46 protein-coding genes (2 of these 46 only partly in view) are annotated in these 57,671 nt (G+C 68.8%); 20 read left to right on the forward strand and 26 right to left on the reverse strand.

Translation table 11 applies throughout. The features are described 5' to 3' along the window. Positions 1–274, reverse strand: the 5' portion of a protein-coding gene (locus DKM19_RS25640) for an MBL fold metallo-hydrolase (protein WP_110698950.1). Its footprint begins 608 nt before the window's first position; only the first 274 of its 882 coding nucleotides appear in the window; it begins with the start codon at positions 272–274; the stop codon falls past the left edge of the window. A gap of 219 nt (positions 275–493) precedes the next feature. Beyond that, complete coding sequence (locus DKM19_RS25645) at positions 494–2,617, reverse strand: glycogen debranching N-terminal domain-containing protein (protein WP_239513586.1); 2,124 nt, start codon at positions 2,615–2,617, stop codon at positions 494–496. Between the two features lie 149 nt (positions 2,618–2,766). Here DKM19_RS25645 and DKM19_RS25650 point away from each other — a divergent pair, with 149 nt between their 5' ends. From DKM19_RS25650 to DKM19_RS25665, 4 genes are all read left to right on the forward strand, one after another. Next, a complete protein-coding gene (locus DKM19_RS25650) occupies positions 2,767–3,981 on the forward strand; it encodes a LacI family DNA-binding transcriptional regulator (protein WP_110698952.1) in 1,215 nt (404 codons plus the stop codon). A 45-nt stretch (positions 3,982–4,026) separates the two neighbouring features. Continuing rightward, complete coding sequence (locus tag DKM19_RS25655; protein ID WP_110698953.1) at positions 4,027–5,265, forward strand: extracellular solute-binding protein; 1,239 nt, start codon at positions 4,027–4,029, stop codon at positions 5,263–5,265. Positions 5,266–5,336: 71 nt separating this feature from the next. Beyond that, positions 5,337–6,437 carry a carbohydrate ABC transporter permease gene (locus DKM19_RS25660; protein ID WP_239513587.1) on the forward strand — a complete coding sequence of 367 codons (1,101 nt, stop codon included), beginning with the start codon at positions 5,337–5,339 and terminating at the stop codon, positions 6,435–6,437. A gap of 1 nt (position 6,438) precedes the next feature. Then, complete coding sequence (locus DKM19_RS25665; RefSeq protein ID WP_239513588.1) at positions 6,439–7,362, forward strand: carbohydrate ABC transporter permease; 924 nt, start codon at positions 6,439–6,441, stop codon at positions 7,360–7,362. Between the two features lie 192 nt (positions 7,363–7,554). Here the strand turns inward: DKM19_RS25665 and DKM19_RS25670 are convergent, their stop codons facing one another. From DKM19_RS25670 to DKM19_RS25680, 3 genes are read right to left on the reverse strand one after another with little or no spacing between them, the layout of a single operon-like run. After that, entirely contained in the window at positions 7,555–8,037 is a 483-nt protein-coding gene (locus DKM19_RS25670) for a Clp protease N-terminal domain-containing protein (protein WP_110698955.1), read from the reverse strand. 2 nt (positions 8,038–8,039) lie between these two features. Beyond that, positions 8,040–8,270, reverse strand: coding sequence for a hypothetical protein (locus DKM19_RS25675; protein ID WP_110698956.1), 231 nt, complete (start codon positions 8,268–8,270; stop codon positions 8,040–8,042). Between the two features lie 23 nt (positions 8,271–8,293). After that, a complete protein-coding gene (locus tag DKM19_RS25680) occupies positions 8,294–9,652 on the reverse strand; it encodes an MFS transporter (protein WP_110698957.1) in 1,359 nt (452 codons plus the stop codon). A 69-nt stretch (positions 9,653–9,721) separates the two neighbouring features. Between DKM19_RS25680 and DKM19_RS25685 the strand changes: the two genes are divergently transcribed. Further along, positions 9,722–10,192 (forward strand): helix-turn-helix domain-containing protein, encoded by a 471-nt coding sequence (locus DKM19_RS25685; RefSeq protein WP_110698958.1) that lies wholly within the window; start codon positions 9,722–9,724, stop codon positions 10,190–10,192. 92 nt (positions 10,193–10,284) lie between these two features. Next, positions 10,285–10,569, forward strand: coding sequence for a hypothetical protein (locus DKM19_RS25690; RefSeq protein ID WP_110698959.1), 285 nt, complete (start codon positions 10,285–10,287; stop codon positions 10,567–10,569). Between the two features lie 143 nt (positions 10,570–10,712). Here DKM19_RS25690 and DKM19_RS25695 read toward each other — a convergent pair whose 3' ends face one another. From DKM19_RS25695 to DKM19_RS25705, 4 genes are all read right to left on the reverse strand, one after another. Further along, positions 10,713–11,678 (reverse strand): RimK family alpha-L-glutamate ligase, encoded by a 966-nt coding sequence (locus tag DKM19_RS25695; RefSeq protein WP_110698960.1) that lies wholly within the window; start codon positions 11,676–11,678, stop codon positions 10,713–10,715. A 36-nt stretch (positions 11,679–11,714) separates the two neighbouring features. Next, a complete protein-coding gene (locus DKM19_RS49750) occupies positions 11,715–11,876 on the reverse strand; it encodes a hypothetical protein (protein ID WP_162641755.1) in 162 nt (53 codons plus the stop codon). 110 nt (positions 11,877–11,986) lie between these two features. After that, on the reverse strand, positions 11,987–13,831 hold the full coding sequence (locus DKM19_RS50845; RefSeq protein WP_204358217.1) for a discoidin domain-containing protein: 1,845 nt from the start codon (positions 13,829–13,831) through the stop codon (positions 11,987–11,989). Between the two features lie 336 nt (positions 13,832–14,167). Then, positions 14,168–14,845 (reverse strand): NAD(P)H-binding protein, encoded by a 678-nt coding sequence (locus DKM19_RS25705; RefSeq protein WP_110698961.1) that lies wholly within the window; start codon positions 14,843–14,845, stop codon positions 14,168–14,170. 157 nt (positions 14,846–15,002) lie between these two features. Between DKM19_RS25705 and DKM19_RS50850 the strand changes: the two genes are divergently transcribed. Both DKM19_RS50850 and DKM19_RS25715 read left to right on the forward strand, forming a co-directional pair. Continuing rightward, entirely contained in the window at positions 15,003–15,224 is a 222-nt protein-coding gene (locus DKM19_RS50850) for a ribbon-helix-helix protein, CopG family (protein WP_204358218.1), read from the forward strand. 12 nt (positions 15,225–15,236) lie between these two features. Beyond that, a complete protein-coding gene (locus DKM19_RS25715) occupies positions 15,237–15,641 on the forward strand; it encodes a hypothetical protein (protein ID WP_110698962.1) in 405 nt (134 codons plus the stop codon). A 32-nt stretch (positions 15,642–15,673) separates the two neighbouring features. Here DKM19_RS25715 and DKM19_RS25720 read toward each other — a convergent pair whose 3' ends face one another. From DKM19_RS25720 to DKM19_RS25730, 3 genes are all read right to left on the reverse strand, one after another. After that, complete coding sequence (locus tag DKM19_RS25720) at positions 15,674–16,504, reverse strand: NAD(P)H-binding protein (protein WP_162641756.1); 831 nt, start codon at positions 16,502–16,504, stop codon at positions 15,674–15,676. A gap of 208 nt (positions 16,505–16,712) precedes the next feature. Continuing rightward, complete coding sequence (locus tag DKM19_RS25725; protein WP_110698964.1) at positions 16,713–16,943, reverse strand: hypothetical protein; 231 nt, start codon at positions 16,941–16,943, stop codon at positions 16,713–16,715. Continuing rightward, on the reverse strand, positions 16,930–17,178 hold the full coding sequence (locus tag DKM19_RS25730) for a DUF6400 family protein (protein ID WP_110698965.1): 249 nt from the start codon (positions 17,176–17,178) through the stop codon (positions 16,930–16,932). Before DKM19_RS25730 ends, DKM19_RS25725 begins: the two co-directional genes overlap by 14 nt. Positions 17,179–17,792: 614 nt before the next feature. Between DKM19_RS25730 and DKM19_RS25735 the strand changes: the two genes are divergently transcribed. Then, positions 17,793–18,752, forward strand: coding sequence for an alpha/beta hydrolase (locus DKM19_RS25735; RefSeq protein ID WP_110698966.1), 960 nt, complete (start codon positions 17,793–17,795; stop codon positions 18,750–18,752). Positions 18,753–18,811: 59 nt separating this feature from the next. Here the strand turns inward: DKM19_RS25735 and DKM19_RS25740 are convergent, their stop codons facing one another. From DKM19_RS25740 to DKM19_RS25765, 6 genes are all read right to left on the reverse strand, one after another. Further along, positions 18,812–19,033, reverse strand: a complete 222-nt coding sequence (locus tag DKM19_RS25740) for a helix-turn-helix transcriptional regulator (RefSeq protein WP_110698967.1) — start codon at positions 19,031–19,033, stop codon at positions 18,812–18,814. 190 nt (positions 19,034–19,223) lie between these two features. Continuing rightward, complete coding sequence (gene yjfF, locus DKM19_RS25745; protein ID WP_110698968.1) at positions 19,224–20,213, reverse strand: galactofuranose ABC transporter, permease protein YjfF; 990 nt, start codon at positions 20,211–20,213, stop codon at positions 19,224–19,226. Beyond that, the gene (locus DKM19_RS25750) at positions 20,210–21,283 is read right to left on the reverse strand and encodes an ABC transporter permease (RefSeq protein ID WP_110698969.1); all 1,074 of its coding nucleotides are present in this window, start codon (positions 21,281–21,283) and stop codon (positions 20,210–20,212) included. Before DKM19_RS25750 ends, yjfF begins: the two co-directional genes overlap by 4 nt. Continuing rightward, a complete protein-coding gene (locus tag DKM19_RS25755; protein ID WP_110698970.1) occupies positions 21,280–22,803 on the reverse strand; it encodes a sugar ABC transporter ATP-binding protein in 1,524 nt (507 codons plus the stop codon). Before DKM19_RS25755 ends, DKM19_RS25750 begins: the two co-directional genes overlap by 4 nt. 208 nt (positions 22,804–23,011) lie before the next feature. Further along, on the reverse strand, positions 23,012–23,998 hold the full coding sequence (locus DKM19_RS25760) for an ABC transporter substrate-binding protein (protein WP_110698971.1): 987 nt from the start codon (positions 23,996–23,998) through the stop codon (positions 23,012–23,014). 191 nt (positions 23,999–24,189) lie between these two features. Then, positions 24,190–25,221, reverse strand: a complete 1,032-nt coding sequence (locus DKM19_RS25765) for a LacI family DNA-binding transcriptional regulator (protein ID WP_110698972.1) — start codon at positions 25,219–25,221, stop codon at positions 24,190–24,192. A gap of 224 nt (positions 25,222–25,445) precedes the next feature. Here DKM19_RS25765 and araB point away from each other — a divergent pair, with 224 nt between their 5' ends. Beyond that, positions 25,446–27,104 (forward strand): ribulokinase, encoded by a 1,659-nt coding sequence (gene araB, locus DKM19_RS25770; protein WP_110698973.1) that lies wholly within the window; start codon positions 25,446–25,448, stop codon positions 27,102–27,104. 169 nt (positions 27,105–27,273) lie between these two features. On the opposite strand, the gene DKM19_RS25775 is transcribed toward araB, so the two are convergent. The 3 genes from DKM19_RS25775 to manA form a co-directional block, all read right to left on the reverse strand. After that, a complete protein-coding gene (locus DKM19_RS25775) occupies positions 27,274–27,687 on the reverse strand; it encodes a hypothetical protein (protein WP_110698974.1) in 414 nt (137 codons plus the stop codon). Positions 27,688–28,277: 590 nt separating this feature from the next. Next, positions 28,278–29,135: an SAM-dependent methyltransferase gene (locus tag DKM19_RS25780; protein WP_239513589.1), complete on the reverse strand. Its 858-nt coding sequence runs from the start codon at positions 29,133–29,135 to the stop codon at positions 28,278–28,280. Positions 29,136–29,501: 366 nt separating this feature from the next. After that, positions 29,502–30,617, reverse strand: a complete 1,116-nt coding sequence (manA, locus tag DKM19_RS25785; protein WP_204358219.1) for a mannose-6-phosphate isomerase, class I — start codon at positions 30,615–30,617, stop codon at positions 29,502–29,504. A 44-nt stretch (positions 30,618–30,661) separates the two neighbouring features. Here manA and DKM19_RS25790 point away from each other — a divergent pair, with 44 nt between their 5' ends. Beyond that, positions 30,662–30,850, forward strand: coding sequence for a hypothetical protein (locus DKM19_RS25790; RefSeq protein ID WP_110698975.1), 189 nt, complete (start codon positions 30,662–30,664; stop codon positions 30,848–30,850). Between the two features lie 499 nt (positions 30,851–31,349). Here the strand turns inward: DKM19_RS25790 and DKM19_RS50855 are convergent, their stop codons facing one another. The 3 genes from DKM19_RS50855 to DKM19_RS25805 all read right to left on the reverse strand — a co-directional run bounded on the left by DKM19_RS50855 (position 31,350) and on the right by DKM19_RS25805 (position 34,799). Further along, positions 31,350–32,687: an ice-binding family protein gene (locus DKM19_RS50855; protein WP_204358220.1), complete on the reverse strand. Its 1,338-nt coding sequence runs from the start codon at positions 32,685–32,687 to the stop codon at positions 31,350–31,352. A gap of 671 nt (positions 32,688–33,358) precedes the next feature. After that, the gene (locus DKM19_RS25800; protein WP_204358221.1) at positions 33,359–33,886 is read right to left on the reverse strand and encodes a histidine phosphatase family protein; all 528 of its coding nucleotides are present in this window, start codon (positions 33,884–33,886) and stop codon (positions 33,359–33,361) included. A 286-nt stretch (positions 33,887–34,172) separates the two neighbouring features. Then, positions 34,173–34,799 (reverse strand): TetR/AcrR family transcriptional regulator, encoded by a 627-nt coding sequence (locus DKM19_RS25805; RefSeq protein ID WP_110698976.1) that lies wholly within the window; start codon positions 34,797–34,799, stop codon positions 34,173–34,175. A gap of 76 nt (positions 34,800–34,875) precedes the next feature. Here DKM19_RS25805 and DKM19_RS25810 point away from each other — a divergent pair, with 76 nt between their 5' ends. Next, the gene (locus DKM19_RS25810) at positions 34,876–36,438 is read left to right on the forward strand and encodes an FAD-dependent monooxygenase (RefSeq protein ID WP_110698977.1); all 1,563 of its coding nucleotides are present in this window, start codon (positions 34,876–34,878) and stop codon (positions 36,436–36,438) included. Positions 36,439–36,452: 14 nt separating this feature from the next. Here the strand turns inward: DKM19_RS25810 and DKM19_RS25815 are convergent, their stop codons facing one another. After that, positions 36,453–37,451: a LacI family DNA-binding transcriptional regulator gene (locus DKM19_RS25815; RefSeq protein WP_239513590.1), complete on the reverse strand. Its 999-nt coding sequence runs from the start codon at positions 37,449–37,451 to the stop codon at positions 36,453–36,455. A gap of 248 nt (positions 37,452–37,699) precedes the next feature. Between DKM19_RS25815 and DKM19_RS25820 the strand changes: the two genes are divergently transcribed. The 8 genes from DKM19_RS25820 (at position 37,700) to DKM19_RS25860 (ending at position 49,933) form a co-directional block, all read left to right on the forward strand. Then, entirely contained in the window at positions 37,700–38,998 is a 1,299-nt protein-coding gene (locus DKM19_RS25820) for an ABC transporter substrate-binding protein (RefSeq protein WP_110698979.1), read from the forward strand. After that, on the forward strand, positions 38,995–39,924 hold the full coding sequence (locus DKM19_RS25825) for a carbohydrate ABC transporter permease (RefSeq protein WP_110698980.1): 930 nt from the start codon (positions 38,995–38,997) through the stop codon (positions 39,922–39,924). Before DKM19_RS25820 ends, DKM19_RS25825 begins: the two co-directional genes overlap by 4 nt. Further along, positions 39,921–40,688: a carbohydrate ABC transporter permease gene (locus DKM19_RS25830; RefSeq protein WP_110698981.1), complete on the forward strand. Its 768-nt coding sequence runs from the start codon at positions 39,921–39,923 to the stop codon at positions 40,686–40,688. Before DKM19_RS25825 ends, DKM19_RS25830 begins: the two co-directional genes overlap by 4 nt. Next, the gene (locus tag DKM19_RS25835; protein ID WP_110698982.1) at positions 40,681–42,537 is read left to right on the forward strand and encodes a glycoside hydrolase family 127 protein; all 1,857 of its coding nucleotides are present in this window, start codon (positions 40,681–40,683) and stop codon (positions 42,535–42,537) included. The genes DKM19_RS25830 and DKM19_RS25835 overlap by 8 nt, the downstream gene beginning before the upstream one ends. 1,105 nt (positions 42,538–43,642) lie before the next feature. Then, complete coding sequence (locus tag DKM19_RS25840) at positions 43,643–45,262, forward strand: class I SAM-dependent methyltransferase (protein WP_110698983.1); 1,620 nt, start codon at positions 43,643–43,645, stop codon at positions 45,260–45,262. Positions 45,263–45,316: 54 nt separating this feature from the next. Beyond that, positions 45,317–46,540: an FAD-dependent monooxygenase gene (locus DKM19_RS25845; RefSeq protein ID WP_110698984.1), complete on the forward strand. Its 1,224-nt coding sequence runs from the start codon at positions 45,317–45,319 to the stop codon at positions 46,538–46,540. A gap of 707 nt (positions 46,541–47,247) precedes the next feature. Continuing rightward, on the forward strand, positions 47,248–48,261 hold the full coding sequence (locus DKM19_RS25855; protein WP_110698985.1) for a TIGR03617 family F420-dependent LLM class oxidoreductase: 1,014 nt from the start codon (positions 47,248–47,250) through the stop codon (positions 48,259–48,261). A gap of 652 nt (positions 48,262–48,913) precedes the next feature. Continuing rightward, the gene (locus DKM19_RS25860) at positions 48,914–49,933 is read left to right on the forward strand and encodes a DUF4097 family beta strand repeat-containing protein (RefSeq protein ID WP_110698986.1); all 1,020 of its coding nucleotides are present in this window, start codon (positions 48,914–48,916) and stop codon (positions 49,931–49,933) included. 67 nt (positions 49,934–50,000) lie between these two features. On the opposite strand, the gene DKM19_RS51950 is transcribed toward DKM19_RS25860, so the two are convergent. Next, positions 50,001–57,671: the 3' portion of a type I polyketide synthase gene (locus tag DKM19_RS51950; RefSeq protein ID WP_110698987.1), read on the reverse strand. The gene runs 3,117 nt beyond the window's last position; the window shows 7,671 of its 10,788 coding nt (coding positions 3,118–10,788); the start codon falls outside the window, past its right edge; the stop codon is at positions 50,001–50,003.

The following is a 57,671-nucleotide window of genomic DNA, read 5'->3' on the forward strand; positions in this document are numbered from 1 at the left end:
CCCGGCGCAGGGGGAAGAACTCGGCGGACGCGGTGGCGCCGGTGTCGATGAGCACGGCCCGGGCGTCGCCGAGCAGCAGGAAGACGAACGGCGCCTCGTAGTTGACCGCCATGTTCTGCCGCAGGATGAACGTGCGCTCGTCGTAGGCGTGCACCTGGATGTCGGGGTCGGTGTTGTGCTTCGCCGACTCCGATCCGTGGATCCACCGGACGTCCAGTGCGCGAGGCCGGGGAACCTCGGGGGTGAGGCCGGTCAACGGTTCGCTTGAGCCCATGAAATCTCCTGGTGCGTCGTCCTGACAGGCCGGGTACGGTGCACGTCTTGTCCGGGAAAGCCCATGCCAGCTTTCGGACGCAACGTACCATCCGGAAAAATCGCCTAGTTCTGACGGATCAGCGCTCACGACGTTCTGACGATCGGCGCTCACGATCGCCATGCGGGAGTCAGCGCTCACGACCGCCAGGCGGGAGCCGGATACGGCGCCCGTGGGAGATCAGCCGTTTCCCACGATCTCGACGGAGATCCCGGCCGGGAGACCGGTCACGCTGACCGCGCCGTTCCGGTCGACCTCGATGTCGACCTCTTCCCCCGCCACCCGCAGTCCCCGCACGGACACCTCGCCGAGCGGCGTCCCGGCCAGGGGCCGCAGCAGCACGCGGCCGGCGGGCACATCGGGGTGGAGACCCACGGCGGCGTGCATGATCGTGACCGCGGCGGCGGCGGACCACGCCTGCGGACGACAGGCCGCCGGGTACGGCACGGGCCGGCCGACCGCTCCCCGGGCGTCGCCGGCGAACAGCTCCGGCAGCCGGTAGTCGAACGACTCCCCTGCCGCGAGCAGTCCCTCGGCGAGCGCTCCCGCCTGTGCGCCGAACCCGGCGCGCGCCAGGCCCGCGATCACGATCGCCGTGTCGTGCGCCCAGATGGAGCCGCAGTGGTAGGACAGCGGGCTGAACCCGCCCTCCTGCGACGACATCGTGCGCAGCCCGAAGCCGTCGGCCATCGCGGGCGAGGCCAGCAGCGCGGCGACCGCGGCCGACTCCTCGTCCGAGAGCAGGCCCGTGGCCAGCAGGTGACCGATGTTGCTGGTCAGCGCGTCCACGGGGCGTTTGTCCCGGTCGAGGGCCAGCGCCGGGAACCTCCCCTGCGGGCCGTCCACCCAGAAGTGGGCGCGGAACCGCTCGGCCAGGGTGTCGGCGTGGTCACGCCAGCGCGCCGCGCCGGGGCGTCCGAACGCCTCCAGCAGCGCGGCCCCGTCCCGGGCCGCCTGGTAGGCGTAACCCTGCACCTCGACCAGGGCGATCGGGGGCTCGGCCTGGTGCCCGTCGCGGAACCGTACGGCGTCTCCGGAGTCCTTCCACCCCTGGTTGGCCAGCCCGTGGGCGCTGGTGTCCATGTATTCGACGAAGCCGCTGCCGGAGTCGAAGTGCTCGCCGAGCCAGCCCAGGGCGGCCTCGAGGTGCGGCAGCAGAGCCGCCACCTCCTCCTCGGGCAGGCCCCAGCGCCACGCGTCGTGGAGCAGGCTGATCCACAGCGGGGTGGCGTCGATGGTGCCGTAGTAGGCGGCCGGCAGGCGCAGGTCGTGGCCCTCAAGGGCGAACTCGTGCCGCCGCAGCTCGTGCATGATCTTGCCGGGGGCCTCGCCCGACTCACGGTCGATCCGGGTGCCCTGGCGGCGCGCGAGAACCCGCAGGGTGCTCGCGGCCAGCTCGGTGCCGAGGGGCAGGAGCATGCGGGCGGCCCAGATGCTGTCGCGTCCGAAGAGGGTCAGGTACCAGGGCACGCCCGCGCCGAGGAAGGTGTCGCCGGGAGCGCTCGCCTCGGCGAGCCGCAGGGAGCGCAGATCGTCGAGCGACTGCTCCAGCAGCCGGGTCAGGCGGTGATCGGCGGAGACGACCCGGGGGCGGCTCCACTCGACGGCATGGGCGGGGGCGACCACGACGGCTTCCGGGTCGTCGATCACGGCGTTCCAGCGCAGCACGATCCGTCCGCCCGGAGGCAGGGTGACCTCCCAGCGCAGCCGAGCCGTCTCTCCCGGCTCGGCCTTGCCGTCCTCGCCGGTCACGGTGACCCTGATGCGGTCCGACTCCCAGGACAGCTCGCCGGGCCCGGTGAGCTCGGCCGGTGCGGGGACCGTGTCGCCGCCGGACTTCACCACTTCGATGGGGGCGAAGTCGCAACTCAGTTCGAGGGTGACGGTGGCGTGCACGGCCGTCGAGGCGGTGGAGGCGATCTCGACCTGCTCGCTCATGCCGCCCGGGGTGACCCGGCGGATCCGGTCGATCCGGAGCGTGGGGTCGGGCCGGCGATCACCCAGCCATCGCAGCAGCGAGACGAACCGGGCGCCGCCGGGCCCGTCGGGGGCATAGCCGACGGCCTCGGGCTCACGTCCGTCGACTTCCAGCTTGACCTGCGATAATGCTCTTGAGTCCGCGTGGAAGAGACCTTGGACGCCGGCGGGGCGGATCTGCCCGTCGGGGCCGCCCAGTGCGGTCGTGGGGGCCAGAACGGTGCTGACGAGGTCATGCAGCAACGGCTGCAGACGGTATGTCGTTCGGGGATCGATCACCTCGGTGGCGACCGCGCCTCCGGGTTCGGATATGGCTTCGACGAGCACGGACGGCCCTCCCAGGGTCAGCTCGGGCCGACGCAATCTTGACAGACGGGCGCCGGAGGTACACATTGCGAAGCGCTTATTTTACTTGAACGATCCAATTATGCCCTATTGGGCTTTGAACGTTCAAATTTTGGACTGGAAAGGTGCGGATGGCTCAGAAAGTGACGATCACCGACGTCGCGCGGCACGCCAAGGTGTCCCGTCAGACGGTGTCGAACGTGCTCAACACACCCGGGCTGGTCCGCGAGGATACCCGGCGCCGGGTGCTGGAGGCGGTTGAGACACTCGGCTACCGCGCCAGCCAGGCCGCCCGGCAGATGCGCACCGGAAGGTCCCGGCTGATCGCCACGCGCATCGAGCCGACCCGGGACGACATCGACGGAACAGTCTACGACCGTTTCCTGCACGGGCTCACCGAGGCGGCCGCCGAGGCCGGCTACCGCGTGCTGCTCTACACCGCCGACGACGATCAGTCCGAGATCGCCACCATCGACGACCTGCTCGCGGCGTACGAACCGGACGCCTTTGTGCTCACCGGCACCCACCACGGCGACATGCGCACCTCGTGGCTGGCCGGACGGCGGCTGCCGTTCGTCACCTTCGGGCGCCCGTGGGGCATGCCGGAGGGCCCGAGCCACCCGTGGGTCGACGTGGACGGAGCCGCGGGAACCGCCGCGGCCACCCGCCACCTCCTCGACGCGGGCCACCGGCGCATCGGCTTCATCGGCTGGCCTCCCGGCTCGGGCGTCGGGGACGACCGCCGGGCCGGCTGGGCGCGGACACTCGCCGCGGCGGGCGTGGATCCGGCCGGCCTGGACCGTGTGTCTGATGGCGGCGTGGCCGCCGGTGAGGCCCTGGCACGCGACCTGCTCGACGCCGACCGCCCGGCGACCGCGCTGCTCTGCGTGAGCGACTCGCTCGCACTGGGCGCGTTGCACGCCGCTCGCTCCCCCGGCGCCGGAGGGCGTGCGAACGGCGGGGCCGGCATGCCGATCGCGGTGATCGGCTTCGATGACACGTCCGCGGCCAGGGCGATGGGGCTCACCAGCCTCAGCCAGCCGCTGGCCGAGGCCGCGGCCTGCTGCGTCGCGCTGCTCGCGCACGCCCTCGACGGTGCCGGGGTGATCGGCGGAGCGAACGGCAAGACCAACGGCAGGGCGTTCGGTGAAGCGAACGGCGGAGCGTTCGATGAGGCACGCGGCGGGGCGGGTGGCGGGGCACACGGACCCGTCGCGACGCCGGCGGGCACGGAAACCTCGCGATCTCCGGGGTCGACGATGACCCCGACGGCCCTGATGGCTCCGGGAGGCCCGCCGGCGCAGGTGCTTCTTCAGCCGTCGCTGGTCGTGCGCCGGTCGGCGTGACCCCGCGGCCGCCTTCACCCACCAGCGAGGATCAAGGGAGTTCCGATGAAATGCGGCGATCTCCGTAACGCGGCTCTCGGCCTGGCCGTCTGCGGCATGGTTCTCTCCTCGACGGCCTGTGGCGCAGGCGACGGGCGGCAGGTACGGCAGAGCAGCGGGCCCGCCGCGCTGCGGATTCTCATCGGCTCCTCCGGCGACACCGAGACCACCGCGGTGCGCCGGGCCGCGGACGCCTGGGCCGCCTCCTCCGGGAACACCGCGGCGGTCACACCCGCGCAGGCGATCGCCCAGCAGCTCGGCCAGGCCTTCGCCGGCGACAGCCCGCCCGACGTGTTCTACGTCGACGCCTCCCGCTTCGCCGACTACGCGAGCGTGGGCGCGCTGGAACCGTACGGGGACAGGATCTCCGATCCGGCGGACTTCTACGGGAACCTGCGCACCGCCTTCACCCACGACGGCAGGTTCTACTGCGCGCCGAAGGACTTCTCCACCCTGGCGCTGATCGTCAACGACGATCTGTGGAAGAGGGCCGGGCTGTCCGGCGCCGACGTGCCCACCACGTGGGAGCAGCTCACCTCGGTGAGCGAGAGGATCAAGGCCAGGGGGATCGTCCCGCTGGTGATCGGCGACACCCACGACCGGATCGGCGCCTTCATGGTGCAGGCCGGCGGCCGGATCATCAGCCCCGACGGCAGGCGGGCCGTCGCCGACAGCCCGGAGAATCTCAGGGCCCTGCGCTACGTCCGGACGCTGCTTGAGAACAAGCTCGCCCGGTTCCCCCAGGACCTCGACGCGGGATGGAGCGGCGAGGCGTTCGGCAAGGGCGAGGCCACGATGACCATCGAGGGCAACTGGATCGAGGGAGCGCTGAGAGCCGACTTCCCCGCCGTCGAATACTCGGTGCACGAGCTGCCCGCCGGTCCGAAGGGCAGGGGCACCCTCGCCTTCACCAACTGCTGGGGCATCGCCGCCAAGAGCCCGTACAAGAAGGCGGCGATCAGCTTCGTCGAGGCGATGACCACGGTGGACCAGCAGATGGCGTTCGCCCGCGCGTTCGGCGCCATGCCCTCCCGGCGGTCGGCGAAGGGCCCCTTCACCAGGGAGTTTCCTCGGGACACGTCGTTCGTGAACGGCGCGGAATACGCCCGCGGACCGGTCAACGCCCCGAAGATGGAGAGTGTGCTCGCCGACTTCGACGCCGGCCTCCAGCAGCTCGCCCGGACGGCACCCGAGGCGATCCTGAAGCGTCTGCAGAAGAACACCCAGGACGCGCTCGACGACTGACCCGGGACGCAAGGACGGCGCCGGCTCCCCCGTGAAGCGGGGGCCGCCTGCGAGAACGGAGGGAGGCCGGCGTGCCCGACACGACGACCCGGGCGGTCCGCCGCCGGTTCCGTCCCACCGCCGCCACCAGGGAGGCCGCCGCGGGATGGCTCTTCGTGGCGCCGGTCGTGACGATTCTCGGCCTGTTCCTGCTGGTGCCGATCCTGATGGCGCTGTGGGTCAGCCTCACCGACTGGAACGGGCAGGGCAGCCCTTTCCTCGCCGGAGTGCCCTACGTCGGGCTCCGCAACTACACCCGGCTGTTCACCGAGGACAATCTGGCCCGCCAGGACTTCATGACCAGCATCCGCAACAACTTCTACTACGTGGTGATCGTCGTTCCGGTGCAGACCGTGCTGGCGCTCGGCCTCGCCCTGATCGTCAACGGCACGCGGCTCAGGGGCAGGACGTTCTTCCGCACCGCGTTCTTCTTCCCCTCGGTCACCAGCTCGGTGGCGATGAGCGTGGTCTTCCTGTTCATCTTCGCCAACTCCGGCGCGGCCAACCGCCTGCTCGCGCTGCTCGGCATCAACGGTCCGCAGTGGTTCGCCGATCCCCGGGGCGTGCTGCACCTGCTGCTCGGCCGCACCGGCCTGGTCGACCCGGAGGCGCCACCCGCCGCGCTGACCGGCGGTGGCCTGTTCGGACTGTCCTGGTGGGAGTGGCTGTCCGGTCCCAGCGTGGCGATGGCCACGATCATCATGCTCGTCATATGGACCACCTCCGGCACGTTCATGCTGATGTTCCTCGCCGCGCTCCAGGACATCCCGGTGGCGCTGGAGGAGGCGAGCATGATCGACGGGGCCGGCTGGTGGCAGCGCCTGCGGCACGTGACGCTGCCGGTGCTCAAGCCGACGCTCTTCCTGGTGCTGACGCTCGGCCTGATCTCCACCTGGCAGGTCTTCGACCAGGTCTACGTGATGAGCCAGGGCAACCCGGCGAAGACCACGCTGACCCCGGCCTACCTGTCCTACCAGACCGCCTTCCGCGACTTCGAGTACGGCACCGGCACGGCGATCTCGTTCGTGCTCTTTCTGATCATCGTGATCCTGGCGCTGGTCCAGCGCCGGGTGATGCGCGAGCGCGCCGACCGGCCCCGCCTCCGTCGCCCGGCGTGGACGAGGAGGTCATGAGATGACGAGGTCCACGGATCCGAACGCGGCCCCTTCTGCCTCCCGCCGGCACCGGCCGATGCCGGGAGGCAGGTCACCGGGACCGATGCCGGGAGCCAAGTCCCTGACCTCCACCTTCGCCGGCTACGCCGTCCTGGTGTTCTTCTCGCTGGTCTTCCTGTACCCGTTTGTCATCCAGATCGCGAACTCCCTCAAGACCGAGCCCGACGCGACGGCCAACCCGCTCTCTCCGCTGCCCGACCCGATCTCGTTCGGCGGCTACGAGCGGGTGTTCCTCGGCACCGACATGCCGCTCTGGCTCGGCAACTCGCTGCTGGTGACGGTCCTCGTCACCGTCGGCCGGGTCTTCCTGGACTCGCTGGCGGGCTACGCGCTCGCCCGGCTCCGCTTCCGCGGGCGGCGCGCGCTGTTCTCGGCCGTCATCGCGGTGATGGCCGTGCCGGGGGTGGTGCTCTTCATCCCCAAGTTCCTCGTGCTCAACCAGTTCGGGCTGTACGACAGCTACACCGCGCTGATCCTGCCGGTACTCGTGGACGCGACGGGCGTCTTCATCATGAAGCAGTTCTTCGAGTCCATCCCGGTCAGCGTGGAGGAGGCCGCGCGCATCGACGGCGCCGGGGTGTTCCGCATCTTCTGGTCGGTCGTGCTGCCCATGGCGCGACCGGCTCTGATCACGCTGACCATCATCTCCTTCCAGGGCACCTGGAACGAGTTTCCGCACACCCTGGTGGCGGTGCAGAGCCCGGATCTGTTCACCCTGCCGCGCGGGCTCGCCGACCTGGTCACCGGGTCTCTCGGCATGGGCACCCGGTATCCGCTCAAACTGGGCGCCGCGGTGCTCGCCACGATCCCGGTCGCGATCATCTTCGTGATCTTCCAGCGCTACTTCGTCCGCGGCGCCAACGAGGGCGCCGAAAAAGGCTGAGCCATCCTCGCCGGTCCTGGTTCCGATCCCTGGTCGCGCCCGCACTGTCCGGTGGCCTCTGCCGTCACCGTCGGCGTTCATCTGCGTGTACGTATGAGAACGTTTCCTCTCGGGTGGCACCGGCCGTACGGGGCACTCGGGAACTCGCCGCGGGTGAGTGTGGAAGGTACGGCTTGAGCTGTGCCCGCCCCGTCACTCGCTCTCGGGGGTGAGCGTCCGCAGGAGGCGCGCCATCAGTTCGGCCCGGTCGACCTCGGCCAGGGCGAGCGCACGCGGCACGGTGCCGACCCGTGCCTGCAAGATTCCGAGCAGCAGATGCGCCGGCCGCAGATCCTTCTTGCGGTCAACCGACGCGAAGCCTCGTTCGAGCGCGAGTTTGGCCGATGCCCCCAGCTGCGTCGGAGGCTTGGCGGCCTTGCTCGGCCGGGGGAGACCGGAGGCGGCCAGAGACACCCCGGCCGCGTTCAGACTGTGCTCGAACTCGCGGTCCAGCGCGTCGCGGATCGCTCGATGGTCGAGCCCGGCCGAGGTCAGGACCTGACGGGTGGCGTTCTCCCCCTCGGCGGCGATCGCCAGCAGGAGATGGTGTGCCTCGATCGCCGCCGATCCGTCGTGGTGCGCATCGCGTCTTCCCTGCTCGATGATCGTGTTGATGTATTCGTCGATGGCGGCCATCGTCAGCGCCTCCTCAGTGTCACGCCCGCGGCGATGAGCCGCTTGGCGTGCTTCTTGTGGACCGCTTGGCGCGTCACGCCGAGCGCCTCGGCGACCTGCGGCCAGCTCCAGCCCGCTCGCATCGCCTGCTCGACGGCGGCGTCCTCTATCTGGTCGGCCAGGCGTCTCAACGCCGCCACAGCCGCCAGCGCATCAGCGGGCTCTTGGGGAACGGGAGTCTCAACACCGGACATGTAAGCAACCTTAGTTGACTAATTCAAATAGTCAATTCATGTTGCTCATCACGGGCTCCGGACAGCGGCCCGGCCTCCGGTTCGCCACCTGCCGCGAGGTGGAGACGCGCTTCCTCACCCCCGCCGACCCCCATGAGCTGCGCATCACCACCCCCGGTGGGTTGCGGCGGTGCGCCCCCGACCCGCAGGTGATCGGCGGCGTCGACCAGGGGGCCCGGGACCAGGCAGGAGGTGAGAACGGCGGCTCCGGCGGCGACCGCGCAGGCCGCGTTGAGGGCGATGGGCAGGCTGAACACGCTCAGGGCGGGGCCGGCCAACGCGCCGACCATCGACGCGGCGGCCTCGGCGGTGATGAACACCGCGCTGACACGGCCGAGAAGCGCCGCCGGAGTGGTTCGCTGCAGCCAGGTCTGCAGGGCGACGATCACCGTGACCGCGGGAATCCCGAGCAGGACCGCCGCGGTCAGCGCCACGGGCAGGGACCGGGCGTTGAACATCAGGAAGAACGCGCCGGCGACGAGAAGCTGGCCGGCGGCGACCGTCGTCCGGACGGGCAGGCGGTCGACGATCCTTCCGCTGATCGGGGCGCCGATCAGGAAACCGGCGCTCAGCGCCGACAGCAGCCAGCCGACCTGCGTGCTGCCCCCGAGGGAGGAGACCCCGAACGGCACCAGCAGCGCCGTGAGCGCCGCGTTCGCCAGGAGGTAGACGCCGTTGGCGACCAGCAGGGCGCGGGTGGCGGCGGCCCGCCTGACGTGGCGCAGCCCGTCCCTCAGTTCGGCGAGCACACGCCGGGAGAGCTCCCGGCGGTGAGGGTGTGGCCGGATGAATCCGATCGCGACGGCGGATGTCAGGTAGCCGACGAGGGCGACGGTGATGGCCACGTCGACGCCGAAGACAGCGAACAGCAGGCCACCGAGCGGGGCCGCGCCCAGCCCGATGACCCCGGAGGTGAAGGAGTTCAGTGCGTTCGCGCTGGTCAGCAAGGAGCCGGTGCCCACGACGTCGGGTGTGTACGCCTGGGCCGCCGGACGGAACAGCACCCCCACGACGCCCTCGCCGAACACCGCCAGATAGACGATCCAGACCGTGTCGGGGGTGCGGGTGAAGAACAACAGGGAGATGACCGCCACGTGAGCGACGCTGGTGAGAAACATCAGGCGCCGGCGATCCCACCGATCGGCCAGCACCCCGGCGAACGGCCCCAGCAACAGGACCGGAAGATACTCGGCGGCCAGGGTGAGCCCGGTCGCGAATATCGATCCGGTCACCGCGTACACATGGGCGGGGACCGCGACCACCAGGAGATTGGCGCTGAAGGTGGCGGCCGCCCGCGCTACCCAGAGCAGTCGAAAGTCCCGCACTCGTAAGGCCCGCAGCACAGCTTCCCCCCTTCACGACTATTCTGTGAAGAGAGAAACAGGGACAAACTATTCTGTCAAGATAGGACCATGGATCACGCCGAACTGGGCCAGCGCCTGCGCTCCCGGCGCGCCGCGCTCGGCCGGACCGTCGCCTCCGTCGCCGCCGACGCCGCGTTGTCGGTGCCGTACGTGGCCAACCTGGAGAACGGCCGGGGCAACCCCACCGTCTCCGCCCTCGACCGGCTCGCCGAGGCTCTCGGCACCCGCCTGACCGTCACCCTCGCCGATCCGGACAGCGGTTCCGGGGAACCGCCTCCACCACCCGCGCTCCTCGGCTTCACCCGGACCCGCTATTTCCGCCGGGAGGCCGGCAGTCTGGCCACATCACTCGGGGAGGAACCGCACCGGGTCCGGACCCGGCTGCTCGACGCACTGGCCGCCGTCACCCGCGGCCTGGGACGTGACGACCTGTCCGAACGCGACTGGCAGCGCCTCCTCGACGCCATGATCCTCATCCTCGCCCATCCCACCGAACCTTCTCCGATGGCCGAGCCTTAAAGGCGCCGAATTCAGGATGTAGTCTCCGAACCGGCGAATGTCGAAGCGCACTGCCGGCATCGGGCCGGTAGGGCGGTCTGAGAGCGGGAGCTATGGCGACAGAGTTCGAGGTCGGCGACTACATCCTGGTGCAGGACGGCAGAATTCTTGAGATTTTCCATCGCACTCTGTCAAGCGTCAAGCGCTTCCACGTGGCGTTTCTCGGGGTGTACGCGAAACCGCGCCGCAACGGATTCAAGGTCATAATCGGCTCCAAAGACGGCAACGACCAGATTGTCAACGGGTTGCCGTTGGACATGAATCCGGAGGAGTTGGAGCGTTTCCGTGAGTTCATGGCCCCGTTGATCGCTGCGCGCGACCACACGACCTCCCCGTAGTCGATGCCTGAACACAGATCAATGAAGCGACAGGGCCCTACGGTCTGAGCCGAAGGCTCCCGCGTACGCGATGATCGCACCGTTCTTACCGACGCACTCCCCCCGCACCGGTAAGAACGGTCCGCCGGAAGTCCGGGTATCGCTTATCCGGGCGGGCGCGGCTCCATCGATCTCAGCAGGAGCTCACCCAGGGCTCGGGTGACGCCCGACTCCCCCGTTCTTCGCTCGATGGCGGCGAACATGGGCGAGGGATTGCACTCCAGCAGTGCGAAGGTGCCGTCGTCCCTGCGGCGGATGTCGATGCCGGTGAACACCATCTCGCACGCCTCGGTCGCCCGAAGGCACGCGTCGTGCTCCTCCTCGCTGGGCGGGGCCGGAAACACCGCGGTCTCCGCGCCCCGGTAGTCGAGCTCGTCGGAGACGATCTCGTATGAGGCCACCACCTTGCCGGCGACGACGTATACCCGCAGGTTGCGCCCGGGGACCTCTTCCTGGAACAGCACGGGGGCTCCGGCGAGCAGGCGGAGCCGCTCCGGGAGGAGATCGTCTTCGGTCGCGCGGCGGCACAGAGCCCCGCCCGCGATGGGTTTGTAGACCATCGGCCCGCCGAGGCTCCGGGCGAAGTCGACGACGGCGGCGGGATCGTTGGTGGCGAGCGTCCGCGGAACCGGAACGGCGGCGTCCCGCAGCCTCTGGAGCTGCTCGAGTTTCAGGAAGTGCTGCCCGAACGTCGATGGATGGTTGACGAGGAGCGCGCCGCCGCGCTCGAGGGCCGCGACGAAGCTGAACACGAACGAGCGGATCTCACGGCCGTTCGCATAGGCCGAACGCCGCGCGCTCTCCTGCTCCCCCGCCGTGGCGGTGCCCGCTTCTCCATGGCGGGAAAGGAAGGGCAGGGGTAACGGCAACGAGCGGACATACCAGGGCCCCTCCGGGCCGGCTCCGAGCCCCGGAGCCACGGGCAGACCGTCCGACAGTGAGAGCGACGCCTCGGCTGGAAACCTCGAAAGATCGAGGATGGCCGGCTCCGCCCGGCGCTCTCGCAGGTAGCTCGCCACCCTTGCCACCTGCTCGTCGCCCGGCGGGCCGATGATCCCCCAGCGTTCCATGCCTCGGAGCGCCGTCCTTCGTCGATCGCCGCCGCTCTAGCCGCAGCCTTCCTCGCCGATCGCGTACGTGGTGTAACCCCCGCCGCCCTCCTCGCCGGTCATGTATGTGGTCGGGCCGCCACCGAGCCCGGTCGTCGTGCCGGGTCCTTCCGCCAAACTGTCAGGAAGATCGACGATGAAGTGCTGTAGGTCCGCCATAGCCCTTACCTCCGCTTGGTCCAGCCGACACCGAACAACAATCAGTAATGGTACAACTACTTAACGTCGCTTTCCATGGTGTTGGCTGGACCCGCTCCGGAGGAAACGGACTAGGAGGAGTAGACCTCGAACGAGGAGAGCTGCCCGGCGGGCCATCCGGTGTTGCCGGTGATGTTCAGCCGCAGGTATCTCTGGGTCGTCGCCGGCACGGTGATGGTGACGGTGTTGGCACCTGCCGGGTTGAAGGTGTAGCCCTGCGACGCGACCAGGGTGTCGAAGGCGGTGCCGTTGACCGAACCCAGCACCGACAGGGTCTGGGTGCGCGTGTTCCAGCTGGAGATCGGCGGCAGCTTCAGCACCACGCGCTTGACTCCGGCCTGCGCGCAGAGATCGACCGTGATCGACTGGGGGAAGGCGTTGTTGGCGCTCTCCCAGTAGGTGGAGGCGTTCCCGTCGACGGCATTGGCCGGGACGTAGTTCTGCGTGGTGCTGCCTGCCGTGATCGACTTGCCCCGGGCCAGGTCACCGGTTCCCGGAGAGCACCCGGTGGGGGTCTTGGTCACCGCGGTCACCGTGGCGGAGGGTGGCGAGGTGTTCTGCGCGGCGTCCCTGGCCACCACGTAGAACTGGTAGGACGTCGACGGGCTGAGACCCGTGACGGTGAACGACGTTCCGGAGACGCTGCCCACCTTGACGTCGGTGGCACCCGCCTCACGGTAGACGTCGTAGCCGCTCACGCCGACGTTGTCGGTGGCGGCGTTCCAGGCCAGCGCGACGCCGGTCTCGGTCGTCGCGGTGGAGCGCGCGTTGCCCGGCGCCGACGGCGGCTGGGTGTCCGGCTGGCTCCCGCCACCCCTGCGGGTCTCGAACTCCGTCGCCCAGTACTTCGTCCGGTCCAGGTAGGCGGTCTCCGCCGCGGCCCCGGTCTTGCCGTACGCGCCCTCGAACGTCTGGTAGCCGAATCCCGCGGGCGGGTTGCCGCGGGCGGGCTCGATCGAGCTGCCCTCGTGCCACTCGTTGAAGGAGGTGATCGAGACCCACGACGGCAGGCCGCCCTTGGCCGTGTCGAGGGCGTTGGCCCACTCCAGGTCGTAGGTGGCGCCGTTCGCGCGGCCGAGCGTCGGCGAGGTGTTGCCGGGTACGGCGCGGTCGTCGATGTAGCCGGGCGCGACCGAGGGCGCCCAGATCAGGCCGTTCTGCTTGGCGTAGGCGCCCGCGTTCGCCCAGCCGGGCGCGGTGGCACCGGCGATCCCGTCGTAGGTGTACAGACCGGAGAAGTGGGCGATCTTCGAGGTGTCGGTGGTCTGGGCGAGCACGATGTTGTTCTGGGTCACCTGGTCGAGCGCGGCCCAGTCGGTGATCTTCAGGCTCTCGAACACGTAGAAGGCGGCGCGGTTGCCGTGCTCGGCGTCGCGGTAGAAGGCCGGGCTGCCGCCGTAGCGGTTGTTGATGTACTGGATGTCGCCGACGACCGAGGCCGCCGAGCGCCCGTTGTACGGCTCGATGTGCCACGCCACCTTGATGCCGTACTGCGCCGCGGCGTTCATCACGCCCGCGACCAGGTTGTCCTCGTAGCTTCCCTGGCCCCACCAGCTGTAGACGAGGACGCCGACTCCGGCCTGCTTGATCCACTGCATGTGCTTGGTGACGGCGCCCGCGTAGTCGCCGGAGTCGTAGGGGCCGAGGCTGGGATACAGATCCGCGCCGATGTCGTTCGGCGGGGTGCGGCCGCCCTGCTGCCAGTGCCGCCAGTCGCCGCCGACCTGGGGATTGCCGTACCAGGGGTAGTAGAACAGGTGGACGTTGGGGGACAGCTCGGGGACCGCCGCCCCGCGTGCCGCCGGCGCCACCTGCACGCCCGCCCAGCACAGCATGAGGAGCAGGACCGCGAGGATGACGGGATTACGACGTCTGGCAGGTGGCAGAAGACTTACTGATTGATCGGATGTCTTCATCGGCTGACCCTTCGTCACGCAGGGCCGGATCACCGCGGTCGTCGGGGCGTACGGTCACCGCGATCCGGCAGGGTGGGGGGCGGGAAGATCTCCGCCGTCAGCTAAAAAGCGGCAGGACGGCGTTGTGCACACCATAGGATGACGCCCGAGTGTCCGCAATGTTTCTACTTCTTTTCGCAAAAAAATACCTACGCGCTGACTGTTACTCGTGAGACTTGCGAGAGAGCGCGATGGCTGGGGCATCCAGGCGCTGGCCAGCACGCCAGCCGGAGTGGAACGGTCCGATGTTTCGATCCACTGTTCTCCGCGAGGGCCCGGGCGGCCCACCTGACCGTCTCAGCGCGGCGTCCCCGAACCGTTCTCCAGCCTTCCGACGGCGTCGAGGATGGGGATGTCTCCGCCGATGAGCTCCAGGACGCGGTGGCGGGTGCCGGGCGCGTCCAGCAGCGCGACGATCACCGCGGCGACGTCCTCGCGGGGCACCTGGCCGCGGGGAAGCGGCGACTCCGACAGGGTGACCCCTCCGACCCCCGGACCGTCGGTCAGGCCACCGGGACGCAGGATCGTCCAGTCCAGGTCACGGGCGCGCAGATCGCGCTCCGCGTCCGTCTTGGCCTTGATGTACGCCGCCCACACCTCCTCGGAACCCGGCGCGGGCGGGCGCCCGGCTCCCATCGACGAGATCTGGATGAAACGGCGCACCCCGGCACGCTCGGCCGCCTCGGCCAGCAGGGCCGAGGCCCCGCGATCGACGGTGTCCTTCCTCTCCACGCCGCTGCCCGGCCCCGCCCCCGCGGCGAACACCGCCGCGTCGGCCCCCAGCAGGTGGGCGGCGACCTCCTCCACCCCGGCCTTCTCCAGGTCGCACAGGACGGCCTTGGCGCCGATCGCCCGGAGATCGGGCTCATGCTCGGGCTTGCGGATCAGGCCGACCGGCTCGTCGCCGCGATGGGCGAGCAGCCGCTCCAGGCGTAGGGCGATCTTCCCGTGTCCGCCCGCGATGACTATGCGCATGTCGATTCCTCCTCAAGACGAGACTCGCACGGCCGTACGGCTCGCGCTCCGCAGGACACGTGACCCTGCCGGGTGCACAAGATCCGCGACTGCCTCAAGTGATACCACGATCAGTGGCGAGTGGTATCACTCATCGGCTACAGTCGATGACATGGCGATGACCATCCGATTCGAAGACGAAGAGAACGAGCGCCTGCGCAGCATGGCCGAGGCCGAGGGGCTGTCCATGGCCCAGGTGGTCAGGCTCGCGGTTGACGAGCGCGCGACCCGCCTGTCCGTTCACTCCCGTCTCACCGACGCCTGGGGTCCGATCCCGCAGGCCGAGCTCGATCGTGCCGCGCGCTCCCTCGGGATGGAGCAGAGCCGCGCGGCTTCCTGACACCATGATCCCGTGAGCACCTTTCCTCCCGCCGGATCCGGCCGCATCCTCGACACCTCAGCCCTGGTGTCCGCCGCGACGGGCAAGCACCTCTACGCCCGCGCGCTCATCGCCGCCTCGCTGCAGTCCGGCACCGTCACCCTGCTCATCCCGGTCAGCGCCTACATCCAGGCCCTCGCCATCCTTCCGCAGGACCTGCGCTGGCAGCTCATGCTGCTCACCACCTCACCCACCGTGGACATCAACTACATGGAGGATCGGGAGAAGGCCCACGAGGCCGCCGATCTCGCCGTGACCGACGTCGCCCTCGCCCACGTCGCCTGGTGCGGCCTGCGCTACGGCTGGCAGATCGTCACCGACCGCGGGGAGGAACTGCGCGAGATCGCCCCCGGCGTGGAGATCGAGCCCCTGCCCTGATCGCGGCCGAAGACCCCTGACCGCACCGCCCTTCAGGCTCCGACACGTTCGATGAACGCGGCGACCGTGTCTTCGAGGCCGGTGGCCGGTCGGCCGAGCAGGCGGGAGAGGTCGGGGGCGGTCTGGGAGAAGGCGCCGGCCCGCACCATCGGGAACAGGCTTCCGAGCCGGCCCGCCTCCGCGTCGGTGACCTCGCGATACGTGACAGGCCTGCGCAGGACCTTCGCCAGAGCCTCGGCGAGTTCGGGGTATGTCCACAGGGGTCCGCGCAACTCGTACGTCGCGTTGTCGTGTCCGGATCCGCTCAGAACGGCGCCGGCCGCGAGGGCCAGGTCGCGGAGCCTCGCCGTGTTGAGGGGCCGGCCCGCGGTGGAGGAGACGACCTCGCCCGTCTCGTTCGCCTGGGCCAGCGCGGTGCCCACGAACGCCTCGGAATAGAGGGTGTTGCGCAGCACCGTGTAGGTCAGGCCGGACTCACCGATCATCTTCTCGGTGGCGGCGTGATCGGCCGAGGAACCCTGGCCGCTCTCGGCGCCGATGGCGCTGGTGTAGACGATGCGCCGTACTCCCGCCTTGGCCGCGCGCTCCACGACGGTCCGGTGCTGGACCACGCGGACCCCGGGCGTCAGGTCCGAACCGGACACCAGAAGCAGGAGATCCACCCCCTCGAACGCCGTGTCGAGGGACGCGGGGTCGTCGTAGTCACCGCGCCGCACCTCGACGCCCCGGCCGGTGAGGTCGGCGGCCTTGCCGGGAGTACGGGCGACCGCGACGAGATCACCGGGAGAGATCCCGGTGAGCAGGTCCTCGATGACGATGCGGCCGAAGTTGCCGGTGACGCCGGTGATCGCGATCTTCGTCACGGAGGATCCTCTTCTGGCAGGCCGATCATCCGCGATGACGGCGGCTGAGAAATACCCGGAGAATGTACCGGCCGACGGACCTCGACCGCCTCAGGTTTAAATCGCCGCCACGGGGCGCCCCGGCTCCCGTCGCCCCCACGCCTGCGGACGGCCGTGACACGGAAGCCCGCGCCGGCGGTCCGCGTCTTCGGCCTCCCACCGTGCCCGGTCAGAAGGGGGTGGTGCCGCCCGCGCCGAAGTAGGTCTCGTGGTTCCACAGGTGGGTGCATCCCGGGCACTGCAGGTGCAGGACGCTTCCGGTGTTGCTGATGAGGTAGCGCCAGTGCACCCCGCAGTTCCGGTTGCTCGCGCAGTCTCCGCAGTCCATCTCGTCGCGGCACCGGGGGCAGGGCACCCAGGCCCTGCGTCCGAGGTCGGCGTGCGGATCAAGCGGCAGCATGGCCCGGTCCCCTCCGTGGAAGGACCCCCGCGTCCACGAGGATGTCGTAGAGCTCCTGCTGCCGCTCGTCGAGACCGGAGTAGAGGAGGTCGTAGGCCTCCTCCTCACGCCGCATCACCGCCGGCGGATCCCAGCCGGGCTCCAGTGCCGCCATGACCGCGGCCCGGCGGCGAGTCTCCTCCAGGGTGAGGTCGATCTCGAAGACGACATGTGCGCTGTTGCTGTCCTGGCTCAAAGCACGGCTCTCCGGTGGGATGGCGAACGTGTCATCCGTGTGACCTGCGGGAAGGCGCCCGCTGGAGGATCCGGAAGGGGACTCGGCCACCGTGGGGCCGAGATGGCCGGTCCTTTGCGATCACTCGAATGCGGCTCGGAAGTTGGATAGCCCCAAAGAGGGATCCATGTCCCTTTTTATACCTTATGTCGCTTTTCTTGGCCACTTCGTGACGCACGTCACGGCCACTACGCGATCCGCGAGACCACGTCCACACCCGTGGTGCGGGAGAGAGCCGGGTTCGAGGTTCGGGTTTGGGACGGTGGGCCCCGGACCGGTGTCGAGGCGTCGATCCATCCCGAGGGCGCGAACCGCGGCCGCCCTCACGGGTGACGCGACGGCGAGGCAGGAATGGGGACAAGTGATCTCCGACGACACACCGCGACGGAACCCAACCCGCGGATGCCTACCGCTTAACCTGCAGAAACAGGATCAGGCAGGGATCGGCTCACACACCACTCCGCCGGGCACGGCCCAGGTCGGCGACCTGGGCCCGGACGGGAAGCCGATCGTCGGGGCTCCGGGCCGGCAGACAAACCGCCGGAACTCCGGGCCGGTAGACAAGGAGAACTCTCATGAGCGTTGAGACCCCGATCGTCCTCGAACCCGCCGCGCAGGAGCTCGCCGACGCGACCTCGAGGCCCCCCTTCCTGTACGAGCTGGAGCCGGCCGCCGCCCGCCAGGTCCTCGACAACCTCCAGGCCGCGCCGGTCAACAAGCTGCCCGTCGACGAGGAGTGGATCACCGTGCCGGCCTCCGTGGGCGACGTGCGGGTGCGCATCGTCAGGCCGCGGAACGCCACCGGCACGCTGCCCGTCGTGGTGTACATGCACGGCGGCGGCTGGGTACTGGGCAACGCCGGCACCCACGACCGGCTCGTGCGCGAGCTGGCGGTCGGCGCCAGGGCCGCGATCGCCTTCGTGGAGTACACCCCGTCTCCGGAGGCCCGCTACCCCGTCGCCATCGAGCAGGGCTACGCCACCGCGCAGTGGATCGTCCGCGACGGCGCGTCCAAGGGCCTGGACTCCGATCGCATGGCGGTCGCCGGCGAGTCGGTCGGCGGGAACATGACGGCCGCGCTGGCCCTGATGGCCAAGGAGCGCGGCGACGTCACGTTCGTGCAGCAGTCGATGTACTACCCGGTGACGGACGCCGCCATGAACACCGGCTCCTACGACCGGTTCGCCACCGGCTACTACCTCAGCCGCAAGCTCATGGAATGGTTCTGGGACGCATACACCACCGACCCGGCACAGCGCGCGGAGATCACCGCCTCGCCCAACCAGGCCACCGCCGAACAGCTCGCCGGGCTGCCGCCCGCCTTCCTGCTCGTCGACGAGGCCGACGTGCTGCGCGACGAGGGCGAGTCCTACGCCGCCAAACTCCGGGCCGCCGGCGTCCCGATCACCACCGTGCGCTACGACGGCGTCGTCCACGACTTCATGCTGCTCAACTCGCTCAGCGACACCCGGGGGGCCCGCGCCGCCATCGCCCAGGCCACCGCGATCCTGCGCGCCGCGCTCGGAACCGCCTGAGCACTCACGACCATGTCGATCCGTGTCACGTCTGTGAGTGACGATGCCTCGCGGCGGCCTCAGGAGTCGTAGCCGAGCAGGTCGCCGGGCTGGCAGCCGAGCTCGCGGCAGACCGCGCTGAGGGTGGAGAACCGGATCGCCCTGGCGCGGCCGTTCTTCAGGATTGACAGGTTCACGATCGTCACGCCCACCCTGTCGGCCAGCTCGGTCAGGGTCATCCCGCGGTCGGCCAGCAGCTTGTCGAGGTGTACGACGACGTGGTGCTCCTCCTCCGGAGGCATCAGACCAGCCCCTGGGTGTCCGCCCTGAGCTTGCCGCCCTGCCGGAACACCTCCGCCAGCGCGAGAGCGGCGAGCCCGACGATGAGGACCCGGTAGAGGTTCATGTCCTCCCCCAGCGAATGGGTATCGATTTTCGATAAAACGATAAACGATAAACAGACGCGGGGACAAGACCGGACGACATGGAAAGTTACGGTGCTTTGCGAGCGCCGATGACCCGCTGGAGAAGGATGAAGACGAAGAGCAGCGCACCGATGACGATCTTCGTCCACCACGAGCTCAGCGTGCCGTCGAAGGTGATGATGGTCTGGATGACGCCGAGGACCAGAACGCCCAGGACTGTTCCCACCAGGTAGCCCGACCCCCCGGTGAGCAGGGTGCCGCCGATGACGACCGCGGCGATCGCGTCGAGTTCCATGCCGACCGCGTGCAGGCCGTACCCCGACAGCATGTAGAAGCTGAGCAGCACCCCGCCGAGCGCCGAGCAGAAGCCGCTGATCGCGTAGACCGTGATCTGGGTCCTGGCGACGGGCAGGCCCATCAGGAGCGCCGAGGCCGGATTGCCGCCGATCGCGTAGGTGTTGCGGCCGAGCCGGGTGTGGCTGAGGACGTACGCGCCGACGATGACGACGACCAGCGCGACGATCACGCTCGGGGACACGAAGTACTCCCCGAAGCGGACCTTCGACTGTGCCATCGACGTCCAGAAGGGGTCGGTGATCGGGATCGAGGAGGTGCTGATCGTGTAGCAGAGGCCGCGGGCGAGGAACATCCCGGCGAGGGTGACGATGAACGGCTGGATCTCGAAGTAGTGGATGATGCAGCCCATCGCGAAGCCGAGAAGCGTGCCGACGAACAGCACGAAGGGCAGTACGGCATAGGGCGGCCACCCCTGCTCCTGCAGCAGCGACGCCGACAGCATCGTGGTCAGCGCGACGACCGAGCCCACCGACAGGTCGATGCCGCCGGTGAGGATGACGAAGGTCATCCCCGCCGCGACGACGAGCAGGAAGGCGTTGTCGACGAAGACGTTGAGGATCACCTGCCCGTCGGAGAACGCCTCGTAGCGGATGGCTCCGACCCCGTACATCACCGCGAGCAGGGACAGCGTCGCCAGCACGGGGATGTACTTGCGCTGGGGCCGCCGCAGCCCCGGCCACCTGCCGGTCAGACTGGTCATGGCGCGACCTCGACTTTCGTCTTCTCCCGCGCGGCCGTCCGCGCGGACGGCCGACGGCGGCGCTGGAAAACCTTGGCGCGGAACGCCGGCGACTGGATGAGGCACACGACGGTGACCACCAGCGCCTTGAACAGCAAGGTCGTCTCCGGCGGGACGCCGACGGTGTAGATGGTGGTGGACAGTGCCTGGATGAGCAGGGCACCCACGACGGTGCCTCCGATGGAGAATCGCCCTCCGGCCAGTGACGTGCCGCCGATCACCACGGCGAGGATCGCGTCGAGCTCGATCCACAGGCCGGCGTTGTTGCCGTCGGCGCTGGAGACGTTCGAACTGATCATCAAACCGGCGATCCCCGCGCAGAACGCGCAGAAGACGTAGACCATCACGATGATCCGGCGGGAGCCGATGCCCGCCAGACGGCTCGCCTCGGCGTTGCCGCCCACGGACTCGATGAGCATGCCGAGCGCGGTGCGGCGGGTGAGCGCGACGGCCAGGGCCGTCACGGCCAGGGCCAGGAGGATGGAGAAGGGCACGGTCAGCCAGTAGCCGCCGCCGATGAGCTTGTACGGCGTGCTGTTGATCGTGATGATCTGGCCGTCGGTGATCAGCTGGGCCAGTCCGCGCCCCGCGACCATGAGGATCAGCGTCGCGATGATCGGCTGGATGCCGGCTCCCGCGACGAGGAAGCCGTTCCACAGGCCGAGCACCAGCGCCAGCCCGAGCGCCAGGCCGACCGCGGTCAGCACTCCGGCGACGCCGTTCTGGTCGTCCTGCCCACTGATCCACAGGCAGGACAGGGCTCCGCAGATGGCGACGATCGAGCCCACCGACAGGTCGATGCCCCTGGTGGCGATGACCAGGGTCATGCCCAGGGCGACCATGATCAGCGGTGCCCCGAAGCGGACGATGTCGATCAGGCTGCCGTAGAGGTGTCCGCCCCGGATCTCGATCTTGAAGAAGTCCGGCGTGAAGAGGAGGTTGGCCAGCAGGAGAACGATCAGGATGGTCACCGGCCAGAAGAGCCGCCGCCGGGCCAGTGCGCTCACGTGCTCGCTCAGGCTTGCGGTCATACGGCGGCTCCGCTCGCGATGATCCGCATGACGTGCTCGACGTCCACCCCGTCGTTGGGCATCTCGGTCACCAGATGTCGATCACGCAGTACGGCGATCTTGTGGCTGAGCCGCAGGACCTCTTCGAGCTCCGCCGAGATGAACAGGACGGCCATCCCCCCGTCGGCGAGCGAGACCACCAGCCGCTGGATCTCCGCCTTGGCGCCGACGTCGATCCCCCGGGTCGGCTCGTCAAGGATCAGCAGCCGGGGTTCGGTGATCAGCCAGCGGGCCAGCAGGACCTTCTGCTGGTTGCCGCCGCTGAGGTTGCGTACGACCATGTCCGGATTGGCGGGGGTGATGCGCAGGGCCTTGATGTATTTGTCCACCAGCTCCTCCTGCCTGCGCCGGGGGATCGGACGTGACCATCCGCGTTCGGCCTGGAGCGCGAGGATGATGTTCTCCCGCACGGTCAGGTCTTCGACCAGTCCCTCGGTCCGCCGGTTCTCCGAGCAGAAGGCGATGCCGTGGGCCATCGCCGCACGTGGGCTGCGGACGGCCACGAGGGTGCCGTCCACCCGGATCTGGCCGTGGTCGGCCCGATCGGCCCCGAACAGCAGCCGGGCCACCTCCGTCCGGCCCGAACCGAGCAGTCCGGCGAGACCGACGACCTCTCCGCGGTGGATGGCGAGGTTGAAGGGCGCCACGGCGCCGTCTCGCCCGAGCTCGCTCGCCGCGACCACCGGTGACGCGTCCTGGCGTGTGGCCGGGGAGTTCTTGGGCTGCTCGTCCAGTTGCTCCAGGACCTCCAGCTCCTTGCCGATCATCATGGCGACGAGGTCGATCTGGGCGAGCTCCGCGGTGAGACGCTCGCCCACCAGGCGGCCGTTGCGCAGCACCGTGACGCGGTCGGTGACCTCGTACACCTGGTCCAGGAAGTGCGTCACGAAGAGGATCGCGATGCCCTCGTCCTTGAGCTGCCGCATGACGCGGAAGAGCTGCTCGCACTCCTTCGCGTCGAGGCTGGAGGTCGGCTCGTCGAAGATGAGCACCTTGGCGGAGATGTCGATGGCCCGCGCGATGGCGACCATCTGCTGCACGGCGATGGAGTAGGTGCCGAGCAGGGCCGAGGCGTCGATGTCGAGCCGGAGCCGCCGGAGCAGTTCGGTGGCCCGCCGGTGGATCTTCTTCCACTGGATCGCGCCGAGTCGCCGCGGTTCGCGGCCGATGAAGATGTTCTCCGCGACCGACAGGTTGGGACAGAGGTTGATCTCCTGGTAGACGGTGCTGACACCGGCCTGCTGCGCCTGCAGGGGACCGGTGAAGCGCACCGCCTCCCCCTCCAGGAGGATCTCCCCTCCGTCGATGTCGTAGACCCCGGTCAGGGCCTTGATCAGCGTTGACTTGCCGGCGCCGTTCTCTCCCATGAGGGCGTGCACCTCACCGGGGAAGAGCCGGAAGTCGACGTCGCTCAGCGCCCTGACGCCGGGAAACTCCTTGGTGATTCCCGTCATCGCCAGGATCGCTGCGGGCTCTGCCATCCCTGTGGCTCCTTGCGTGTTCGGATGGTTCCTGCGGTTCCCCGTGGTTCTCACATGTCGTTCTCACGCGTCCGGATGGTTCTTACTTTTCCAGGCGGTTCGCACATGTCCAGGTGGTTCGCACGTATCCGGGCGGGCCACCCCGCGGCCGGTGACCGCCGGGGTGGCCCGCCTCGGTGGACGGCGCACGAGGTTCGGGCGCCCGAGATCAGTACTTACGCCCCGGCAGGGCGGCCTTGGCCTGCTCCTGGGTGAAGGTGGTCTCCTCGGTGAGCACCCGCGTCGGGATCTGCTCGCCCTTGACGGCCTTCTTGACCAGGTCCATCAGTTGCGGGCCCAGGAGGGGGCTGCACTCGGCGATGAAGCTGATCTTCCCGTCGGCCAGGGCCTGCATTCCGTCCTTGACCCCGTCGATGGTAATGATCTTGATGTCCGTACCGGGCTTGAGCCCTGCGCCCTCGATCGCCTCGATGGCGCCGAGACCCATGTCATCGTTGTGGGCGAACAGAACGTCGATGTCCTTGTTGGCCTTCAGGAAGGCCTCCATGACCTCCTTGCCCTTGGCCCGGGTGAAGTCGCCGGTCTGCGAAGCAATGATCTTGAACTTCGGGTCGGCCGCGATGACGTCCCCGAAACCCTTCTTGCGGTCGTTGGCGGGGGCGGAGCCGGTGGTGCCCTGAAGCTCGACGATGTTGACCGGGTCGGGCTTCCCCTCGTACTCCTTGACCAGCCACTCGCCGGCCTTCGTGCCCTCGACGACGAAGTCGGAGCCGATGAACGTCTTGTACAGCGACGTGTCCGTGGAGTCGACCGCCCTGTCGGTCAGGATGACCGGGATGCCCGCGTCCTTGACCTCCTTCAGAACGGTGTCCCAGCCGGATTCGACCACCGGCGAGAAGGCGATCGCGTCGACCTTCTGCTGGATGAACGAGCGGATGGCCTTGATCTGGTTCTCCTGCTTCTGCTGGGCGTCGGAGAACTTCAGATCGATGCCGGCCTCCTTGGCCGCCTCCTGGACGGACTTGGTGTTCGCGGTCCTCCATCCGCTCTCGGCGCCGACCTGTGAGAAGCCGAGCGTGAGCTGGTCCGATCCGCCGCCGCTCTGATTCGCGCCGCTGTCGCCCGAGCCGCAGGCGGCGAGCATGGACACGAGCACTCCGGCGGCCAGGGCCGCCGCCAAACCACGTCTGAACATGGTCTCTCCTTGTGTTTCTGGGGGGATGAAGGAGATGTCGTCGAATCCGGGCCTGATCTCTCGGGCACGGACGTGTTCGATGCCGACGGTCCGGCGGATGATCCGCCGGCCCTGCGACCTGGCCGAGCGCTTGCTATGGGTAGCGTTAACATTTCAGACCGGCCGAGACCGGGGATCCGGTCCCGCCGGAATCAGTGGCGAACCGGGCCCGTGCTCTCCCTGACCACCAACTCGGGTTCGACGATGCGCGGCCCTCCTCCCGAGGCGCCCTCGATGCGGCCCTGCAGCAACTGGAACGCATGCCTGCCGACCTCTCCGAAGTTCTGCCTGACCGTCGTCAGCGGCGGCCAGAAGTAGGCGGCCTCCGGCACGTCGTCGAAGCCGACCACGCTGATGTCCTCGGGAACGCGCCGGCCCGCCTCGCGCAGGGCCCGCAGCACCCCCAGGGTCATCTGGTCGTTGGCGACGAAGATGGCCGTGACCGAAGGATCGATCGCCAGGCGCTTGCCGAGCTGGTAGCCGGAGTGCGCGCTCCAGTCGCCGACCGGCACCTCGGGCACCGGACGGCCCTCGGCTTCGAGGACCGAACGCCACCCCTCGACACGTCCCCTGGCGTCTATCCAGTTCGCGGGGCCCGACAGGTGCCAGACCGTCTCGTGCCCCAGGCTCAGCAGGTGCCGCGTCGCCCGTACGGCGCCGCCGCGCTGGTCGACCATGACCACGGGGACGGGGATGTCCTCCCCCGCGTCCACCGCGACCACCGGCAGGTCGGGCGAGAGGTGGCACAACCCCTCCGCCGCCGACTCGTGCGGCGCCACGATGATGATGCCGTCGACCGACTGCGCGCGGAGCCGGTCCACGCCCTCCCCGATCGACCTGCGGTTCAGCACGCCGAGACTGGCGATGTTCACCACGTAGTCGTTCTGCCTGGCCGCCTGCTCGATCGCGTAGAGCGTGGAGGCCGGGCCGTACAGAGTGGTGTCGAAACTGACCACGCCGAGCACTCTCGAACGACCCGTGACGAGCTGGCGCGCGGCCGAGTTGGGGCGGTAGCCGAGCTCGCTCACCGCCGCCAGGACGCGCGCCCGGGTCTCGGGGCGCACCCTGTCGGGTGTGTTCAGCGCACGTGAGACCGTCATCGCGGAGACTCCGGCGAGTGCGGCGACATCGTCCAGCACCGCCGGTCTGGTGCGTGCCCTGCCGTCCTCGAAGCTCGGTGTCATGCGTTCCTCGCCATGTTTCGCTGGGGTTACCAGAGTGTTTGCGATAACACTTAAGCTGTCAAGGCTAGAGGTGGAAACTTTTCGGATGCTTCCCATGGGCTCGAATTGCCCTAGCCAGAGGGATGTACCCCGAATCGTAATCACCGATAGCCTTGACCAATACTTCTGATAGCGCTAACAATCAGCCCACTTGATTCGCGCCTGCATTCCCTGGGAGCACCGCTGTGTCCAACGACCCCGCAGTTGTCATCGGCATCGACTACGGCACCCTGTCCGGACGCGCCGTGGTGGTCTCGGTGGCCGATGGCACCGAGCTCGGCACCGCCGTGCATGAGTACCGGCACGGCGTGGTCGACCGGCGGCTACCCGCGACGGACGCCCCGCTCGGCCCCGACTGGGCACTTCAGATCCCCCAGGACTGGCGGGACGTGCTGCGGTACGCCGTCCCGCAGGCGCTGGCGAACGCCGGGGTCGCCCCCGGCCAGGTGATCGGCATCGGTACGGACTTCACCGCGTGCACCGTCCTGCCGACCACCGTCGACGGCACTCCCCTGTGCGAGCTGGAAGATCTCCAGGACCGCCCGCACGCCTATCCCAAGCTGTGGAGGCACCACGCGGCCCAGCCGCAGGCCGACAGGATCAACGCGCTGGCGGCAGAGCTCGGCGAGGACTGGCTGCCCCGCTACGGCGGGAAGATCTCCAGCGAATGGGAGTACGCCAAGGCGCTGCAGGTCCTGGAGGAGGACCCCGAGGTCTACGAGCGCGCGCAGCGGTGGATCGAGGCCGCGGACTGGATCGTCTGGGAGCTGTGCGGCCGGGAGACCCGCAACCTCTGCACCGCCGGATACAAGGGCATCCACCAGGACGGGAAGCGGCCCTCCCCGGAATACCTCGCCAAGCTGAACCCCGGCTTCGCCGACTTCACCGAGAAGCTGGAGCACCCGCTGTCGGCCATGGGCACGGTCGCGGGCGGGCTGACCGCGCGGGCCGCGGAGTGGACGGGGTTGCCCGAGGGGACCCCGGTGGCGATCGGCAACGTCGACGCCCACGTCACGAACGTGGCCGCGCAGGCCGTCGCGCCCGGCCAGATGCTCGCCGTGATGGGCACCAGCACCTGCCACGTCATGAACTCCGATGTCCTGGCCGAGGTGCCTGGAATGTGTGGAGTGGTGGCCAATGGCGTCACCCCCGGCCTCTGGGGATACGAGGCCGGGCAGAGCGGCGTCGGCGACATCTTCGCCTGGTTCGTCGGCTGCGGCCTGCCGGAGGACTACTACGCGCAGGCCACCTCGCGGGGCCTGTCCCCCCATGAGCTGCTCACGGAGAAGGCCGCCACCCAGAAGGTCGGCCAGCACGGCCTCGTCGCGCTCGACTGGCAGAGCGGCAACCGCTCCGTCCTGGTCGACCACAACCTGTCGGGTGTGCTGATCGGCTCCACGCTCGCCACCGCGCCCGAGGACATCTACCGGGCGCTGATGGAGGCCACCGCGTTCGGCACCCGTACGATCATCGAGGACTTCGAGAAGTCGGGGGTCGCGGTGTCGGAGCTGGTCATAGCCGGAGGCATGCTCCGCAACCCGTTCCTGCTGCAGATCTACGCCGACGTCACCCGGCGCCCGCTCAGCACCATCGGCTCCGAGCAGGGACCCGCGCTGGGCTCCGCCATCCACGCGGCGGTCGCCGCGGGCGCCTACCCCGACGTGTACTCCGCCTCCAAGGCCATGGGGAAGATCAACAAGAACGTGTACCTGCCCGATGAGGAGCGAGCCAGGAGCTACGACGCGCTGTACGCGATCTACACCGAGCTGCACGACCACTTCGGCCGCGGTGGCAGCAACGCGCTCCACACCCTGAGGGGCATCCGCAACGCCGCGGCCTCCTGAGCGAAGGCCGTCGAGACGGCGTGCCCGGCACACCTTGGCCGCCGGGCACGCCCGGAGTCCGGCTCCGCACAAGCCTCACACGCTCGGAGTCCGGCCCCGCACGGCTTGTGCGGGGCCCTCCGTGCCCGTCTGCCCCGGCGGGCGCGGTCGGCTCTCACATGCGAGATCCTCAGCCGCAGTGCACCTTGGACAACACGCGATTGGCGGTGCCGATGAATCCCGAGACTTCGATGCACTTGTGCGCGGCCGCGAGGTAGATCGGACCCGCGTACAGCTTGTAGTTTCCGTAGTCGTGCTCGGCCCGGGTGCCCGCGGTGAGGCCAATGGTCACCGACTTGTAGGTGGCCTTGCCGTAGGTGGCGCCGTAGCCGTAGGCGAGCGCGCAGTTCTTTCCGGAGCGGGAGCTGTAGTAGACCTTCAGGGTGCCTTTTTGCGGGCCGGTTTTGGGGATGGGGTATGAGCCGACCTGGCTGTAGCCGCTTCCGCAGGGACCGGTCGCGCCGGCCGGTGTGGCACCGGCCACCAGCCCGGTGGAGATCATCGCCACGCCGGCCAGGATGGCGAGCTTGCTCCGAGTGTGCATGCGTTTCCTTCCGCTGGGGGTCACCGTCCCGTCGAAGCCCGCAGGCTCCGCACGGACGGAGGAGTTTGTGATCATATGAGGATGGTTCTCCGGTCCGCGAAGTGAGAGGGCGAATCACGCGTGGCGAACATGCGGGGAGCCGTCATCGGGGAACGGCGGATACGCCGACGACGCCCCTCTCCAGGGAGTCCTCGCGCTTCTGCGTCACCCGGCAGGACTCAGGCCCCTCTCCGAGGAGCGTTCGCACTTCCGCGCACCCGGCAGGATCCGGGCGGTCGTTCTCCCCCGCTACGTCCTCATCCCGACGTTCCGCTCAGCCGCCGGTGAAGGGTTCGTACTGTTGGCCCAGAACGTCGTGTGAACCTCCGCGGACCCGGTAGGTCCGGTGTCGGGTGTTCCTCGGGGCGGTGAGATGGGAGAAAGGCCCGGAGGTGTCGGCGCTCCGACGACAGGTCCGTGGGGGCTCGGGAAACGCCCTCCTCGGGGGAGGAGGGCGTGACGAGGCCGGGGAGGTCCTTGCGTGACGTAAGGAGCCGCGACCGGCGGTCTTCGATCACGTGCCGGATGGCGCGGGACGCGATCGGCTCCGTTCAGGGTTTCCGGGCCACGCCGCCGACATAGGTGTAGTAGGTGATGCCGACCTCGTGGTTGTCGTACGCATCCGGTCGCCACTCCACCAGCGGCACCAGACCGGGCTCCAGGACCTCCATGTCACCGAAGTAGGCGAGGATCTCCTCCCCGGTGCGCCACCGTCCGGTGCCCAGGTTCTCGTTGAAGATCCGCTCGGCCTCGGCGGCCTGCTGGGAGACCACGGGACGTTCGGCGCCCGGGTTGTGGAAGTGGGAGACGGCGACGTAACTGCCCGGCGGGAGCGCGGCACGGAGGCGGTCCGCTATGCCGCCCGGGTCCTCGTCGTCGTTGAGATGGTGCAGGATGCTGAACAGAAGAAGCCCGACCGGCTCGGTGAAGTCGATGAGCCGCCGGACCTCCGGGTGGTCCAGGATCTTGTCCGGTTCGCGGATGTCGGCCTGGATGACGGTGGTCGTTTCGGTGATGGCGAGGATCGCCCTGCCGTGTGCGAGGACCATCGGGTCGTTGTCGACGTAGACGACCCGTGCCTCCGGGTCGATCTCCTGGGCGATCTCGTGCACGTTTCCCTGGGTGGGGAGGCCGGACCCGATGTCGAGAAACTGGCGGATGCCCGCCTCCGCCGCCAGGTGGCGCACCACTCGCCGCAGGAACTCGCGGTTGGACCGCGCGGCCGCCGGGGCGTCAGGAGCGATCTTCAGAGCCATCTCCGCGACCTGACGGTCGGCGGCGAAGTTGTCCTTACCGCCCAGCATGAAGTCGTAGACCCGAGAGATGTTCGGCTTGGACGTGTCGATCCCGGGCGGTACGCGATCTTGCCGGTCCTCGATCGGGTTCCGGTCTTCGTCTCTGTCAGGCACGGCCCGTCTCCTACTGGATCGTCTACCGATTCGCTAACCGATCATCGTAAATGATAGTGCAAAAGATCGGTAAAGCATGATCAAAGCAGCGATCTGCCTGGACATCACGGATTCGAGCACGGGCCCGATTTTCCGCTTTCCCCGAGCCTCCGGAGTCCTCCCGCACACCCCCGCGCCGGCCGTTGCGCCCCCTGCCCCCGGCGGCGACGTCGATCGTCGCTTCGCCGGCGGCATCGCGCTCAGCGGCCTCAGCTCGGCGGCCTCGGCGGGCGATGAATCCGAGCACCGATCCGACCCCGAGCCGCGCCGGCACGCGTCAGGCCGGGTGGCTCGTGCGAGAGCCACCCGGCCTGACGTTCCGTCCGCTTACTGTTGTCCGGGCTCCGCCCAGAAGAGCGTCCCGGATCCGCGCAGGTCGATGGGTCCGGCCGCGGCGGAAACGAAGGCGGACTCCCCCTGGCGCAGAGTCCGTCCTCCCGCCTCGACCTCTCCCTGAGTGCACAGCAGGATGCGCGGCACGCCTCCCTCCAGCAGGAAGCCGGAACCGGGACTGACACTGCCCAGGCTGAACTCCGGCGCGGGCGTACGGTAGACGTTCTTCACCGGCTCGACCCGCAGGGGCAGCGCGGAGGGGACCGTCACCCGCAGCAGCTCCTCCACCTCGATCGGCTTGCTGGTCAGCCCCGCGCGCAGCACGTTGTCCGAGCCGCTCATGATCTCCACGCCGAATCCGCTCAGATAGCAGTGGAGAACTCCCGCACCGAGGAAGATCGCCTCACCCGGTTCGAGTTCGTACCGCTCCAGCAGCAGCGGCGCGAGGCAGGCCGGATCCTCGGGATGGATGTCCGCCAGCCGTACGACCAGCGCGTGGTCGGGACGGCCCGCGGCCGTCGCACCGCGCACGATCGAGGCGACGAGGTCTCGCCTGGAGTCGGCCGGCCACTCCACCAGCACGCGCAGTGCTGCCGTGGTCTCCTCCTCGGCGAGCAGCGCGATGACCGGCCGCAGCTCCGGCACGCCCAGCTCCTCCAGGAGCTCCGCCGCCTGGCGTGCGGCACGGAAACCGGCCAGCGCCGTGAACGGGGTCAGCGCGCAGATCAGCTCGGGCTTGGAGAACGGATCGACGTAGGCCCCCCTCGCGAATCCCTCCTCCGCCTGCTCCTGTGACGGGTGGACCTGCAGCGACAGCGGCAGATCCACGGCGATCAGCTTCAACAGGTACGGCAGGCGCGAGCCGAACCGCTCCGCGGTCGGGCGCCCCAGCTCGGTCAGCGGATCGGCGGCCACCGTCTCGGCGAGCGAGCGCCGCGTTCCCTGTCGCACCAGCGACGAGGATCCGGACGGGTGGGCACCGAGCCACATCTCGGCCTCGGGCAGCGACGTGGGAACGGGGCGCCCGGTCAGCGTGGCGATGGCCGTACGCGATCCCCAGTCGTAGTTCTTCACGGTGTTCCACAAGGGATCAACCGGCAGTTCTGTCACGATTCCTCCTCCGGTACAAGTGTGACGGATGCACCGGCTTCCCCGTGACGGAAGGGGGCGTTACCCAGGACCTGTTCTGGACGCCGCCGCCCTCCGGCGCCCGCTGGACGTCCTCGGCCGCCCGGTTCTCCGCATCGGCGCGCGGCCTGGCCCCCTCGTCGGCGATCCGCCGGGCCCGCATCCGGTCGGCCTCGGCGTTCTGGGTCACCGCCGGGTTCTCCTCGAAGGTGTGAGGACCCCGCGCCGGGCAGGCGCGGGGTCCTCATCGCCGACGGGCAACTCCTGCTGACCGCGCACGGAGACGGCACAGTGCGCCTGTGGCGATGCACCGCCTGCGAGCCGATCGACGATCTGCTCGCCCGCGTCAACCGGCGGCTCTCCAGGCAATAGCGTCCGTCCCGGCTCGTCGAAACCCAAAAAGCCGATGTCCCGCACGGCCACAAGGGCACCGTGCGGGACATCGGCGGGCAGAGAGCCGGTTGTCTCTCCCCAGCGGTGAGGTCCATGGAAAGGACATCAGCGGTGGGGCCGTGCGGGGAGACGGGTCCGCGACCGTATCGGCCCGGTCGCGGTGCACCGGATTCCTCCCCGTGCCTTGAAGCGTTTCGGAATCAAGGAATTCAACAGAGAACGCTCAACATCTGCCCATGCGGATCAGGTCCGCCTTGCATCGGAGGCCTCACATGTGGAACGCCGCCGTTGTCCGGGGACCAGTGCTGAGGTGTTGCTTTATCAGCACCCCCAGGGCACGCAGGCGCCGAAGAGGACAACGCTCTGGGAGAACATCGGCGAGGTGCTGAAATCCAGCCCGCCCATGCCCGGAGCGCCCATGCCCACGCTCATACCCGGGGTTCCCACGCCCGTACCCGGAGCGGCCGTGCCCGGAGTGCTCGGAGCCGCACCGGGAGCGTCCGGGCCCTGGGCTCCTGTGCCCGGAGTGCTCGGAGCCGCACCGGGAGCACCTGGGCCCGGAGGTGTACCGGGAGCCGTACCGGGAGCACCCGGACCCGGAGGCGTACCGGGAGCGTCCGGGCCCGGGGCCTCACCGGGAGCACCCGTGCCCGGAGGCGTAGCGGGAGCGTCCGGAGCGCCCGTGCCCGGGGTTTCCGCACCCGTGCCGGGAGTGGCGGTGCCCGGCGTGGCCGCACCCGGGGCGACGGCGCCCTGACCCGTGTCCTGGCAGGGGTCCGCGGCGGTCGGGACGACCTGGCCGGTGGCGTCGAACTGGGGCCCGCCCAGAAGCGGTCCGGTGCCGAAGAAGGCCACCGAGCCAGGAGGGATGGCCGTGCTCAGAACATCCACCGGAATGGTGAAGGCGAACTGGCCTCCCTGCCCGGGGAGGCACGGATCGGCCTGCATGGCGCCCGGCGGAACCTCCGCGGTGCCCGACGAGGCCTGCGCGACGTCCGACGGGGCCTGGCAGACGGACGGCGTGACGGTGCTCTTGTTCAGGGTGACGAGGCCGGTACGGGCCAGGGCGCGACCCTTCACGGCCGCGCCGCCGCCTGCGGAGATCGAGTTCAGCGCGAGGATGTTTCCGGTGAAACTGGAGTTCGTTCCCAGAGCGGCCGAGCTGCCGACCTTCCAGAAGACGTTGCACTCCTGGGCGCCCCCGGTGAGGGTCACCGTGCTGGCGGTTCCGGTGCTGAGGGAGGAGGCCGTCTGGAAGATGAAGACCGCGTTCGGGTCTCCCTGCGCGTCGAGCGTCAGGTTTCCGGTGATCTGGAAAGTGCCGGCGGTGGACTTGTAGATGCCCGGCCCCAGGGTGGTCCCGCCGAGCTGCGTCGGCACGGTGGTGGCGGGAGCCTGGGTGTCGGCGTTGTTGTAGGCGGTGGTCAGGTCGGCCTGGGCCTGCGCCGCGACGGCGTTGGCCGCATGCGTGGCTCCGCTGACGCTGCCGGGCGGAAAGCCGCTCACCGACGCGCTCGGACTCACTCCGAGGTCTCCGGTGACAACGGTGGAGCCGGTGTTCACGACCGCTTTCCCAGCCAGAATCGCGAAGTTCGCAGCCGTGCCGAGCGCCACCGCCACCGGTGCCCGCGCTGCCGCACTCGCGGTGTGTGGCGTCACGACGAGGGCCCCCATCGCGACCGTGGCTGTGAGAGCTCCTGCCAGCCAGGAACGCTTGACAATTCGCGGCACTACGCGAGAGCGAGTGGCGTCTATCATAAAGCCGTCCTTTTCTTTTGGTATTGCTCCGTCCAGGCACATTGCCGATGATGCGCCATCGCCTTCGACCTTACTAATCGGCGCCGCCTTCATCGTTATACGACATGCGGGGGATCTAAATCTGTAAGCCGTTCCCAGATATAAAGGAAATATAGCCGCGTCGCTGGACGGCGGCGCCGGGCCCAATCGGCACAATGTTCCAAGCCGAATTGAAAACCCTCTTCATTTTCATGATCGCCGACCGGCGCGAGCATCCGGAGCAGTGCGGAACGGGGCTGCACGGGACGGGCTGAACGCCTCTCGCCCCATGGCGGATGCCATTCGGCTCCGGACAATGCCATTTAGTGGCGGGACGTGAGGAACTTCGTGGAAGACACCTTTGCCGACGTCGCAGCAGATAAGGGCGGGTTCAGATCTCCCGAAATGGAGACAAGCGGCTTACGCAATTCAACCGGCGCCGGCGGCGACTCTTTCCCCGGCGCCTTCCGGTCAATGGATCGACGATCATCGACCGTTCCCGACCGGCCTCTCCGTGGGAGAAAATGGGCCGGAACGATCGACGACCCAATATTTCAGGATTTCTTCTTTCCGCGCGGGATGACAAAATCTGCCAGCAGAGCGGATGCCGGGGCGAGCTCCGGCCAGGGTCCCGCGAACGTCAGCACGGCGATCGCGGAGGTCGGAAACTTCTCCAGGGCCCGCTCGAGCGCGTCGCCCGACGCCTCACCGGCGAGCGCCAGCGTCAGCTCCTGCAGGCCCGGGTTGTGCCCGACCAGTAGCAGGGTCTCCACCTCCACGGGTGCCTCGCACACGATGTCGAGCAGCGTGTTCACGCCGGCGCCGTACACCCGCTCGTCGTAGGAGACCGGTGGCGTGGCGTCCAGTTCCTGGACGACGAGGTCCCATGTCTCGCGGGTACGGCGGGCGGGCGAGCAGATGACGTGATCGGGCAGATAGCCGGAATCCCGTAGCCAGTGTCCGGCCGCTGGGCCGTCGCGGCGTCCGCGCGGGGCGAGCGGCCGCTCGAAGTCGCTCACATCCGGCCAGGCGGACTTGGCGTGCCGGAGCACGATCAGGCGTCGAGATGTCGAGACGGTCATACTCAACAGCTTCTCAAACCGTTCGGCCGCTCAAACCGTTTCCGGACGCGACACTCACCGGCCCGCGACAAAACGGACGGACCCGGATCGCCCGGCCGCCGCCCGGATATGGGGCCTCAGGGAGCCGGCGCCCGTACCGGGGAAACCTCCGGAAGCCGTCGCCCGTTCGAGAGAGAACCCTCGGGGAGCAGGCACCCGTACCGGGGGAAACCTCGGGGAGCCGACCGGGGAGCTCGTGCCGTTCCAGGGGGTCTTCGGGAGCCGGCGTCCGTTCCGGAGAGAACCCTCAGGGGGCCAGCGCCCGTTCCAGAGAGTCGAAGGAGCGGTTCAGCAGCACGATGTGATCATCGAGGACGTCGTCCGCGCGTTCGCCGGCGAGGATCCTCCGGGCGCCGACGACGTAGGCCGTACGGTAGGCCGCGACGATCAGGGCCGCCGACAGCCGGGACCACGGATCGTCGGGAGCGGCTCCGGTGGCCTCCGCGAACAGAGCGCCGATCAGACCCTCCAACTCCTCGACGAACTCCCTGGCCCGGGCCTGCAGCGGCGGTGAGTCCAGCACGACCTGCCAGAAGAACTGGTAGCCCTCGCCGACCCCGCCCAGGGGATGGCGCTCCTTCAGGAGTTCCAGGGCCAGGCGGCGCAGGGCGGCCAGCGGCTCCTCCCCCACGGGGCGCTCGCGAACCGCCCGGGTGATCAGGTCGATGGCCTGCGGGAACCGGTCGAAGAAGAGGTCTTCCTTCCTCTGGAAGTAGTTGAAGACCGTCTTCGTCGAGACGTTGGCGGCCTCGGCCACCTCGGCGACCGTGACGTTGTCGAACCCGCGCTGGACGAAGAGGCCGGAGGCCACATCCGAGATCAACTGGCGGGTCTGCCGCTTCTTCCGCTCGCGGAGCCCAATCTCATCACTCACGGAATTTACTCTAGTTGATAGAATCTTATAGTTGAAGTAAATTTCTATCGACGGCACATATTTTCGGAGGAGTGACATGTCATACGACGTCGACGTGGTGGTGGCCGGGGGCGGCCCGGTCGGACTGATGCTGGCCTGCGAGTTGCGGCTCGGTGGAGCCTCGGTCGTGGTGCTGGAACGGCTGACGGAGATGGACCCCACCATCAAGGCCGGGTCGCTGAACACCCCGAGCGTGGAGGCCCTCTACCGGCGCGGCATGATGCCCGAGCTTCAGGAGGCGCAGGAGGGCAACCTGCAGCAGTTCGCCGCGTTCATGCGGCAGCGGTCCCCGGGCGGGGAGCCCGCCCAGGCGCCGCCGAGGTTCGCCGGCCACTTCGCCGGGATCATGCTCAGCGCCGACCTGCTTGACCCGTCCGACCCCGAGCTCACCGGACACGGCCCCGCCGATCTGCTCGGCATGGTCACCCAGCAGCAGCTCGAGGCGATCCTCGCCGATCGCGCCGCGAAGCTCGGGGTCGAGGTCCGCCGGGGCGTGGAGCTGACCGGTCTGGAGGCCGACGCCGACGGGGTGACGGTGACGACGAGCGGCGAGGAGATCCGCGGGCGCTGGCTGGTGGGCTGCGACGGAGGCAGGAGCGCGGTCCGCAAGCTCGCCGGCTTCGACTTCCCCGGCACCGAGCCGGAGATCGACGCGCACCAGGCGATGGTGGAGATGGAGGGCTCGGAAGCTCTGGGGACGGGCTGGCACGCCACGGCGACCGGCGTCTACGCGCACGGCCCGGTGCCGGGCCGCGTCCTCACCGTGGAGTTCGGCGGCGTACCGGCCGACCGGGACGGCGTCATCACCGCCGAGGAGCTACAGGCGTCGATCCGGAACGTCAGCGGGACCGAGGTCGTCGTCACCGGGGTGAAGACCGCGACCCGGTTCACCGACAACGCCCGGCAGGCCACCACCTACCGGCTGGGCAGGGTGCTCCTGGCCGGCGACGCGGCCCACGTCCACTCGCCCTTCGGCGGGCAGGGCCTGAACCTGGGCATCGGGGACGCGGCGAACCTCGGCTGGAAGCTCGCGGCGACCGTACTGGGCTGGGCCCCGGAAGGGCTGCTGGACACCTACACCACCGAGCGGCACCCGATCGGCGCCTGGGTGCTGGACTGGACGCGCGCGCAGGTCGCGTTGATGCGCCCGGACCCCCGCGCCAGAGCGCTTCGCGAGGTGGTGACCGACCTGACGCGGACCGTCACCGGGACCACCTACTTCGCCAAGAAGATCTCCGGGGTCTGGCAGCGCTACGACCTTCACGGCGACCATCCGCTGGTCGGCGCCAGCGCACCGGACTTCGAACTGGCCGACGGGACCAGGCTCGCCGACCACCTTCACGAGGGCAGGGCGTTGCTGCTGGACCCGTCAGGAGAGCTGCGGGCCCTGGCCGGCGGCTACGGCGACCGGATAAAGGTGGTCACAACGGCCGTCCTCGACGAGACCGGGCCGGCCGGACTGCTGGTACGGCCCGACGGATTCGTCGCCTGGGCCGCCGACACCGCCGACACCGCAGCCACCGCCGGCGCCGATCTCGGCTCGCTGGAGGCGGCCCTGTCCACCTGGCTCGGCGCACCCGCCGTCGCGACCCTGGCGTAGAGGCCTCCGTCCGATCAGGAGGGGCCTCGTGGGGCGGTGGAGTCGCGGATGACAAGACGGCAGGGCATACGGTGGACACCCGGTGTGGCCCTGCCGTCGATGGCGGCGAACAGGTGCTGGGCGGCGGTGCGGCCGAGCGTCTCCAGATTCATGTCGACCGTGGTCAGCGCCGGTCGCGTCTCGGTGGCGAGCATCTCCCAGTTGTCGTAGCCCACGACCGCGATGTCGTCGGGAATGCGGCGGCCTCGCTCCCTGGCCGCCTCGACGAACCCGGCGGCGATCTGGTCGCTTCCGCAGAACACCGCGTCCACCTCCGGCTCGGACATCAGCAGCATCTCGGCCGCGTGCCGGCCCCAGCGCTGTGACCAGGTGCCGTGGAACGTCTCGCCGGTCTGGACGAGACCGGTCTCGGCCAGCGCCGTCGCCAGGCCCTCGGCCCGGTCCATCGTGGCCTTGTAGTCCATCGGACCCGTGATGTGCGCGATCCTGCGCCGTCCCATGGCCACCAGGTGCCGCACGGCGAGGGCCGCGCCGCCCACGTCGTCGGGAACGAACGAGACGTCGCCCGGATCGTCGGACGCCCCGTAGGCGTAGACCACGGGGATGGGCAGGTCACGGCTGATGGACGAGCGCGTGTCCGTGCTCTCGCCGACCACTATCAAGCCGTCCACCCGCCGGGACAGAAGCGTGCGGATGTAGTGCTGCTCCCGGATGGCGTCGCCCCGGGCGTCGCACAGCAGCAGCGCCATCTCCCCCGCGCCGAACGCGTCCTCGGCGCCGAGGAGCACCGGGATCCCGAACCTGCCGACGCTGTCGCTGGTGAGCAGCCCGACGGTCCGGGTCTGCCCGGACAGCAGGCCCCTGGCCAGCGCGTTGGGCTGGAAGGAGAGTTCCTGCGCGGCCTCCAGCACTCGCTGCCGGGTCTCCGCGCGCACGTTGTCCCGGCCGTTCAGCGCCTTGGACACGGTGGCGATCGACACCCCTGCCAGAGAGGCCACATCGCTGATAGTCACCGCACGCGATCGCCTATCGACCATCTAGCGAAACCCTTTTCTTTCATCCTGCTCCGAGGTCTTACTCCAGGCCAGCGGCAGCCGTGGGCCGCCAAACAGACCATAACCAGCACTTCCTGGGTAAGCAAGTCGCCGGGCGCTCTCCAGGCATCCGCAGGCCATTGACAGCCCTCAACGTTTCTCTTATGTTTCCGAAAACCTTTTAGTTTTGTTTCTGGCGTCTCGGGGGATGCCGAGAGGAGACGTTCATGAATCCACGTTCACCCCGACGCCGAAGGGCCGGGGCCATCCTTATGGGCCTGCTGGCCATCGCGTCCGTGGCCGCCTGCGGCGGAGCCGACCCGCAGCCGGCGGGCTCTGCGGCTTCCGCGGCCCCCGCGGAAGGCGTCACGGTCACCATGTGGACGCGTGCCGCGACCCAGGCGCAGAGCGAGCGCCTGGTCGCGGCCTATAACAAGGGCCACAAGAACCAGGTGAAGATGACCGTCATCCCGACGGACAACTACCAGCCGCGCATCGCGGCGGCGGCAGGCGCCAAGCAGCTGCCCGACATCTTCGCCTCCGATGTGATCTTCGTGCCCAACTACACCTCGCAGGGCCTGTTCCTGGACATCACCGACAGGATCAACGCCCTGCCGTTCAAGGACAAGCTCTCACCCTCCCACATGAAGCTGGGCACGCTGGACGGCCGGCAGTACACGCTTCCGCACACCCTGGACCTGTCGGTCTGGTTCTGGAACAAGGACCTGTACGAGAAGGCCGGTCTCGACCCGGAGAAGGGCCCGACGACGCTGAAGGAGTTCGCCGAGCAGGCCACCACCGTGGACGAGAAGCTGGGCAAGGACGGCAAGGTCAGCGGCACGTTCTTCGGCGGCAACTGCGGCGGCTGCTACGTGTTCACCTTCTGGCCCTCGGTCTGGGCTTCGGGCGGGCAGGTCATGAACCCCGAGGGCACGACCTCGCTCAACGACCAGCCCGCGATGACGAACGTGTTCAACATCTACAAGGATCTGTACGCCAAGGGCATCACCGGCGCGACGGCCAAGGAGGAGCAGGGCCCGACCTGGACCGGCTTCTTCCCCAAGGGCGGGATCGGCGTCATGCCGATGCCCTCGACCACACTCGGCCTGATGCCCAAGGACATGAAGGTCGGCGTCGCGCCGATCGCCGGCCCCGACGGCGGCGAGTCGACGTTCGTGGGCGGTGACTCGGTCGGCATCTCCTCGACCACCGAGAACGCCGACGCGGCCTGGGAGTTCCTGTCCTGGTCGGTCTCCGACGAGGCCCAAATCGAGATCATGGCCAAGAACAAGGACGTGCTCGCCCGCACCGACCTGTCCGACAACAAGTACTCCGCCGAGGACCCCCGCGTGGTGTTGATCAACTCGCTGGTGGCCAAGGGACAGACGCCGTACGCGCTGCGCTTCGGCCAGACCTTCAACGACCCGCAGGGGCCGTGGCTGCGCCTGGCCCGTGAAGCGGTGTTCGGCGACCCGGGCAAGGTCGCCCAGCTCAACACCGACATCACCAAGTCCCTGCAGCAATGACCGTGATCACAAGGCGTGACGGGCAGGCGGTGCGGGCGACCAGCCCGGCACCGCCCTCCTGGTGGAGGACCCGGCGCGCCCAGGGCTGGCTCTACGCGGCGCCCACCGCTCTGATCGTGGGCGTGCTCTTCCTGGCGCCGCTGGTGCTCATCGTCTGGATGTCGCTGAACCGCTGGCCGCTGCTCGGCCAGGCGCGCTTCAACGCCCCGGACAACTACACCAAGATCGCCGACAATCCCCTGTTCCTCGACGCGGTGGGCTTCACGCTGAAGTACACCGTGATCACCACGATCCTGCTGTCCGTGGTCGCGCTCGGCCTGGCCCTGCTGGTGCAGGAGCGCAGGCCGGGTATCGGCTTCTTCCGTACGGCGTTCTTCCTGCCGGGCGCCGTCGGCTTCGCCTCGGCGGCGCTGCTCTTCTACGGTCTGCTGAACAACGACTTCGGACCGATCGACCCGATCCTGCGGACCTTGGGGATCATCGACGAGCCGGTGAAGTGGACCGGCACCCCGAACATGGCGCTGTTCTCCACGATCACCCTGGTGATCTGGCGGTTCGCCGGGTTCAACATGCTCATCCTGCTCACGGGGCTGCAGGCGATCCCCCTGGAGGTCTACGAGGCGGCCAGGAGCGACGGCGCCACCCGCTGGCAGATCTTCACCAGGATCACGTTGCCGCTCCTGCGGCCCACGATCGCGCTGATGCTCATTCTCAGCATCACCGGCTCGCTGCTCGCCTTCGACCAGTTCTTCATCTTCACCAACGGCGGCCCGGACAACAGCACCGTCTCCATGGTCATGGTCGTCTACCGCGACGCGTTCTTCCGCTTCGACCTCGGTGGCGCGGCGGCGCTGTCGGTCGTGCTGCTGGTCGCGCTGGTGGCGCTCAACGCCCTGCAGATGCGCGTGCTCAGGAGGTCGAATTGAGGTACTACACCACGCTGTCCGCCCTGGCCGTACTCTTCCTGTTCCCGCTGCTGTGGAGCGGTTGGTCCTCCTTCGACGGAGGTCCGGGAAACTACGCCGAGATGGCCCGGTTCGGCGAGGGCCTCGACACCTACCTGACCAACAGCGTGCTGGTGTCGACGATGACCGTCGCCGGCACGCTCGTGGTATCCGCCCTCGGCGGCTACGCCTTCGCCCGTTTCGACTTCCCCGGCAAGAACCTGCTCTTCCTCGCCACCCTGGCGATCCTGATGGTGCCGTACGCGACCATCCTGATCCCGCTCTACGTCCTGCTCGGCTACATCGGCCTGCAGAACTCCCTGGTCGGTCTCTCCCTCGTCTTCGTGATGTTCCAGCTGCCGTTCGCGCTGTTCATGATGCGCAACGCCTTCGAGGCGATCCCGCGCGAGCTGGAGGAGGCTGCCCTCGTCGACGGCTGCGGCACCTTCCGCGCCTTCAGCCGCATCCTGCTGCACGCGGTGCGGCCCGCCCTGATCACCGTCGGGCTGTTCGCCTTCCTCGCCTCCTGGAACGACTTCTTCGCGCCGCTCATCCTGCTCAACGACGGCGCGAGCTTCACCCTCCCGGTGGCGGTGGTCAGCATGGCGCAGCGCACGTTCGGCGCCATCGACTACGGCATGTTGCAGGCGGGGGTCATGGTCATGGCCCTGCCCTGCCTGATCCTCTTCATCGTTCTCCAGCGCCACTACGTGCGCGGATTCATGTCAGGAGCCTTGCGTGGCTAGCCCCGTCCTGCCCTCCTCGGGCGTGCTGTCCCCCCTGGGCCTCGATTCGGTACGGCTGGCGCCCGGCTTCTGGGGCGACCGTGTCGCGCTCAACCGCGAGGTCATCATCGCCCACTGCCAGGAGTGGATGGAACGCGCCGGCTGGATCGGCAACTTCCGCACGCTCGGAGAGGACCCGGCACGGCGCGGCGCGCGTCCCCGGCAGGGCAGGGAGTTCAGCGACTCCGAGATCTACAAGCTGCTGGAGGCGATGGCCTGGGCCGACCATCCGGCCCTGCCGGAACTGGCCGCGACCGTGGCCCGGGCGCAGGAGGAGGACGGCTACCTCAACACCCGCTGGCACGACGAGCGCTACACCGACTTCGAGTGGGGCCACGAGCTCTACTGCTACGGCCACCTGATCCAGGCCGGCGTCGCGCGGCTCCGCGTGCACGGGGAGGACGAGCTGACCGAGGTCGTCCGGCGGGCGGCCGACCACGTCTGCCGGCGATTCATGGACACCACGGAGACGTGCGGCCATCCCGTGGTGGAGATGGCGCTGGTCGAGCTGTACCGGGTGACCGGCGTCGAGCGCTACCTGGAGATGGCCCGCCGGTTCGTCGAGCGGCGCGGGGCGCCCTCGCTGGACGACATCCCGTTCGGCCGCGCCTACTTCCAGGACGACCTTCCCGTACGGAAGGCGGAGGTGTTCCGCGGCCACGCCGTACGGGCCATGTATCTCGCCTGCGGAGCGGTCGACGTGGCCGTGGAGACCGGGGACGCCGAGCTGCTGTCGGCGGTCGAGGCGCAGTGGGACCGCACCGTCGCCCGGCGGGTCCACCTGACCGGCGGCCTGGGCTCGCACCACGCCGACGAGGCCTTCGGCGAGGACTTCGAGCTGCCGCCGGACCGCGCCTACTCCGAGACCTGCGCCGGCATCGGCTCCATCATGCTCTCCCAGCGGCTGCTCCTGGCCACCGGCGACGTGCGCTACGCCGACCTCGCCGAGCGGACCCTGTTCAACGTCCTGGCCACCTCCCCCGCCCTCGACGGCCGCTCGTTCTTCTACGCCAACCCGCTGCACGTCCGGGCGCCCGCCACGCCCGTGGAGGGCATCAACCAGGGAGCGGAGGGCGGCCTGCGCTCACCGTGGTTCACCGTGTCGTGCTGCCCCAACAACATCGCCCGCACGTACGCCTCGCTGGCCGGCTATATCGCGACCGCAGACGCCTCCGGCGTGCAGATCCACCACCACACCCCCGGTGAGATCCGCCACGACGGCCTCGCGCTGCGCGTCGAGACCGGTTATCCGTGGTCGGGTGAGGTGACCGTCCGCGTGCTGGAGGGCGGACCCGCGCGGATCTCCCTGCGGGTCCCGTCGTGGGCCGCCGGCGCACAGATCTCCCACGGCGGAGACACCCTCCCGGTGTCCCCCGGCTACGCGGTCGCCGAGGGGCAATGGAGTGCGGGCGACGAGATCCGTCTCGACCTGCCGATGGCGCCCCGGTGGACCCTCCCCGATCGCCGGGTGGACGCGCTGCGCGGCTGCGCGGCCGTCGAACGCGGCCCGGTCGTCTACTGCGCCGAGTCGGTGGGGGACATCCCCGAGCTCGCCCTCGTCGAGGCGCGGGTGTCGCCCCCGGTCGAGCACCTCGTCGACGGCGTCGTCGAGCTCGACGTCGAGAGCACGCGCCTCTCTCCGGAAACGGCCACCTGGCCCTACGCCTCGCCACCAACGGCCGACGATCCGAACCCTTCGGAACAACCCACCTCTGTCGAACCTCTGAGGCTCGTGCCGTACCACCTCTGGGGTAACCGCGGCCCCGCCACCATGCGCGTCTGGCTGCCCGTCCCCGACCGGCCCGAGTGACCCGTCCCCGACCACCCCGGTGACCCACCCCTCGACCGGCCCACGGGTCACGCGTCCCCGACCTGCCTGCGGACCCGCTCCCGACCGCCTGGGTGACCCGCCGCCCGCCACCCGCCGACGCGGATGGCAGGCTGCCCGTCCTCGACCGGTCCGTGTGACATATTGGCGGAAGGCGCCATCGCAGCCGCCCTGCGATGGCGCCTCCCTCAGTCGTCCGTCAGGGGCGGGAACGGTGTCCTTCCAGGTCGTGGCCGTCGTACGGTAGCCGTTCACCCGGTTGACGACCTCTGCCGGGGAGATGCCCAGGCCGATGGCGATCGGACGAGTCCCCGGCTCGGACGGCGGGGAGAGCGGCGGAGCTCCCGGAAACAGACCATCGCTGATCACCCCGGTGGCCGGGAAGTCGGTCAGCAGGCGACGCAGCGCCTCGTATCGCGCCGGAACTGGGTCACCGAAGATGTGTTTGACATCGAATTCGAGCTGGGCCTGGCCAGGAGGAAGCAGGCTCCGTCCGGAAACTCCTGGTCCATCCGCCGTTCGTCGTAGTCGACCTCCTCGGGGAGCGCCGTGAAGAACGCGCCGACGGCCTCAGTTCGCTCCTCGAACCTCGCGCCGGTGAGGGCGATCCCTCATGACCGCGTCTGACCAGATCGGCGGCGACGGTAAGAAGGGAGCCACCTCTCCGTGCACAGGTGTGGCAGCAACAATGATTTTGGACACTGGATCCCCGCTGAAACAGAGGGGAAACAACCGGCCGTATCGCCCGTGTTGTTTACTGAGCCGCGATCGTACGTCAGCCCTTGGGCTCTGCCAAGATTTCCGTGGCAACCAACCGTGGTGCTTCTGGGTGAGGAGTATCCGTTTTCGGAGTAGCGATAACCGGCTCCGGCGGAATTCGAAGGCCACTGGACCATGTAGAACGGACTTTCCCTCACCGCGGTCGTAGCCCAAACTTTTAGCACAGTGCACTGGAATTTGGAACCCCTGTCCTTGCCCCTATGTCCGATGGCACCTAAACGCCCCTATGTCCGATGGCACCTAAATCGGCCCCTATCGTTCTTCGCTGGTCTATGTCCCGATTGGCGCCGAGACTAGAATTCCGAATATGGACGCCTCCGTCAGCAGCACGCCAGCGGATAATACGGTGGGTAATGCGCTGCAAGCATTCTTTGACGCATCCTCCGAATCGGTTCACGCTGCGTTCCGGCAACTCGACGCCGCCTTTCGCCGCCCCTTTAAGGGCGACGCCCCGCCCCAGCACGCCGACGCCGGGCCCACCGCCTTCGCCGCGGGCGCTGCCTCCGCCACGGCGACTGATGCCGGTCGCACGGCGGTGCCCGTGCTCGCCTCCGCCCTGAAGACGGCGCCGGCCACCGATGCGAGGGCGGATCGGCTACCACACCTCGTCATGCTGCTGGCGCTCCTCGCCGGCACCGACGCCCACGACGCGGTCCGCGTCGAATTGGCGAAAGTTCTCGGCCTGTTCGAACAGGCGGCGGGTGACCGCCGCCTGGCTGCCGCCCTGCTGTACTTCGCCGGCCTTTTCCCTGAAGACCGGGACCGCGTCATCGCGGCGTCGAGCGCGCTCGAACTCAGCCCGGACGATCGATCCCGGTTGGTACGCTCGCTCGCCGAAAAGCGCACCGAGGGCCACGCACTCGGCCGTGAATGGCCCTCACCCGCGATGTGGGCGGTGACCGAGGCCGAACTGGAGACGGATCGCAAGAACTGGCTGGCCTTCATGTCAGAGCGCGACATCAACGCGCTCTGGGAGGCGGACACCCGTAAGATACGCGACTATTCAGCGCTCAAGGCCATCGCGCTTCTGGGCACCCCGCTGCGCCCGTACAGCGCCGAGCCCGACTACCTCGAGCCGGAGCAGAGCGGGGCCGCCGGACCCGCAGCCGCGGACACCGCCTCGGACACCGCCTCGGCCACCGACCGCCTCGCCCCTGTCAGCACGCTGCTCACCTGCCCGGACTGCCGTGGTGCGGTCTCCCTCGCCGGCGACGGCGCACACTGCGGCTCGTGCGGAAAGGACTTTCCCGCAACCGGCGACTGGCTCGATCTCTCATCGGATGCCGGGCAGTCCATAGAGGCGATGATCATCAGCGACCCGACACAGGCGGCCCGCTACGAGCATGGGCTTCGTCCTGCCTTCCTCCGCGCGATGGGCCGCGACTTCGACGGCCTGCTCACCGTCGAGCAGGAGATCGGCTTCCTGGAACGGAACATTGGCGCGGCGACCGGCCCTGTGCTCGACCTCGCCGCCGGGACCGGCCGCTTCACCCGGGTCATCGCTCAGGCGGCTCCCGGGAAGGTCATCCCGTTGGACTTGTCGACCTCCATGCTGACCGCCCTTCAGTCGACCTCACCGAAACTGCCCGCCATTCGCGGCAGTGCGCTGCGCCTCCCGATCGCGGACGCCTCGCTGGGTGCCGTCAACTGCTGGAACGCACTCCAGACCTTGCCCGAGCAGGAAAAGGTAATCGGCGAGGTGAGCCGCTGCCTGGTCGACGGTGGAACATTCACCCTCTTCACTTTCGAACAGAGCACGGATCCTCTTTACCGTGAATTCCAGGAACGCCATGAGAAGGACCTGCGTGTCGAACTCCAATCATGGGAAACGCTCATTCAGTGGCTTACTGAGGCGGAATTCACAATACGCGAACAACACCGGCTCAGCGGTTATCTGCTTCTAGCAGCCACTCGCAATGACCGTTGAACGATCGTTGAACTGTTCGAGGACGCGAGGATTTTCCGACCCAAGGAATCAAGTATGAAGATTATTATTATCGGAATTGGCGTTGGCGGTCTCGCCGCGGCCCGGTATCTCCTCGCCGCCGGGCACGAGGTCGAGATCTATGAGCAGGCGGAGCGTTTGCGCACCGAAGGCGCCTCGCTCATACTCTGGTCGAACGGCACCGGCATCCTGCGCGACCTCGGCCTGGAGCCGGAAGCCCTGGGCAGCCGCATGGATGCCATGAACACGCTGTCAGAAGACGGCCACACCCTGCTGAAACTCAATCTCAACCGGCTCGCGCGGCGTTTCGGGCATCCGACGGTCGTCGTACCGCGCGGTGACCTCTTGCTGGAGCTCGCCAAAGGACTACCGGCCAGCGTCCTCAACTACGGGAAGCGATGCGTCGCGATAAACGAGCCTCTGGAGGGCTACTCGGGGCCCCTCGTCGCTGAGTTCGCCGATGGCACGAAGGCCGAGGGCGACATTGTGATCGGCGCCGACGGACATCGGTCCGCCGTCCGCCGTCACCTGCACGGAGACACGCCCGCCACCTACACGGGCCTCGCCACCTGGCACGGCCTCACCCGGCTGCCTGTCGAGCTGCCGCAGGAAACCACCGGCCTTGTTTTTCATGGGAAAGCCGGTTTCGCCACGATGTTCGCTGCGGGCAACGGCCAGATCCAGTGGGTATTCGTCACTCCATGGGCCGAGGGCGACACGGTACCCCGCGGCGTGCGAGACGAGCGAACCGGCGATCTTGGCGTCGACGCGGGCACGTCGGCGGCGGGGAATCTCAGGGAAAGGTTCGGACATCTCGTCTCGCCTGTTCCCGAGTTGCTGGAGCAGCTCACCGACGAAGAGATCGGCCTCTTTCCCCACATCCTGCACAGTGTCCCTGACAAGATAGGCCAGGGGCGGATCACATTGATCGGTGACGCGCTGCACGCCATACCGCCGACGCTAGCCCAGGGCGTCAACCAGACCCTCGAAGACGCGTGGTGCTTGAATCAGGTTCTCGCCGGCTCGGGTCGCCCCGCCGGTTTCGAGGAGCTCGCAGGCTCCGATACGAAGGCCATCGAGCAGCGTCTGCGGTTGTACGAGTCAATGCGCGTGAAGCGGCTGCAGCGTCTCCACGGAATGGCCAAGTTCTCGGAAAATCGGCCTACTCCATCGCCGGTTCTCCGTTTCACTCCTTGGCTGGTTCCCCATACCAGCATGACCGGATGGGCCGTGAAAACCTACAGCAACTTCCTTGCCTGAGCTGAACGCTTGTGCTGGGCCAGAATCCCGAGTGTCGCCCTGTGCCGTGCCGAACCCCAGAGACGCGGGACGCGGCGGTCCGTGAGGTCACGCATTCAAACCGGCAACGCCCTGTTGTAAACGACGTAACCTGAGCGTTGCCGCGACCGGTGATCCTGCACTGGTTTCGCCGCCTGCGCATCCGCTGGAAAGTCCGCGACGACATCCACGAAGCCTTCATGATCCTCGCCGCCGTCATCTGCCGGCGCCGTCTCGTCCGCTGATCTTTCTGTCAGGACCTCTTACTCCCAGAACTCATCAGGACATCCACGAGCCGTGGAACCCCGCCCACCCGGCGCGACAGCCGGGCCGGCGGACTGACCACCACCCGTGTTCGATCCTCAACCGGACCGCTCAGTCGACCACACCTTGATCACGAAAGATCAAGGCTGGTTGGATCTCGAATTTAGCGGCACCCTGTTACCGTGCTCCGGAGCCCTTGCTCCAGCCCCTATTCGAGACCACTCTTGAATCTACCCCTATATCTCCATAGAGAACTATCTCGGGACAAATGCGCCGCATAATATTCCGAATATGAATATCACGGCTAACGTCCCCTCGATGAAGATAGCGATGTCTCCGCCTTTAGGTGCTCCATCCGCATCGGTCATCCCGGGGTGCCTGGGCCCGATGCCGCATTCCGGTTCCCAGCAAAAGGAGGCCCGATCATGAAGTTCGACCTCTCACTGCCTGAGACCGGACCGGAGGCCGCGCTGGCGGCCGGTGACGCGGAGGCCGCCGGCTGGACGGGCGGCTGGCTGTCGGAGACCAGTCACGACCCGTTCGTCTCGTTCGCGCTGGCCGCGCAAGCGACTGAGCGCCTGGAATTGAGCACGGCCGTGGCCATCGCCTTTGCCAGGAACCCGGTGTCGCTGGCCAGCACAGCCAACGACGTACAGCGGCTCTCCAAGGGGCGGCTGATCCTCGGCCTGGGCAGCAGTGTCCAGGTGCACATCGAGCACCGCTACTCGATGCCCTGGTCCGCCCCGGCCGAGCGGATGGCCGAGTTCGTCGGCGCCCTGCGCGCGATCTGGGAATGCTGGAACGACGGCACGCCGCTGGCCTTCGAGGGCAAGTGGTACCGGCACACGCTGATGATGCCGCAGTTCGCCCAGCCGCCGAATCCGTACGGGCCGCCAAAAATCTACGTCGGCGGATTCGGGCCCCGCATGACCGCCGCGGCCGGAAGGGTCGCCGATGGCTTCATCGGCCTTCCGTTCGTGACGACCCGTTATCTGCGGGAGGTGACCGAGCCCGCGTTGCGCCTAGGCCGGGGCAGCGCACCGGAGCGGGCATTTGAGACCTGCCTGATGCCGCTGGTGGCGACTGGAAGCACCCCGGCGGAGGTGGATATGGCCATCCACCGCGCTCGTGAGCGCATCGCCACCTACGCGTGTGCACCCGCGTATGTGCCTGTGCTTGAGCTACACGGATGGCGCGGGTTGCACGAGGCGGCCTTCGAGATGATGATGTCCGGCCGATGGAATGAGATGGCCTCGCTCGTCGATGACGAAATGCTCGCCGCCTTCGCGGTGACCGGCGACGTGCCCGAGGTAGCGGACGAGCTCCGTCGGCGTTTCGATGGGCTGGCCGACCGGCTGTATCTGCTGCGCATGGACGGCGGCGGGGACTCAGCCAAGACCAACAGGCTGCTCGCGGATGCGTTGCGGGAGGAATCGTGACCGGGCCCGCCCCGCGCCTCATGCCGGCGAGGCTTACCGCAGGTTTGCGCTGGACGACCTGAAGCATCGCCGCGCGGGACGGTGGCTACCCGAAGGCGTCCAGGGGCGGAGGTCCCCCGATGACCCCGCGTTCGGCGGTCCGCCGCTCGGCTTGGGGACACCAGGGTTTCCAAGGCGTACCGCGATCGTGTCGTCCGTGATGCGACCATGCCACTCGGCGCGGCAGGGCATTCCTCCGCCATTCGACGCCGAAGGCGAGCCGAGCGGCAAGGCGGCGTTCCGGTAGCCGCGGGCTGGGATTTCGTGGCATGAGACGGGCGCTCCCGCGAGGCTGCGCCGTGAGTGGGACGCGCTCGCGGACCAGGCCGTTCCGGCGCGCCGAACATCTGCCGCTTGAGCATTTTGATCTCGTTGACGATGCTCTTCGACCGGGCCGGAATTCCACGGCGTGGTCAGCCCCTGGGTGACGGCGGACGGGCCCTGCCACAGGCGGTTGGCGAAGGCGGACAGGCCGGGCAGGTTGTCCCCGCTCACCCGTTCGATCCAGGCCGGCAGGTCCCGGCCGACCAGCACGATCATCGGCTGACCGCTGATCGGGATGTCCGCCGGCCGACGACGGTAGCGGCTGTGCGCCTCGTCGGAGAATGCCCCGGTGGGGCAGGCGACCGGCACCGCCGGTGTCATGTCCACGACCTTGGACACTCCTTCGGCACCGGACCACGGCCGGCTCGTGTACCGCGACGCGATCAGCGGCAGCACAAAAGAGTTCAATGAAACTGGACTCATTGAATATAGATTCGGTAAACTGGCATCTCCAGCCCGGCGACACGAACAGACCCGCCGATGGCGGGTCCGAGGAGAAACGGACATGACGCATACCTTCCCCGCCTATCAGCCGATCGAGGCCACGGTCCACTTCGCGGCAGGACTCTGCATAGTGAGCACGTCCGATGACGACGCGACGGTCCGGGTGGAACCCTTCGACCCCGGACGCAGGGAGGACGTTGAGGCAGCCGCCAATCTCGTAATCGATTGCGACGGCAAGCAACTGAAGATCATTGCCAAGAAGAAGCTGCTTGGCAAGGTCACCGGTATTGGCGTCGGTCGCCTGAAGCTCTGGGTCAACCTTCCCCCGGAATCCAGCGTCATTCTGAGGACCGAGTCGGCGGCGATCGAGATCTCCGACGGCACGCTCGCGGATCTCAACGTCAACACGGGCTCTGGACCGATATCGGTGGACTACATCTCGCGCAACCTCCGGATCGATACTTCGGATTCGCGAATTCGCGTCGGACAGGTCGACGGCGACGTGCTCGTCGACAACGGGAGCGGATCGATGGACATCGAGCTCGCGAACGGCCATGTGGAGATGAGCGGCTCCTCCAGCGATCTGACCATCGGTTCCGCGGCGGGCTCGGTACGCTTCTCCTCCGGGTCCGGCAGCCTGGTCATCGGCGCGGCGAGCGGCACCGCGGTCGAGGCGAGGACTTCCTCAGGAAAGATCTCCATCGGCGTACCCGTCGGAATCGGCGTGCGGCCACGTCTCAAGTCTTCCGGGGGTACCAAGAGCGGAGCGCTTATCGCAGGCGCGGACCGCGTCTCCGGCAATCACTGGCTGGACATCAAGGTCGACACCGCGAGCGGCGATATCGACATTCACCCCTTCAACTGAACTCGGATCTCCCGCGGCCGCGCCGCGCCACGGCGAACCGTGGCGCGGCGCGGCCGTTTCCGCTCGTTCATCCCTCCGCCGCGTCCGCCGTGACGCGCGGCGTCACGGCGGCCACCCACGTCTCGACCGCCTCCGCGGTAGACGCCGAATGCTCCTCGAGCATGGTGAAGTGATTGCCCGGTACCTCAACGCTCTCATGAGGCAGATCCCATCTGGAGATCGTGCCCGTCCCATCGGTGTGCACGCCGGCCGCCCGCACCAACAGCGTGGGCGCGGCGATCGGCCGCGCCTTCCAGTCGGCGAAGAGCTGGGAGTAGGCGCCCATGTTGGTCAGGCCGTGATCATCGACGGTGACGAACATGCCGTCTCGCTCGATCATCCCATCGGCCATGGCCTCATAGGAATTCAGGTCACCGCCATCAGGCGGGGTGTCGATCAGCACCACGCCTGCCAGCCTCACGCCCGTCCCCTCGATGATCTCCGCGATGGCATGGGCGACCCAGCCGCCGGCGGAGCGGCCGACGAGAACGACCGGGGCATCACCGGCCAGCTCCATAACCGCTTCGGCATGGAGTCCTGCCAGCGCCTCGACCGACTCGGGAACGGGCTCGCCAGGGAAAAATCCGGGGTGTGCGAGCGTGACAACGCTCCTGCGTCCCTGCAGCGCCATCCCGAACCGGGCGTACTCGTGCACTCCGGAGATCGCGCTGAAGGCCGGCACGCACACGACGAGCGGACCGTCCGCCCCCGAGGCGAACCACACCGGCTCCGGGCGCCGTTCCAGCTCGGCCGCGACGGTAAATCTCGGCCGCAGTCGCGCGGCGGCAACGATCATCTCGGTGGCCTCCTTGAGCCTGCCCGTCTTGAAGGCGTTCCGGAACAGTTCGGTCAGCAGGCCCGATCCCTGCTGAGCGGTGGTTCCCACGGCTCCTCCAGCCGGTGCCTCGCCGATCTGCGCGTCGACGAAATCAGCCAGGGCCGCGAGGCTCGCGTGATCGAAAACGAGCGTGGCAGGGAGCCGCAGGCCGGTAGTCATGTTCAGCCTGTTCCGAAGCTCGATCGCGGTGAGCGAGTCAAAACCCAGCTCCTGAAACGCCTGGTCCGGCGAGATCGTCTCGGGTGCGAGATGGCCGAGCACCTCTCCGATCTGCGCGCGCACGACATCGCGCAGCAGCTCGGCTCGCTCTCCGGCCGGCATGCCGGCCAGGCGGCCGATCAGCGAAACTTCGGTCTTGCCCGCCGAGGCGGTGCGCCGCCGGGCGGACGTCACCAGTCCACGCATCAGGGGCGGAATCATCGTGATCTCCACACCATTCAGTGCCCGAAGATCCAGCCGTGCGGTGATGAGGAGCGGCTGATCAGAGGCAAGGGCCGCATCGAACAGCGCGATGCCGTCCGGGCCGCTCAGCGGCGGCATCCCGGCGCGCGCCAGGCGGGCCCGGTCCGCCTCGCCCAGGCCTCCCGTCATCGACGTGTCCAGGTCCCATGGGCCCCAGGCCAGCGAGAGGCCAGGAAGGCCTTGCGTCCGGCGGAGTTCCGCGAGCGCGTTCAGGTAGCGGTTGGCGGCCGTATAAGCGGCCTGTCCCGGCGGACCGAATACACTGGCCGCGGAGGAGAAGACGACAAAGGCGGACAGGTCCATGTCTGCCGTCAGCTCGTGCAGGTGCCACGCGGCGTCTACCTTGGGCCGCATAACTCCTGCCAGCCTCTCCTCCGTCAGGCCGCTCACTACGCCGTCGTCGAGTATTCCGGCGGCATGGATCACCGCCGATAGGTGGCGGCCCGCCAGCAACGCCGCCAGCGACGCCCGGTCCGCTACATCGCATGCCGCGATCTCGACTCGCGCCCCATCCTGTTCGAGCTCCACAGCGAGATCAGCGGCGCCGGGCGCCTCTCGCCCGCGTCGTGAGACCAGCAGAAGGTCATCCACACCGTGGGCGCGGACCAGATGGCGGGCGAGCAAGGTCCCGATCGCGCCGGTCGCGCCGGTTATCAGGACCGTGCGGCCGCTGAGGCGCGGCGGCTCGTCCTGGGCCGGAACCGAGTAGCGGATCAGCCTCGGCACGAAGACCTGGCCGCCGCGCACCGCCGCCTGCGGCTCTCCCGCCGCGACGCCCGCCCTGACCGCACTCTCCGTGTCTGCTCCCGCCTCGATGTCCACCAGCGCCAGGCGTCCGGGATGCTCGGCCTGCGCCGACGCCACCAGACCCCATGCCGCCGCCATCACCGGATCAGCCGGGCCCGCTGCGGGCGTGCCGCCGCGTGTCACCACTACCAGCAACCCGGCGTCCGGATCGTCCAGGTGAGCCCGGACCAGGCGCAGCGTCCACGCCGCCGCCTCATGCGGCCCCACACCCTGCGGGACCTCCGCGGTCGACCAGGCGTACTCTGGCCGGCTGACGCCTTCGACCGGCACCGATTCGGCGGCGACCCAGTCAAGGGTGAACATCGAGTCCGGTGCCACGGTCGGTGCCGACGCGGCCATCTGCTCCCGGGAGACCGGCCGCAGCACCAATGAGTCCACGGACACCACGGGAGATCCCGAGCCGTCAGCCGCCGTCAGCCGGAACTCGTTGGCTCCCGTAGGCGTGAGGCGTACCCGCAGCACGGATGCCCCGGACGCGTGCAGCTCGACGCCGGACCACGCGAACGGGATCAGCGCCTGGCGGTCTTCCTGCACCGCGCCGCTCAGCCCGATGGAGTGCAGCGCGGCGTCAAGAAGGGCGGGGTGAAGGCCGAACTGGCCGGCTTCCTCAAGCGCCTTGTCGGGCAGCCGGATCTCGGCCAGCACCTCATCGCCCAGGCGCCACGCGGCGCGCAGTCCCTGGAAGACCGGGCCGTACTCCAGCCCCGCCATAGCCAGGCCTTCGTAGAGGCCTTCCACCTCGATCGCCTCGGCGCCGACGACGGGCCACTGGCTGAAGCCCGGATCGGCGAGCGCTGCGGATTCGGCCAGGACGCCGGTCGCGTGACGCACCCACGGCGCGTCGTCGATGCGGGAGAACAGGCTCGCGGTGCGGCGGCCGCCGTCCTCGGCATCGCCGATGGCGAGCTGGATCTGCACGGAGGCACCGTCCGGCAGCGCCAGCGGAGCCTCAATGGTCATCTCCTCCAGCCTGGAACTGCCGACGGCGTCTCCCGCCGCGACGAACATCTCGATGAAAGCGGTGCCGGGAAGCACGACCGTGCCGATCACGGCGTGATCGGCAAGCCAGGCATGGGTCTGCAAGGACAGACATCCGGTGAGCAGGAAGCCGTCGGAGCCCGCGAGCTCGACCGAAGCACCAAGGAACGGATGGCCGGCGGCGCGCAGGCCCGCCGCGGCGACATTCGCCGGACCGCCAGGACTGGATGCCAGCCAGAAGCGCTGGTGCTGGAACGGATACGTAGGCAGATTGTCGACATGGTGACCGCGCCAGAGCTGGAACAGCGCGGGCCAGTCAACGCGAACACCGACGGTCCACAGCGCCCCAAGGGCGGTCAGGAAGGTGTCCGCTTGCGGCCGTCCCGGTCGCATGGCGGCGACGAACACATGGTCGTCGGAGTCGATGATCCGCTGCGCGAGCGCGGTCAGGACTCCGTCGGGGCCGATCTCCAACCACCGGTCCACGCCCTGCTCCCGCAATGCGCCGACCATGTCGGCGAACCGGACCGGCTCCCTGACGTGCCGCACCCAATACTCGGGATCGGCCACCTCTTTCGGCAGCCCGGGCAGTCCCGGCTCCCGTAGCGACAATGTGCGCACTACCTCTTCGAACTCAGCCAGCATGGGTTCCATCAGCGGCGAGTGGAACGCGTGGCTGACCTGAAGCCGCTTGACGCGTACGCCCGCGGCTCGCCACTGTTCGGCCAGCCGGAGAACTTCTGCCTCGTCTCCGGATATCACGACCGACGAGGGGCCGTTGACCGCCGCGACCGCCACCCCGTCGGGCAGCGCCGCTGTTACTTCCGGTTCCGGCAGTTCCACCGCGGCCATAGCCCCTCCGGCCGGAAGAGCCTGCATGAGCCGGGCGCGTGACGCCACCAGCGTGCACGCGTCTTCCAGCGAGAACACCCCCGCCACGTGGGCGGCCGCGATCTGGCCGACGGAATGGCCCGCGACCGCGTCGGGCCGGACCCCCAACCACTCGGCGAGCCGGAACAGTGCCACCTCGACGGCGAAGATCGCCACCTGCGCGGTCCCGGTTCGGTCCAGCGTCCCGTCGCCGCCATCCGCCGCGAAGGCGATGTCGGTCAGGGGCAGGCCGGTGAGATTCCTCACCGCGTCGAAGGAGTCGGCGAATACGGGGAAGGAGTCGTAGAGCTCACGGCCCATCCCGGCCCACTGGCTGCCCTGGCCGGTGAACAGGACGCCGAGCGAGCCCGCGGCCTCCGTACCGTGGATGACGGTGTCGTTGACCATCACGGCGCGATGATCGAACGCCGGCCGTCTGGCGAGGGACGCGCCGACATCCAGGGCGGAGGCACCGTCGAACGCGCGCAGCCGTTCGACCAGCTCCTCGGCGGCTTCCCGCGTCTTCCCCGATATCACCCACGGCACCGTGTCGTGAGTCCCGGCCGCCTCGGGAGCTTCCTCCGGCGGAACCCCTTCCAGGATCACATGGGCATTCGTCCCGCTCACGCCGAACGACGAGACCGCCGATCGCCGTGGCCGTCCGGTCTCCGGCCAGGACCGCGTCTCGGTGACGAGCTCCACGGCTCCGGCGTCCCAGTCGATGTAGGGGGATGGCTCGTCGGCATGCAGGGTCTTCGGGACCACTCCCCGCCGCATCGCCTCCACCATCTTGATCACTCCGCCGACGCCGGCGGCAGCCTGCGTGTGGCCGATGTTCGACTTGATCGAGCCCAGCAGCGCGGCCTGGCCGTCGTCTCGGCCCTGCCCGTACGTTGCCAGCAGCGCCTGCGCCTCGATCGGGTCTCCCAGCTGCGTGCCGGTCCCGTGGGCCTCGATCACGTCGACCTCGGCCGTCCGCAGCCCCGCCTGGGCGAGCGCCTGGCGGATGACCCGCTGCTGCGAAGGGCCGTTGGGCGCAGTCAGTCCGTTGCTCGCGCCGTCCTGGTTGACGGCCGAGCCGCGCAGCACCGCGAGGACCGGATGGCCAAGCCGCTCGGCATCCGACCGCCGCTCCATCAGGACCATCCCGATGCCCTCACCCCAGCCTGTACCGTCGGCTGCCGCGCCGAACGCCTTGCAGCGCCCGTCCGCGGCCAGCCCCCGCTGACGGCTGAACTCCACGAACGCCGAGGGCGTGCACATGACGGTGACGCCGCCCGCCGCCGCCATATCGCATTCACCGGATCGAAGCGCCTGTGCCGCCAGGTGCAAGGTCACCAGCGACGACGAGCACGCCGTGTCGACGGTAATGGCCGGGCCTTCGAAGCCGAGCACGTAGCTGACGCGCCCCGAGGCGATGCTCCCGGCGGTGCCGGAGAGGCGGTATCCCTCAATGCCTTCGGTGTGCTCCAGGAAGCCGGTGGCGTAGTCGTGGTAGACGAGGCCGGCGAACACGCCTGTCCGGCTGCCCTTCATGGCGATCGGGTCGATCCCCGCCTGCTCGAACGCCTCCCAGGTCACTTCGAGCATGAGCCGCTGCTGCGGATCCATTGCCAGCGCCTCACGAGCCGAGATGCCGAAGAACGCCGGATCAAACAAGTCGGCGTCGTGCAGGAAGCCTCCTTCGATGGAGTAGGTCTTGCCTGACTGGTTCGGGTCCGGGTCGTAGAGGCCGGCGATATCCCATCCACGATTCGTCGGGAAACTGGTGATCGCGTCCGCTCCGCTGATCACGAGGTCCCAGAGCTCCGCCGGCGATCGCACGTCTCCGGGATAGCGGCAGGCCATCCCGACTATGACGATCGGGTCGTCGTCGGTGGAGACGAGCCGGATGCCCGCCATTTGGTCCTCGGCCGCGCCGGAGACTCCTAGCTCGACCGCGAGGAAGTCGCCGAGTGCGGTCGGGGTCGGATAGTCGAAGATGAGCGTCGCCGGAAGGCGCAGACCTGTCGCGGTGTTGAGGTTGTTGCGCAACTCGACGGCCGTCAGAGAGTCGAACCCCAGCTCCTGGAACGCCCGGTCGAGGGGGATCTTCTTGGGTGAGGGATGGTCGAGAACCTCCGCGACCTGGGCACGGACGAGGTCCAGGAGCTCGGCGGTCCGCTCCTCTTCGGTGAGCTGGGCGAGCCGCTCGGCCAGCGACCCGCCGGCGAGCGCCCGCCGGCGGGTCGGCCGGACGAGGCCGCGCATGAGCGGCTCCACAACAGAGGGATCGGTATCGCGGAGCGCCTGAAGGTCCAGCCGTGCCGGGATGACCAGCGACTGGCCGAGCCCGGCCGCGATGGGGAACAACGCCAGGCCGTCGTCGGCGGCGAGCGGCAGCATGCCGGACGAGCGGGCGATACGTGCGCGATCCGCGCCGGTGAGCCCTCGGGTCATCTCGCTGTCGAGATCCCAGGGTCCCCAGGCCAGCGAGACCGCGGGCAGGCCCTGTTCCTTCCGTTGCTGGGCCAGCGCGTCCAGGTAGCGGTTCGCCGCGGCATAGGCCGCCTGTCCCGGGCGTCCGAGCACGCCGGCGGCCGAGGAGAAGAGGACGAAGGCGGACAGGTTCAGGTCAGCCGTCAGCTCGTGCAGGTGCCTGGCGCCGTCGGCCTTGGCGGCCAGCACGGCCGCCACCCGATCCGGGGTCAACGAGGTCACCACGCCGTCGTCGAGGATGCCCGCGGCATGGATCACGCCAGAGATGTCGCGGCCGGCCAGGACAGCGGCCAGCGCGGCCCGGTCGGAGATGTCACACGCGGCGAATTCGGCTTCCGCTCCGAGTCTTCCCAGTTCCTCACGCAGTTCCTCGGCTCCGGGCGCTTGCGCGCCGCGCCGCGACACCAGCAGCAGGTTCCTGACTCCGCGTTCCGCGAGATGGGGGACCAGTATCCTGCCCACGGCACCGGTGGCGCCGGTCACGACGACCGTTCCCGGCCCCAGGTCGATCAGGTCCGACGAGGCGACCACGCGCGCCAGCCGCGGGACAAGCGGCTGTCCACCGCGTACCGCGACCTGCGGCTCACCCGCCGGCAGCGAGGCGGGCACCTCGCCGTCTACCAGCACGAACCGGCCTGGATGCTCCGACTGCGCGGCTGCCACCAACCCCCATACCGCGGCCATCACCGGATCCACCGGGCCCTGCGCGGCGATCGCGCCGCTCGTCGCCACGATCAGCGGTCCGGCGTCCGGATCCGAGAGGTGGTCCTGCGCGACTCCCAAGGCCCAGGCCGTCGACTCGCGGAGCCCGAGACCTGCCGGGCACCGCTCGATGCGATGGTCGGCCGGCTCGCTCGCCTCGGCCTCGACCCACTCCAAAGTGAACAGCGAATCGCGCATTCCGGTGACCAGGCCGGTGCCCCCCGTGCTGACCTGCCGCATGACCAGCGACTCGATCACGGCGACGGGGGTGCCCGCGCCGTCGGTGACAGCCAGCGCGAACGTCAGCGGGCCCCTGCGGGTGAGCCGCAGGCGCAGCGCCGGCGCACCGGATGCGAGAAGCTCGACGCCCGACCAGGCGAACGGCAGCAGGCTCGTCTGGCCGTCGAGGAGGCCGATCGCGTGCAGGGCCGCGGCCAGCAGCGCTGGGTGCAGCCCGAAGCGGCCCGCTTCTGCCACGGCCTCGTCCGGCAGCCGGATCTCGGCGAGAACGTCTTCGCCGTGCCGCCAGGCGGCCGCGAGCCCCTGGAAGACGGGGCCGCAGTC

The sequence above is a fragment of the Streptosporangium sp. 'caverna' genome (genome assembly GCF_003203775.1).
Classification (GTDB): Bacteria; Actinomycetota; Actinomycetes; order Streptosporangiales; family Streptosporangiaceae; genus Streptosporangium; species Streptosporangium subroseum.

Bases quoted from the DNA above. Each gene is read 5' to 3' on its own strand.
- DKM19_RS25650 (WP_110698952.1), top strand. From the start codon at position 2,767: ATGGCTCAGAAAGTGACGATCACCGACGTCGCGCGGCACGCCAAGGTG.
- DKM19_RS25655 (WP_110698953.1), top strand. From the start codon at position 4,027: ATGAAATGCGGCGATCTCCGTAACGCGGCTCTCGGCCTGGCCGTCTGC.
- DKM19_RS25665 (WP_239513588.1), top strand. From the start codon at position 6,439: ATGACGAGGTCCACGGATCCGAACGCGGCCCCTTCTGCCTCCCGCCGG.
- DKM19_RS25670 (WP_110698955.1), bottom strand. From the start codon at position 8,037: ATGGCCGCCATCGACGAATACATCAACACGATCATCGAGCAGGGAAGA.
- DKM19_RS25675 (WP_110698956.1), bottom strand. From the start codon at position 8,270: ATGTCCGGTGTTGAGACTCCCGTTCCCCAAGAGCCCGCTGATGCGCTG.
- DKM19_RS25685 (WP_110698958.1), top strand. From the start codon at position 9,722: ATGGATCACGCCGAACTGGGCCAGCGCCTGCGCTCCCGGCGCGCCGCG.
- DKM19_RS25690 (WP_110698959.1), top strand. From the start codon at position 10,285: ATGGCGACAGAGTTCGAGGTCGGCGACTACATCCTGGTGCAGGACGGC.
- DKM19_RS25695 (WP_110698960.1), bottom strand. From the start codon at position 11,678: ATGGAACGCTGGGGGATCATCGGCCCGCCGGGCGACGAGCAGGTGGCA.
- DKM19_RS49750 (WP_162641755.1), bottom strand. From the start codon at position 11,876: ATGGCGGACCTACAGCACTTCATCGTCGATCTTCCTGACAGTTTGGCG.
- DKM19_RS50845 (WP_204358217.1), bottom strand. From the start codon at position 13,831: ATGAAGACATCCGATCAATCAGTAAGTCTTCTGCCACCTGCCAGACGT.
- DKM19_RS25705 (WP_110698961.1), bottom strand. From the start codon at position 14,845: ATGCGCATAGTCATCGCGGGCGGACACGGGAAGATCGCCCTACGCCTG.
- DKM19_RS50850 (WP_204358218.1), top strand. From the start codon at position 15,003: ATGACCATCCGATTCGAAGACGAAGAGAACGAGCGCCTGCGCAGCATG.
- DKM19_RS25725 (WP_110698964.1), bottom strand. From the start codon at position 16,943: ATGCTGCCGCTTGATCCGCACGCCGACCTCGGACGCAGGGCCTGGGTG.
- DKM19_RS25735 (WP_110698966.1), top strand. From the start codon at position 17,793: ATGAGCGTTGAGACCCCGATCGTCCTCGAACCCGCCGCGCAGGAGCTC.
- DKM19_RS25740 (WP_110698967.1), bottom strand. From the start codon at position 19,033: ATGCCTCCGGAGGAGGAGCACCACGTCGTCGTACACCTCGACAAGCTG.
- yjfF (WP_110698968.1), bottom strand. From the start codon at position 20,213: ATGACCAGTCTGACCGGCAGGTGGCCGGGGCTGCGGCGGCCCCAGCGC.
- DKM19_RS25750 (WP_110698969.1), bottom strand. From the start codon at position 21,283: ATGACCGCAAGCCTGAGCGAGCACGTGAGCGCACTGGCCCGGCGGCGG.
- DKM19_RS25755 (WP_110698970.1), bottom strand. From the start codon at position 22,803: ATGGCAGAGCCCGCAGCGATCCTGGCGATGACGGGAATCACCAAGGAG.
- DKM19_RS25760 (WP_110698971.1), bottom strand. From the start codon at position 23,998: ATGTTCAGACGTGGTTTGGCGGCGGCCCTGGCCGCCGGAGTGCTCGTG.
- DKM19_RS25765 (WP_110698972.1), bottom strand. From the start codon at position 25,221: ATGACACCGAGCTTCGAGGACGGCAGGGCACGCACCAGACCGGCGGTG.
- DKM19_RS25775 (WP_110698974.1), bottom strand. From the start codon at position 27,687: ATGCACACTCGGAGCAAGCTCGCCATCCTGGCCGGCGTGGCGATGATC.
- DKM19_RS25800 (WP_204358221.1), bottom strand. From the start codon at position 33,886: ATGACCGTCTCGACATCTCGACGCCTGATCGTGCTCCGGCACGCCAAG.
- DKM19_RS25810 (WP_110698977.1), top strand. From the start codon at position 34,876: ATGTCATACGACGTCGACGTGGTGGTGGCCGGGGGCGGCCCGGTCGGA.
- DKM19_RS25820 (WP_110698979.1), top strand. From the start codon at position 37,700: ATGAATCCACGTTCACCCCGACGCCGAAGGGCCGGGGCCATCCTTATG.
- DKM19_RS25825 (WP_110698980.1), top strand. From the start codon at position 38,995: ATGACCGTGATCACAAGGCGTGACGGGCAGGCGGTGCGGGCGACCAGC.
- DKM19_RS25840 (WP_110698983.1), top strand. From the start codon at position 43,643: ATGGACGCCTCCGTCAGCAGCACGCCAGCGGATAATACGGTGGGTAAT.
- DKM19_RS25845 (WP_110698984.1), top strand. From the start codon at position 45,317: ATGAAGATTATTATTATCGGAATTGGCGTTGGCGGTCTCGCCGCGGCC.
- DKM19_RS25855 (WP_110698985.1), top strand. From the start codon at position 47,248: ATGAAGTTCGACCTCTCACTGCCTGAGACCGGACCGGAGGCCGCGCTG.